The organism is Bacillus sp. FSL K6-0993 (assembly GCF_037977205.1).
GTDB lineage: Bacteria > Bacillota > Bacilli > Bacillales > Bacillaceae > Bacillus > Bacillus subtilis.
Map to the genome: position 1 here is coordinate 1,440,155 of NZ_CP150275.1, position 57,671 is coordinate 1,497,825.

Annotated in this window: 59 protein-coding genes (1 of these 59 cut by a window edge); 44 read left to right on the forward strand and 15 right to left on the reverse strand. The window is 42.4% G+C overall.

Features of this window, described 5'->3' with window-relative positions; translation table 11 throughout:
* Both mcpC and MHH79_RS07580 read left to right on the forward strand, forming a co-directional pair.
* Nucleotides 1-1,471 carry the 3' portion of a methyl-accepting chemotaxis protein McpC gene (gene mcpC, locus MHH79_RS07575; protein ID WP_309529632.1) on the forward strand. 497 nt of this gene lie to the left of the window's left edge, so 1,471 of the gene's 1,968 nt are visible here — the last part of the coding sequence; its start codon lies beyond the left edge, outside the window; it ends in the stop codon at nucleotides 1,469-1,471.
* 136 nt (nucleotides 1,472-1,607) lie between these two features.
* A complete protein-coding gene (locus MHH79_RS07580) occupies nucleotides 1,608-2,474 on the forward strand; it encodes an NAD(P)-dependent oxidoreductase (RefSeq protein WP_063336165.1) in 867 nt (288 codons plus the stop codon).
* Nucleotides 2,475-2,512: 38 nt separating this feature from the next.
* Here MHH79_RS07580 and MHH79_RS07585 read toward each other — a convergent pair whose 3' ends face one another.
* Nucleotides 2,513-3,286: a CAP domain-containing protein gene (locus MHH79_RS07585; RefSeq protein ID WP_015383529.1), complete on the reverse strand. Its 774-nt coding sequence runs from the start codon at nucleotides 3,284-3,286 to the stop codon at nucleotides 2,513-2,515.
* 336 nt (nucleotides 3,287-3,622) lie between these two features.
* On the opposite strand from MHH79_RS07585, the gene MHH79_RS07590 reads away from it, so the two are divergent.
* Both MHH79_RS07590 and kinA read left to right on the forward strand, forming a co-directional pair.
* Nucleotides 3,623-5,743: a penicillin-binding protein 2 gene (locus tag MHH79_RS07590; RefSeq protein ID WP_157799626.1), complete on the forward strand. Its 2,121-nt coding sequence runs from the start codon at nucleotides 3,623-3,625 to the stop codon at nucleotides 5,741-5,743.
* Between the two features lie 163 nt (nucleotides 5,744-5,906).
* On the forward strand, nucleotides 5,907-7,727 hold the full coding sequence (gene kinA / locus MHH79_RS07595; RefSeq protein ID WP_340035076.1) for a sporulation histidine kinase KinA: 1,821 nt from the start codon (nucleotides 5,907-5,909) through the stop codon (nucleotides 7,725-7,727).
* A 9-nt stretch (nucleotides 7,728-7,736) separates the two neighbouring features.
* On the opposite strand, the gene MHH79_RS07600 is transcribed toward kinA, so the two are convergent.
* Complete coding sequence (locus tag MHH79_RS07600; protein WP_014476653.1) at nucleotides 7,737-8,918, reverse strand: aminotransferase A; 1,182 nt, start codon at nucleotides 8,916-8,918, stop codon at nucleotides 7,737-7,739.
* A 201-nt stretch (nucleotides 8,919-9,119) separates the two neighbouring features.
* Nucleotides 9,120-9,281, reverse strand: coding sequence for a hypothetical protein (locus MHH79_RS07605; RefSeq protein WP_003245246.1), 162 nt, complete (start codon nucleotides 9,279-9,281; stop codon nucleotides 9,120-9,122).
* Nucleotides 9,282-9,484: 203 nt separating this feature from the next.
* On the opposite strand from MHH79_RS07605, the gene cheV reads away from it, so the two are divergent.
* Entirely contained in the window at nucleotides 9,485-10,396 is a 912-nt protein-coding gene (cheV, locus tag MHH79_RS07610) for a chemotaxis protein CheV (protein ID WP_014476655.1), read from the forward strand.
* 43 nt (nucleotides 10,397-10,439) lie between these two features.
* Here cheV and MHH79_RS07615 read toward each other — a convergent pair whose 3' ends face one another.
* From MHH79_RS07615 to MHH79_RS07630, 4 genes are all read right to left on the reverse strand, one after another.
* Complete coding sequence (locus tag MHH79_RS07615; protein WP_003232406.1) at nucleotides 10,440-10,904, reverse strand: YkyB family protein; 465 nt, start codon at nucleotides 10,902-10,904, stop codon at nucleotides 10,440-10,442.
* 125 nt (nucleotides 10,905-11,029) lie between these two features.
* Nucleotides 11,030-12,322, reverse strand: a complete 1,293-nt coding sequence (locus MHH79_RS07620; protein ID WP_014479656.1) for an MFS transporter — start codon at nucleotides 12,320-12,322, stop codon at nucleotides 11,030-11,032.
* 75 nt (nucleotides 12,323-12,397) lie between these two features.
* A complete protein-coding gene (locus MHH79_RS07625; RefSeq protein WP_080467397.1) occupies nucleotides 12,398-12,892 on the reverse strand; it encodes a L,D-transpeptidase family protein in 495 nt (164 codons plus the stop codon).
* Nucleotides 12,893-12,948: 56 nt separating this feature from the next.
* Complete coding sequence (locus MHH79_RS07630; RefSeq protein WP_063336162.1) at nucleotides 12,949-13,809, reverse strand: metallophosphoesterase; 861 nt, start codon at nucleotides 13,807-13,809, stop codon at nucleotides 12,949-12,951.
* Nucleotides 13,810-13,951: 142 nt separating this feature from the next.
* Between MHH79_RS07630 and fadH the strand changes: the two genes are divergently transcribed.
* From fadH to MHH79_RS07695, 13 genes are all read left to right on the forward strand, one after another.
* Nucleotides 13,952-14,716 (forward strand): 2,4-dienoyl-CoA reductase, encoded by a 765-nt coding sequence (gene fadH, locus MHH79_RS07635; RefSeq protein ID WP_014476659.1) that lies wholly within the window; start codon nucleotides 13,952-13,954, stop codon nucleotides 14,714-14,716.
* Between the two features lie 63 nt (nucleotides 14,717-14,779).
* Nucleotides 14,780-16,003 (forward strand): EAL-associated domain-containing protein, encoded by a 1,224-nt coding sequence (locus tag MHH79_RS07640; RefSeq protein ID WP_100506094.1) that lies wholly within the window; start codon nucleotides 14,780-14,782, stop codon nucleotides 16,001-16,003.
* A 646-nt stretch (nucleotides 16,004-16,649) separates the two neighbouring features.
* Nucleotides 16,650-16,889 carry a DUF1797 family protein gene (locus MHH79_RS07645; protein WP_003218671.1) on the forward strand — a complete coding sequence of 80 codons (240 nt, stop codon included), beginning with the start codon at nucleotides 16,650-16,652 and terminating at the stop codon, nucleotides 16,887-16,889.
* Between the two features lie 110 nt (nucleotides 16,890-16,999).
* The gene (locus tag MHH79_RS07650; RefSeq protein ID WP_003232389.1) at nucleotides 17,000-17,518 is read left to right on the forward strand and encodes a ribonuclease H-like YkuK family protein; all 519 of its coding nucleotides are present in this window, start codon (nucleotides 17,000-17,002) and stop codon (nucleotides 17,516-17,518) included.
* A gap of 133 nt (nucleotides 17,519-17,651) precedes the next feature.
* Nucleotides 17,652-17,849, forward strand: a complete 198-nt coding sequence (gene abbA / locus MHH79_RS07655) for an AbrB antirepressor AbbA (protein WP_010886502.1) — start codon at nucleotides 17,652-17,654, stop codon at nucleotides 17,847-17,849.
* A gap of 137 nt (nucleotides 17,850-17,986) precedes the next feature.
* Complete coding sequence (cbpB, locus tag MHH79_RS07660) at nucleotides 17,987-18,430, forward strand: cyclic-di-AMP-binding protein CbpB (protein WP_003218674.1); 444 nt, start codon at nucleotides 17,987-17,989, stop codon at nucleotides 18,428-18,430.
* A 147-nt stretch (nucleotides 18,431-18,577) separates the two neighbouring features.
* Complete coding sequence (gene ccpC / locus MHH79_RS07665; RefSeq protein ID WP_003232387.1) at nucleotides 18,578-19,459, forward strand: transcriptional regulator CcpC; 882 nt, start codon at nucleotides 18,578-18,580, stop codon at nucleotides 19,457-19,459.
* A gap of 112 nt (nucleotides 19,460-19,571) precedes the next feature.
* Nucleotides 19,572-20,048: a flavodoxin gene (locus MHH79_RS07670; protein WP_063336158.1), complete on the forward strand. Its 477-nt coding sequence runs from the start codon at nucleotides 19,572-19,574 to the stop codon at nucleotides 20,046-20,048.
* Nucleotides 20,038-20,931, forward strand: a complete 894-nt coding sequence (locus MHH79_RS07675) for a hypothetical protein (protein WP_047182547.1) — start codon at nucleotides 20,038-20,040, stop codon at nucleotides 20,929-20,931. Before MHH79_RS07670 ends, MHH79_RS07675 begins: the two co-directional genes overlap by 11 nt.
* 13 nt (nucleotides 20,932-20,944) lie before the next feature.
* The gene (locus tag MHH79_RS07680; protein WP_015383540.1) at nucleotides 20,945-21,400 is read left to right on the forward strand and encodes a flavodoxin; all 456 of its coding nucleotides are present in this window, start codon (nucleotides 20,945-20,947) and stop codon (nucleotides 21,398-21,400) included.
* Between the two features lie 104 nt (nucleotides 21,401-21,504).
* A complete protein-coding gene (dapD, locus tag MHH79_RS07685; protein WP_003218680.1) occupies nucleotides 21,505-22,215 on the forward strand; it encodes a 2,3,4,5-tetrahydropyridine-2,6-dicarboxylate N-acetyltransferase in 711 nt (236 codons plus the stop codon).
* A 69-nt stretch (nucleotides 22,216-22,284) separates the two neighbouring features.
* The gene (locus tag MHH79_RS07690) at nucleotides 22,285-23,409 is read left to right on the forward strand and encodes an N-acetyldiaminopimelate deacetylase (RefSeq protein WP_015383541.1); all 1,125 of its coding nucleotides are present in this window, start codon (nucleotides 22,285-22,287) and stop codon (nucleotides 23,407-23,409) included.
* A gap of 61 nt (nucleotides 23,410-23,470) precedes the next feature.
* Nucleotides 23,471-23,716 (forward strand): YkuS family protein, encoded by a 246-nt coding sequence (locus tag MHH79_RS07695; protein WP_309529631.1) that lies wholly within the window; start codon nucleotides 23,471-23,473, stop codon nucleotides 23,714-23,716.
* Between the two features lie 35 nt (nucleotides 23,717-23,751).
* Here the strand turns inward: MHH79_RS07695 and mscT are convergent, their stop codons facing one another.
* Nucleotides 23,752-24,555 carry a small-conductance mechanosensitive channel protein MscT gene (gene mscT, locus MHH79_RS07700; protein ID WP_003244994.1) on the reverse strand — a complete coding sequence of 268 codons (804 nt, stop codon included), beginning with the start codon at nucleotides 24,553-24,555 and terminating at the stop codon, nucleotides 23,752-23,754.
* A 236-nt stretch (nucleotides 24,556-24,791) separates the two neighbouring features.
* Here mscT and ahpA point away from each other — a divergent pair, with 236 nt between their 5' ends.
* The 3 genes from ahpA to rok all read left to right on the forward strand — a co-directional run bounded on the left by ahpA (nucleotide 24,792) and on the right by rok (nucleotide 26,892).
* Nucleotides 24,792-25,334 carry a biofilm-specific peroxidase AhpA gene (gene ahpA / locus MHH79_RS07705; RefSeq protein ID WP_003245371.1) on the forward strand — a complete coding sequence of 181 codons (543 nt, stop codon included), beginning with the start codon at nucleotides 24,792-24,794 and terminating at the stop codon, nucleotides 25,332-25,334.
* A 70-nt stretch (nucleotides 25,335-25,404) separates the two neighbouring features.
* Nucleotides 25,405-25,851 (forward strand): thiol-disulfide oxidoreductase YkuV, encoded by a 447-nt coding sequence (gene ykuV, locus MHH79_RS07710; RefSeq protein ID WP_100506092.1) that lies wholly within the window; start codon nucleotides 25,405-25,407, stop codon nucleotides 25,849-25,851.
* Between the two features lie 465 nt (nucleotides 25,852-26,316).
* Nucleotides 26,317-26,892: a transcriptional regulator Rok gene (gene rok / locus MHH79_RS07715; protein WP_003232378.1), complete on the forward strand. Its 576-nt coding sequence runs from the start codon at nucleotides 26,317-26,319 to the stop codon at nucleotides 26,890-26,892.
* A 40-nt stretch (nucleotides 26,893-26,932) separates the two neighbouring features.
* On the opposite strand, the gene cse15 is transcribed toward rok, so the two are convergent.
* Nucleotides 26,933-27,898 carry a spore protein Cse15 gene (gene cse15 / locus MHH79_RS07720; RefSeq protein ID WP_340035077.1) on the reverse strand — a complete coding sequence of 322 codons (966 nt, stop codon included), beginning with the start codon at nucleotides 27,896-27,898 and terminating at the stop codon, nucleotides 26,933-26,935.
* A 136-nt stretch (nucleotides 27,899-28,034) separates the two neighbouring features.
* On the opposite strand from cse15, the gene MHH79_RS07725 reads away from it, so the two are divergent.
* The 16 genes from MHH79_RS07725 (at nucleotide 28,035) to lepB (ending at nucleotide 44,416) form a co-directional block, all read left to right on the forward strand.
* Entirely contained in the window at nucleotides 28,035-28,634 is a 600-nt protein-coding gene (locus tag MHH79_RS07725; protein WP_100506090.1) for a molybdenum cofactor guanylyltransferase, read from the forward strand.
* A gap of 50 nt (nucleotides 28,635-28,684) precedes the next feature.
* Entirely contained in the window at nucleotides 28,685-29,704 is a 1,020-nt protein-coding gene (locus tag MHH79_RS07730; protein WP_251218372.1) for a molybdopterin-synthase adenylyltransferase MoeB, read from the forward strand.
* A 17-nt stretch (nucleotides 29,705-29,721) separates the two neighbouring features.
* Entirely contained in the window at nucleotides 29,722-31,014 is a 1,293-nt protein-coding gene (gene glp, locus MHH79_RS07735; RefSeq protein ID WP_309529630.1) for a gephyrin-like molybdotransferase Glp, read from the forward strand.
* Nucleotides 30,975-31,496: a molybdopterin-guanine dinucleotide biosynthesis protein B gene (gene mobB, locus MHH79_RS07740; RefSeq protein ID WP_251218374.1), complete on the forward strand. Its 522-nt coding sequence runs from the start codon at nucleotides 30,975-30,977 to the stop codon at nucleotides 31,494-31,496. The genes glp and mobB overlap by 40 nt, the downstream gene beginning before the upstream one ends.
* Nucleotides 31,496-31,969, forward strand: coding sequence for a molybdenum cofactor biosynthesis protein MoaE (locus MHH79_RS07745; RefSeq protein WP_014476677.1), 474 nt, complete (start codon nucleotides 31,496-31,498; stop codon nucleotides 31,967-31,969). The genes mobB and MHH79_RS07745 overlap by 1 nt, the downstream gene beginning before the upstream one ends.
* A complete protein-coding gene (moaD, locus tag MHH79_RS07750; RefSeq protein WP_063336152.1) occupies nucleotides 31,962-32,195 on the forward strand; it encodes a molybdopterin converting factor subunit 1 in 234 nt (77 codons plus the stop codon). Before MHH79_RS07745 ends, moaD begins: the two co-directional genes overlap by 8 nt.
* Nucleotides 32,196-32,418: 223 nt before the next feature.
* On the forward strand, nucleotides 32,419-34,176 hold the full coding sequence (locus MHH79_RS07755; RefSeq protein ID WP_100506087.1) for an ABC transporter ATP-binding protein: 1,758 nt from the start codon (nucleotides 32,419-32,421) through the stop codon (nucleotides 34,174-34,176).
* An 11-nt stretch (nucleotides 34,177-34,187) separates the two neighbouring features.
* Nucleotides 34,188-36,002, forward strand: coding sequence for an ABC transporter ATP-binding protein (locus MHH79_RS07760; RefSeq protein ID WP_100506086.1), 1,815 nt, complete (start codon nucleotides 34,188-34,190; stop codon nucleotides 36,000-36,002).
* Nucleotides 36,003-36,111: 109 nt separating this feature from the next.
* Complete coding sequence (gene yknW / locus MHH79_RS07765) at nucleotides 36,112-36,807, forward strand: toxin SDP protection protein YknW (RefSeq protein ID WP_014479677.1); 696 nt, start codon at nucleotides 36,112-36,114, stop codon at nucleotides 36,805-36,807.
* 4 nt (nucleotides 36,808-36,811) lie between these two features.
* Nucleotides 36,812-37,945 carry an efflux RND transporter periplasmic adaptor subunit gene (locus tag MHH79_RS07770; RefSeq protein ID WP_063336149.1) on the forward strand — a complete coding sequence of 378 codons (1,134 nt, stop codon included), beginning with the start codon at nucleotides 36,812-36,814 and terminating at the stop codon, nucleotides 37,943-37,945.
* Nucleotides 37,946-38,638, forward strand: a complete 693-nt coding sequence (yknY, locus tag MHH79_RS07775; RefSeq protein WP_100506084.1) for an ABC transporter ATP-binding protein YknY — start codon at nucleotides 37,946-37,948, stop codon at nucleotides 38,636-38,638.
* Nucleotides 38,635-39,828, forward strand: a complete 1,194-nt coding sequence (skiZ, locus tag MHH79_RS07780) for a sporulation-delaying-protein transporter subunit SkiZ (protein WP_063336147.1) — start codon at nucleotides 38,635-38,637, stop codon at nucleotides 39,826-39,828. Before yknY ends, skiZ begins: the two co-directional genes overlap by 4 nt.
* A gap of 279 nt (nucleotides 39,829-40,107) precedes the next feature.
* Entirely contained in the window at nucleotides 40,108-40,863 is a 756-nt protein-coding gene (locus MHH79_RS07785) for a DeoR/GlpR family DNA-binding transcription regulator (protein ID WP_014476685.1), read from the forward strand.
* Complete coding sequence (pfkB, locus tag MHH79_RS07790) at nucleotides 40,860-41,771, forward strand: 1-phosphofructokinase (RefSeq protein WP_032725621.1); 912 nt, start codon at nucleotides 40,860-40,862, stop codon at nucleotides 41,769-41,771. Before MHH79_RS07785 ends, pfkB begins: the two co-directional genes overlap by 4 nt.
* Nucleotides 41,772-41,785: 14 nt before the next feature.
* Nucleotides 41,786-43,690: a fructose-specific PTS transporter subunit EIIC gene (locus tag MHH79_RS07795; RefSeq protein WP_340035078.1), complete on the forward strand. Its 1,905-nt coding sequence runs from the start codon at nucleotides 41,786-41,788 to the stop codon at nucleotides 43,688-43,690.
* 144 nt (nucleotides 43,691-43,834) lie between these two features.
* Nucleotides 43,835-44,416 carry a signal peptidase I gene (lepB, locus tag MHH79_RS07800; RefSeq protein ID WP_003232348.1) on the forward strand — a complete coding sequence of 194 codons (582 nt, stop codon included), beginning with the start codon at nucleotides 43,835-43,837 and terminating at the stop codon, nucleotides 44,414-44,416.
* 33 nt (nucleotides 44,417-44,449) lie between these two features.
* Here lepB and MHH79_RS07805 read toward each other — a convergent pair whose 3' ends face one another.
* A complete protein-coding gene (locus tag MHH79_RS07805) occupies nucleotides 44,450-44,719 on the reverse strand; it encodes a hypothetical protein (RefSeq protein WP_003232345.1) in 270 nt (89 codons plus the stop codon).
* 180 nt (nucleotides 44,720-44,899) lie between these two features.
* Here MHH79_RS07805 and MHH79_RS07810 point away from each other — a divergent pair, with 180 nt between their 5' ends.
* On the forward strand, nucleotides 44,900-46,522 hold the full coding sequence (locus tag MHH79_RS07810) for an ATP-binding cassette domain-containing protein (protein WP_003232344.1): 1,623 nt from the start codon (nucleotides 44,900-44,902) through the stop codon (nucleotides 46,520-46,522).
* 56 nt (nucleotides 46,523-46,578) lie between these two features.
* The gene (locus tag MHH79_RS07815; RefSeq protein WP_063336143.1) at nucleotides 46,579-47,490 is read left to right on the forward strand and encodes a ketopantoate reductase family protein; all 912 of its coding nucleotides are present in this window, start codon (nucleotides 46,579-46,581) and stop codon (nucleotides 47,488-47,490) included.
* Between the two features lie 33 nt (nucleotides 47,491-47,523).
* On the opposite strand, the gene MHH79_RS07820 is transcribed toward MHH79_RS07815, so the two are convergent.
* The 3 genes from MHH79_RS07820 to mreBH form a co-directional block, all read right to left on the reverse strand.
* A complete protein-coding gene (locus tag MHH79_RS07820) occupies nucleotides 47,524-48,756 on the reverse strand; it encodes an aminopeptidase (RefSeq protein WP_003232341.1) in 1,233 nt (410 codons plus the stop codon).
* A 109-nt stretch (nucleotides 48,757-48,865) separates the two neighbouring features.
* A complete protein-coding gene (locus MHH79_RS07825) occupies nucleotides 48,866-49,000 on the reverse strand; it encodes a protein YkpC (RefSeq protein ID WP_003238865.1) in 135 nt (44 codons plus the stop codon).
* A 100-nt stretch (nucleotides 49,001-49,100) separates the two neighbouring features.
* Complete coding sequence (gene mreBH, locus MHH79_RS07830) at nucleotides 49,101-50,108, reverse strand: cell shape-determining protein MreBH (protein WP_003245743.1); 1,008 nt, start codon at nucleotides 50,106-50,108, stop codon at nucleotides 49,101-49,103.
* Between the two features lie 283 nt (nucleotides 50,109-50,391).
* On the opposite strand from mreBH, the gene abhA reads away from it, so the two are divergent.
* The 5 genes from abhA to ade all read left to right on the forward strand — a co-directional run bounded on the left by abhA (nucleotide 50,392) and on the right by ade (nucleotide 55,606).
* A complete protein-coding gene (gene abhA / locus MHH79_RS07835) occupies nucleotides 50,392-50,670 on the forward strand; it encodes a transcriptional regulator AbhA (RefSeq protein WP_003244728.1) in 279 nt (92 codons plus the stop codon).
* A 189-nt stretch (nucleotides 50,671-50,859) separates the two neighbouring features.
* The gene (kinC, locus tag MHH79_RS07840; RefSeq protein WP_024572114.1) at nucleotides 50,860-52,146 is read left to right on the forward strand and encodes a two-component sensor histidine kinase KinC; all 1,287 of its coding nucleotides are present in this window, start codon (nucleotides 50,860-50,862) and stop codon (nucleotides 52,144-52,146) included.
* Nucleotides 52,147-52,161: 15 nt separating this feature from the next.
* A complete protein-coding gene (locus MHH79_RS07845; protein WP_063336142.1) occupies nucleotides 52,162-52,989 on the forward strand; it encodes a gamma-glutamylcyclotransferase in 828 nt (275 codons plus the stop codon).
* 62 nt (nucleotides 52,990-53,051) lie between these two features.
* Nucleotides 53,052-53,717 carry a Ktr system potassium transporter KtrC gene (gene ktrC / locus MHH79_RS07850; protein WP_003222311.1) on the forward strand — a complete coding sequence of 222 codons (666 nt, stop codon included), beginning with the start codon at nucleotides 53,052-53,054 and terminating at the stop codon, nucleotides 53,715-53,717.
* Between the two features lie 155 nt (nucleotides 53,718-53,872).
* Nucleotides 53,873-55,606 carry an adenine deaminase gene (gene ade, locus MHH79_RS07855; RefSeq protein WP_015715822.1) on the forward strand — a complete coding sequence of 578 codons (1,734 nt, stop codon included), beginning with the start codon at nucleotides 53,873-53,875 and terminating at the stop codon, nucleotides 55,604-55,606.
* A gap of 33 nt (nucleotides 55,607-55,639) precedes the next feature.
* On the opposite strand, the gene rnjA is transcribed toward ade, so the two are convergent.
* Nucleotides 55,640-57,307: a ribonuclease J1 gene (gene rnjA, locus MHH79_RS07860; RefSeq protein WP_003245660.1), complete on the reverse strand. Its 1,668-nt coding sequence runs from the start codon at nucleotides 57,305-57,307 to the stop codon at nucleotides 55,640-55,642.
* A 5-nt stretch (nucleotides 57,308-57,312) separates the two neighbouring features.
* The gene (gene rnpZA, locus MHH79_RS07865; RefSeq protein ID WP_003222303.1) at nucleotides 57,313-57,522 is read right to left on the reverse strand and encodes an RNA polymerase subunit omega 1; all 210 of its coding nucleotides are present in this window, start codon (nucleotides 57,520-57,522) and stop codon (nucleotides 57,313-57,315) included.
* Between the last annotated feature and the right edge of the window lie 149 nt (nucleotides 57,523-57,671).

Below are 57,671 nucleotides of genomic sequence, written 5' to 3' on the forward strand. Positions count from 1 at the left end.
AGCAATCTTAGACGGGCAAAAAGTGATAGGGGTTGCCAGCTATGACTTGAAACTCTCTGCTATCCAGAGTATGGTCAATAAACAAAAGGTGCCTTACAATGGATTTGCCTTTTTAGCTGATGCGAGCGGCAATCTTTTAGCCCATCCGTCAAATCAAGGAAAAAATATATCAAAGGATCAAACACTGCAAACCATCGCATCCGAGAAACAAGGGATACAAGATGTGAATGGGAAAATGGTTGTGTACCAAACGATTGGCGAAACGGGCTGGAAGGTCGGAACGCAATTTGATACCGATCAATTAATGTGGATTTCAGATAAAATGAATCGGGCAAATCTTTGGATATCATTGATTGCGCTTATCATAACAATTATTCTCAGCTACCTCCTGGCCAAAACGATAACCGGTCCGATACAGCAGCTGATCGCAAAAACGAAAGCTGTTTCCGCAGGCGATTTAACAGTGCGCGCGGAATCAAAATCCAAGGATGAAGTCGGTATTTTAACAAGAGACTTCAATCTGATGGTTGAAAATATGAAGGAGATGGTTGAGCAAGTGAGACTCTCTTCAGGGAAAGTATCTGACACCTCTGAACAATTAACGGCTGTCTCTGCCGAAACAAATGAAACAAGCGGACAAATTGCAAAAGCGATTGAAGAAGTAGCCGCAGGGGCATCGGAACAGGCTTCTGAAGTTGAAACCATTAATGAAAAGTCGGAAAGCCTGTCAACGAAAATCAGGCAAATCGCTGAGGAGGCAGGCGGAATTAAAGAACGCTCAAAATCGTCCGAGGATGCAAGCTATAAAGGACTTGACGCGCTCGGCCAGCTGCTGATGAAATCAAACGAAGCCAATATGGAAACGAAAAAGGTTGAAACGATGCTGCTGGATTTGGAAAATCAAACTAAGAATATTGAAGAAGTCGTTACAGCGATTTCAAACATATCTGATCAAACCAACTTGCTTGCCTTAAATGCCAGTATTGAGGCAGCCAGAGCCGGAGAAAGCGGGCGCGGTTTTGCCGTCGTAGCCGATGAAGTGCGGAAGTTAGCTGAGCAATCAGCCCTTTCTACAAAGCATATCAGCGAGACTGTGAAGCTTATCCAGCTTGAGACAAAAGAGGCCTCTCACGCAATGGTTGAGGCAAGCAGAATGAATGATGAACAAAATAGTGCCATTCACGAAACTGGAGAGGTATTAAATACGATAACTGCAGAAATGCAGTCACTGGTACAAGGTATTGATCACATTTACGCGGAAATTCAAAGAATGAGTGAAGAACAGCTTGCGATATCTGAAGCTATTCAAAGCATTTCAGCCATATCACAGGAATCAGCTGCCGCAGCAGAGGAAGTGAACGCATCAACCGATGAACAGCTAGTCACCCTTGATAAAGTCAAACACTCAACGGAAACACTAAAACATGCAAGCCAAGAGCTTATGAACACAATTGCAAAATTCACATTGTAATCCAATTACATCCCCAAACATCATTTGTTTTGGGGATTTTTTATTTTATAAGATGAATAGATATGGTAGTCTAAAAAAGAAGGAAAAATGATAAATTTTAACTAAAATCAAAACGAAACATCTGGGAGGAATGACCTTGAAAAAAACAATTGGTTTTATCGGTCTTGGAGTGATGGGAAATAGCATGGCATCACATATTCTGAATGACGGCCACCCTGTTTTGGTGTACACCCGGACAAAAGAAAAAGCAGAAAGCATACTTCAAAAAGGCGCGATCTGGAAAGATACGGTCAAAGATCTTTCGAAAGAAGCGGATGTTATCATCACAATGGTCGGCTATCCCAGTGATGTTGAAGAAGTGTATTTCGGAAGCAATGGAATTATTGAAAACGCAAAAGAAGGCGCATATCTTATTGATATGACGACATCTAAGCCTTCGCTTGCGAAGAAGATTGCTGAAGCGGCCAAAGAAAAAGCATTGTTCGCTTTAGACGCTCCTGTTTCCGGTGGAGACGTCGGTGCACAAAACGGAACACTCGCGATTATGGTCGGTGGAGAAAAAGAAGCTTTTGAAGCCTGCATGCCGATTTTCTCTTTAATGGGAGAGAATATTCAGTATCAAGGACCGGCTGGAAGCGGACAGCATACCAAGATGTGCAATCAGATTGCAATTGCAGCCGGTATGATCGGTGTTGCTGAAGCGATGGCTTATGCCCAAAAATCAGGCCTAGAGCCGGAAAATGTTCTGAAAAGCATCACAACGGGCGCAGCCGGAAGCTGGTCATTGTCAAATCTTGCTCCCCGTATGCTGCAAGGCAACTTTGAACCGGGATTTTATGTGAAGCATTTTATTAAGGATATGGGAATTGCACTAGAGGAAGCAGAATTAATGGGGGAAGAAATGCCAGGCTTGTCGCTCGCAAAATCCTTATATGACAAGCTCGCTGCACAAGGTGAAGAAAACAGCGGTACACAGAGTATCTATAAGCTCTGGGTGAAATAAAAAAAGATTGCCTGTACGAAACAGGCAATCTTTTTTTATTATTTTCCGATGAATTGTTGTGTCCAGATGCTTCCAGACTCAACGTAGCCAACACCGATGTGAGTAAAGTTAGGGTTTAGAATGTTTTTTCTGTGTCCTTCACTGTTCATCCAAGCTTTTACTACTTCTTCAGGTGTCTTTTGGCCCTTAGCAATGTTTTCACCTGCTGTTTTGTAGCTGATTCCGAAAGATTTCATCATATCAAACGGTGAGCCGTAAGTTGGGCTTTGGTGATCAAAGTAGTTTTTGTCTTTCATATCCTGAGATTTTGCGCGTGCGGATTTGCTTAACGTTTCATCAATTTGAAGCGGTTTTAAGCCTTGTTTTTGTCTTTCTGCATTTGTAAGCTCAACGACTTTTTTCTCATATGCACTTACAGATGAAGGTGCAGATGTTGTTGTGTTTGTTTTTTCAGCAGTTGCGGGTGCTTTAGAAGCAGTGTTTTGATCAGCAGCTGCTTTTTCAGTAGTCTTTTGTGCAGGTTTTGCCGTTTCTGTCTTTTGAACATCCTGAACTTTCACGTTAGATTGCTTCGCATGTTTTTGAAGAAGCTGTTTAATCTCTTTTTCGTTTGCAGCGTTTAACGTTTTGACATTTGTGTTAATATGCAGTTTTTTCACTGCATCGTTAAGTGACATGTTTTGTACTGTGTTCCCCGTTTTTACTGTAACCACAGGCTGGCAGGAGAGTTCTTTCGCTGATGCTTGCTGTACGCCCCCGAATGTGAATAATCCAACCGCAGCGGCAGCAGATAAAATAAATGCTTTCTTCATTAGTTCGTAACCTCCTAGAGTTGTTTGTTTCTACAGAAAAATCATAACATAGCTTTTTTGTCATAAAGATTCCAGCACTTTCCTTTGACAAATAGAGATTGTCATTTTCGTAAAGTAAATCCGTTGAATCACTAAGAATAAGGGAATCATCGGTATATATGATTTTATCGTACCGTTACATAGCTTCCTTTTTTTTGAACCGTTAGTTATATTTTAATGTGTTTTTATATTGACAGCTTTTTTTACTCCTTTTCGCTGTAACAACTATTACAAAGGTGTTACAATTAATCTCAGTATATGTAAATATATTGAATGATTTGAGAGGGGTAACCAGAAGTGACTGAAATAGGACGTGAACCAAAGAAAAAGAGCAAAGGAAACAGAGCAATCAGAATGAATCTTTTTTTCCTAGCTGTCTTTGTTCTATTCACTGCATTAATTTTTAAGCTCGGGGTTGTTCAAATTGTTGAAGGCGAACAGCATGAAGAAGACGCTGAGAAATCAAATGCAAAAACAGCTTACTATCCTGCGCCTCGCGGGAAGATGTACGACAGAAACCAGAAAGTTGCTGTCGACAACCAGAGCGTTCCAGAAATTGTGTATGTATCAACATCTAGCACAAAAACAGAAGATAAAATCAAAACAGCGAAGCGGCTTGCTTCTTTCATTCATATTGATACCGAATTTTTGAAGGAAAGGGATCTTCGTGATTACTGGATCGCAGCTCATCCGAAAAAAGCCGCCGCTCTGCTTAAGGAATCAGAAAGCAATCTGAAAGGAGACCAGGCATACAAGCTTCAAATAGAGCGTGTTCCGGATCAAGAATTAAAGGCTATTCAGCAAGATGACGAAGAAATGGAAACTGCTGCGATATATACAAGGTTTTCAAGCGGAAATGCTTACGAACCTCAAATCGTAAAGGCAATGAATCCAAATAAGAGCAATAGCAATGGAAAAAACGGAGCGCTGCTTGATGAGAAGAAAAACTTCTCGCAAAGACCAAAAAATGACTTAACATATGATGAAATTTCCATTGTTTCTGAGCATTTAGAAGAACTTCCGGGAATCGATATCGTAAACGATTGGACACGAAAATATCCTTATGACAAAACCCTTTATTCTGTTTTCGGGGGCGTCACGACACCTGATCAGGGCCTGCTGAGCGACCGGAAAGATTTCTACTTAACAAGAGGCTATGCGAATAATGACAGGGTGGGAAAAAGTTATTTAGAGTATCAATATGAAGAATATTTAAATTCGCATAAAGAAAAAGTGGAATACGTAGAAGATAATAAAGGAAATGTCGTCAGCCAAAAAACCATTGATAAAGGCAGCAGGGGATACGATCTTCAGCTTTCTTTTGACATGGAGCTTCAGGCAAAGGTAGAAAAGATCATTGAAGAAGAAGTAAGAAACAGCCGTGCACGCGGAAATTACATGCTTGACAGAGCCTTTGTCGTGATGATGGACCCGAATAACGGCGATATTTTATCGATGGCAGGGAAAAAGATAGATTTAAAAACCAACAAAATTGAAGATTATGCGATAGGGGCATTTACCACCCAATATGAAATGGGATCAGCAGTAAAGGGGGCCACCGTGCTAGCCGGCTATCAGGACGGGATCCCGCATTATAAATATTTTGTTGATACACCTCTTTATTTAGCAGGATACGGTAACAAACCGAAGAAATCCTACATGAACATGGGAACCATCAATGAATTAACCGCTCTGCAAAAAAGTTCAAACGTATATATGTTTAATGTTGCCATGCACATTGCCGGTGTCACATACAAGCCGTATGGACCTCTTCCTGCTGACCAGAAGGATTTAAACAAAATGAGAAATTACTACAGCCAATTTGGCCTGGGAGTAAAGACAGGTATTGATCTTCCACAGGAATCAGCCGGAATGCAAACTACACCTGATGCGGTAGGGGGGTTAATTTTAGACTTGGCCATTGGACAATACGATACATATACACCGCTTCAAATGGCACAGTACATCTCATCAATTGCCAACGGGGGCTACCGTGTGCAGCCAAGAATTGTTACAAGTATCCATGAGCCCAGCAAAAAAGAAGGCCTTGGGAAGACCATTGAACAAAGAAAGCCAAACATTCTCAATAAAATTAATAACTCAGAAAGTGACATTCAGCAGGTGAAGACCGGAATGAAGCTAGTTACCACTTCAGGGACAGCTAAAAATACGTTTACAGAAGATGTATCAGGGAAAACGGGAACAGCTGAAACATTTTACTACGGCACGAATCGCAACTGGTGGGGGAAAAAAACATACAATCTGACTTTTGTCGGCTATTACCCATCGAAAAATCCAAAAGTGGCTTTTAGTGTTGTTGTTCCATCAGTAAATGATGATGATAAGATCAATAAAATTATTGCCAAAAGAGCTATCCACGCCTACGCAGAGCTCGAAAAAAAACACAGTAAAAAATAAAAAACAGGGTGCACAACTAAAAGATTGTGTGCCCTTTCTTTTATTCAAAAATTGACGTTCACCATAAGAATAGAAGGAGAATACTCATTTTCTAGCGAATCATACTAGGTAAAAGTCAATCTGTATATGTCGAAACACGATGATCATGCAAAGGAGGGATTCTGTGGAACAGGATACGCAGCATGTTAAACCACTTCAAACAAAAACCGATATTCATGCAGTCTTGGCCTCTAATGGACGCATCATTTATATATCTGCCAACTCCAAACTGCATTTGGGCTATCTCCAAGGAGAGATGATCGGATCATTCCTCAAAACGTTTCTGCATGAGGAAGACCAATTTTTGGTTGAAAGCTATTTTTATAATGAACATCATCTGATGCCGTGTACCTTTCGTTTTATTAAAAAAGATCATACGATTGTGTGGGTGGAGGCTGCGGTAGAAATTGTTACGACAAGAGCTGAGCGGACAGAACGGGAAATCATTTTGAAAATGAAGGTTCTTGAAGAAGAAACAGGCCATCAATCCCTAAACTGCGAAAAACATGAAATCGAACCTGCAAGCCCGGAATCGACTACATATATAACGGATGATTATGAACGGTTGGTTGAAAATCTCCCGAGTCCGCTATGCATCAGTGTCAAAGGCAAGATCGTCTATGTAAACAGCGCGATGCTTTCAATGCTGGGAGCCACAAGCAAGGATGCTATTATTGGTCAATGGTCCTATGAATTTATTGAAGAAGAATATCATGATATCGTGAAAAACAGGATTATACGAATGCAAAAAGGAATGGAAGTCGGAATGATTGAACAGACGTGGAAAAGGCTTGATGGCACACCTGTTCATTTAGAAGTGAAAGCATCCCCGACCGTCTACAAAAACCAGCAGGCTGAGCTGCTGCTGCTGATCGATATCTCTTCAAGGAAAAAATTCCAAACCATCCTGCAAAAAAGCCGTGAACGATATCAGCTGCTGATTCAAAATTCCATTGATACCATTGCGGTGATTCACAATGGAAAATGGGTGTTTATGAATGAATCGGGAATTTCCCTGTTTGAAGCGGCTACCTATGAGGACTTAATTGGCAAAAACATATACGATCAGCTGCATCCTTGCGATCACGAGGATGTAAAAGAGAGAATCCAAAATATCGCTGAGCAAAAAACAGAATCAGAAATTGTCAAGCAATCCTGGTTCACCTTTCAGAACAGGGTCATCTATACGGAGATGGTCTGCATTCCGACTACCTTTTTTGGTGAAGCGGCCGTCCAAGTCATTCTTCGGGACATCTCAGAGAGAAAGCAAACAGAAGAATTGATGCTGAAATCGGAAAAATTATCAATCGCAGGCCAGCTCGCGGCGGGAATCGCCCACGAGATCCGCAACCCGCTTACAGCGATCAAAGGATTTTTACAGCTGATGAAACCGACAATGGAAGGAAACGAGCATTACTTTGATATTGTGTTTTCTGAACTCAGCCGCATTGAATTAATACTCAGTGAACTGCTCATGCTGGCGAAACCTCAGCAAAATGCTGTCAAAGAATATTTGAACTTGAAAAAATTAATTGGTGAGGTCTCAGCCCTGTTAGAAACACAGGCAAATTTAAATGGCATTTTTATCAGAACCAGCTATGAAAAAGACAGCATTTATATAAACGGGGATCAAAACCAATTAAAGCAGGTATTCATTAATTTAATCAAAAATGCAGTTGAATCAATGCCTGATGGGGGAACAGTAGACATTATCATAACCGAAGATGAGCATTCTGTTCATGTTACTGTCAAAGACGAAGGGGAAGGTATACCTGAAAAGGTACTAAACCGGATTGGAGAGCCATTTTTAACAACAAAAGAAAAAGGTACGGGGCTTGGATTAATGGTGACATTTAATATCATTGAAAACCATCAGGGAGTTATACATGTGGACAGCCATCCTGAAAAAGGCACAGCGTTTAAAATTTCATTTCCAAAAAAATAAAACAACGGCTTAAACGCCGTTGTTTATCGTCTGCATTGCTTCACGTTTTTTTAATACAAATAATTCTAAACGGTCCAGACCTTCTCTCAGCGTGTCCAGCGAGTACGCAAAAGACAATCTTACATATCCTTCACCATATGTTGAGAACGAGCTGCCCGGCACGAGTGCCACACCAGCGTCTTCCAAAAGAGCCATACTAAAATCAAATGAAGTCATTCCAAATGATTTAATAGAAGGGAAGATATAAAACGCACCGGACGGTTTAACTACGTCAAGTCCCATGGAAACAAGACGGTCATAAACATAGTCCAGACGTTTTTTGTATTGTTCTCTCATAATCAATGCGTCGTCAAAGCCGTTTGTGACAGCTTCAAGCGCGGCTTTTTGAGAAATGGATGAGGCGCACGACACATTGTATTGATGAACCTTTAAAATGTGCTTTGCAATGTCTTTCGGTGCGAATAAAAATCCAATTCTCCAACCAGTCATGCTGTGTGATTTTGACAAGCCGTTAATGACAATTGTTTGATCTCGCAAATGGTTTGCGATGGAGTAATGCGGTCTGTCATATGTTAATTCACTGTATATTTCATCGGACAATACGAAGACATTTCTGCCTTTTAAAAGGGCTGCGATGCTTTTCAGTTCTTCTTCAGATAAAGTCACGCCGGTAGGATTTGACGGATAAGGAAGCACGACACACTTGGTGTTGGGTGTCAGAGCATCTTCAATCAGCCGGGCGGTAAGCTTAAAGCCGTGTGACGTAGTATCAACAATGACAGGCTTGGCCCCGCACAAATTGATAATAGGTTCATAGCCCGGATAAATAGGCCCTGGCATAATGACTTCATCTCCGGGAGATAAAATCGTCCGGAATGCAGCATCAATGGCTTGGCTTGCGCCTGTTGTGATGATAATTTCAGATTCAGCATCATAGTTGAAATCCGCTTTTTTCTTCATATAAAGCTGCACAGCTTGTCTCAGCTCCAGGTAGCCGGCATTCGGAGTATATGACGTCACGTTTTCATCAATGGCTTTTTTTGCGGCAGCTTTCACATGATGCGGTGTGAAAAAATCAGGCTGGCCGATTGTAAGTGAAATGACGTCTTCGTGTTGGGCTACAAGATTCGAGAATTTGCGTATTCCTGAAATTTCGATCTCTCTTGCTTTCGGATTCAGCAAATGTTCCATAATTCATCACCTTAACAAATATAATGAGTTTATCCTATTTTACCACTAGCTGATCATTTGTCACCTTTTTAACTGATATATTTCGATTGTATGCGCCTTTTTTCTAAACATACCTTTCTTTTCAGAAAAAAAGAAGACAACCAGCGATTTGATTGTCTTTATTGTATCATGTTCTATTATTGTTTATATGTGCCAATTTCATTAATAGCCATAATCAAAATGAAGGTCTTCGTGCCAAATCAGATACGGAGGATGCTCTTCTTGAAGGTCAGCTGATTCTTTCTTCATATTCAGGTAAGTTTCTTCACTGATATCCTCTAAAACAGTCATTTCGTTTTCTTTAAATATTACTAAGGTACCCATTATTTACACCCTTCTTTGGAAAAATCCTTGACTATTTTATCACTGTTAGTTGGAAAGTCAATGGTTATTAGGAAAAAAGTTTCGTTTTTGAGGAACGCGGCTTGTTGCATTCGGAATTTGATTTTGAGGAGCTGCCATTCACTTTTTACAAATTACGCCGATATATACAGTACAATACTGAATGCGAATAGCGAGGGATTGAATTGTCGTTACAACAATACGAAATTTTATTGGATTCTGGTACAAATGAATTAGAAATTGTGAAGTTTGGTGTGGGTGAAAATGCTTTCGGAATTAACGTCATGAAGGTAAGAGAAATTATTCAGCCTGTCGAGGTGACATCAGTGCCTCACTCCCATCAGCATGTAGAAGGAATGATTAAACTCAGAGGAGAAATCCTCCCTGTGATCAGTCTCTTCTCATTTTTTGGAGTAGAGCCTGAAGGATCAAAAGATGAGAAATATATCGTGACTGAATTTAATAAACGGAAAATTGTTTTTCATGTCGGCTCTGTGTCTCAAATTCACAGAGTATCCTGGGAAGCGATTGAAAAGCCGACATCGTTAAATCAAGGAATGGAGCGGCACCTTACCGGGATTATTAAGCTTGAAGACCTGATGATCTTTTTGCCTGACTATGAAAAAATTATTTATGACATTGAATCAGATTCAGGTGTTGACACGTATAATATGCATACCGAGGGCTTCGATGAAAGAAGAACTGATAAAAAGCTTATCATTGTAGAGGACTCACCGCTTTTGATGCGCCTCTTGCAGGATGAATTAAAAGAAGCAGGGTACAACAATATCGCTTCGTTTGAAAATGGAAAAGAGGCATATGAATACATTATGAACCTTGCTGAAAACGAAACTGATTTATCAGAACAGATTGATATGATCATCACTGATATTGAAATGCCAAAAATGGACGGACACAGGCTCACAAAGCTGTTGAAGGAAAATCCGAAAAGCTCAGATGTGCCGGTTATGATTTTCTCATCGTTAATTACGGATGATCTGCGTCACCGCGGTGAAGTTGTAGGGGCAGATGAGCAAATCAGCAAGCCTGAGATCAGTGATTTGATTAAAAAAGTGGATACGTATGTTATCGAATAAATAAAAACAGCCGTTGCCAGAAAGAGGCACGGCTGTTTTTATTTTAAAAGTAACTCTCGCCAAGTTTTTTAAAGACCGGTTTATGGTAAGCTGGCTGCTGGCGATTTGGCACTAGCGGCTTTTCTTTCATGCCGACATATTCTTGCAATAGGTGTTTCGCTTTTGTTAAAGACATTTGAGCTTTAGGATTTCGGTACGATTGATTAAGTGTACCTAAATGCGGAAGATGTTCGAAGTCTTCTTTAGTTGGAGGCATGTGAAAATAGTAGTCTCCGATTGAGATAAGCACGTCCGATTGCTGTTGGCTGAACCTTGGATTTTTTGAAAAATGAAGCCCTATTTTCTTTCCTTTACCTTCTTTGACAAGCTTTTGCAAAGCCCGTTTTTTCAGCAGATATAGGTATTTAGGGTTGGGGGCGGTTTTTGCATGGCGGTTCACAGTGTAAACTGCTTTTGAAAGATTTTCTACGGTTGGCTGCAGATCTTTCGTATATGCATGGTCGTCCATTATTTCTCTCCTTTGCTCTTATCAATTTCTATATGATTAGATTATACTTTTTTAAAGCTGAAATGCAAATATTGAATGTAAAAATGCGCTTTTTTCTAAGAAAAAAAGCGCATTTTTAACCTGCATTATACAGATCTTGCCTTCTTTTTCGGCTGTTCTTGAAATGCTTCCTGAACATTCACTTCCACAGCCTGAGCACTGTATTTTGGCAGTGCAATAAAATAAAAAATAAAAACGAGCAGGATAATAACACCCATGCCGTAATAAAGATAATCAATGTTTGAAACAAACTTAGGGAATAACAGTGCGACTAAGCCAAGTGTCAAAGACTGTGCAAACATCATAAAAGGGTCCTGCATGCCGCTTACACGTCCCATCAGTTTTGGATGAACAATTTTGGGCATCCACCCTCCGATTGCAATGTTGATCGGTCCGATGCACATTCCCAGTGCAAAAGCTGCCGCGTAATACACCCATAAAATATTGGTGTAGCCGAGGACGAAGATCAGCAAACCTGCAATGAAAATCGGTATCGACATTAAAAAGTGCGGCTTCACTTTTTTAGAGATGATCGTGCCGATTACGCTTCCTGCCAGAAGCCCAAACCCGAGTGCGATCGTAAATACAGACGTATGCCACTCATATCGGTCAGGAGCCAATCCATATTTCATTGTAAACATCGGCAATACGGCGAATCCTCCGTTGACAAATCCAAAAATGAAGAAGCCGAAAATAAGAGATGCCAGCAATTTGTTTTTTAAAATATAGAGGATGCCTTCTCTAAAGTCATTTATTGAATCCTTAACAGAAGTCTTTCTCCAGCTGAATGCACCGTTTGGCTGTCGGGCTTCTTTTGGAATCCGGCAGCTGCGGATCAGCAGCCCGGAAATGATAAAGCTGACAAAATCAAGAATAATGGCGCCTTCAATACCGATGGTGTTGTACATAAACGCGCCTATCCCGACTCCAAACACCATAAAAATGCTAAAAAGCATCTGATTAAGCCCTGCGGCTTTCGCATAATGCTCCTTCGGCAGAATGGCTTGTACCAAACTGTTTTCTGCCGGAAAGAAAAACTTTGTTACAGCGCTTCTGATAAATAAGATACAAAAAACAAGAGGAATATTGCCGGTAAATAAAGTGAAAAAAAGCACGACAGTCAGGCCTGCTCTGATCCAATCACAATTTTCTGCCACCTTTTTTCTGTCAAACCGGTCCGCGACGACTCCCACGATCAGAAATACAAATATGGTCGGAAGAGAATACATTAGCTCCGCCAAGGTCGTATATGAAGGCTGGCTGCTGAATCGGTCCAGCAAAAAAAAAGCAAAGGCCATGTTGCCTACTGTCGTGCCCATTTGAGAAGCGAGTGCTGCGAAAAATAGACGAACAAAATTACGATTTTTAAATATATCCATAAAAACGCTCCTTACCCTAAAGGTCCCACTTTATCATATTATAAACCGCCTGTTTTTGAAACAAATAAGAAAACATTACCGGTTAATCGTGACTCTTGTTCCGTTTGGCACAATTGAAGCAAGTTCGATCACGTCTTTGTTATGCATGCGAATGCAGCCCTTAGAAACAGCCTTACCAATCGAAGCGGGATTATTCGTCCCATGTATTCCGTAGTGCTGCTTTGAAAGGCTCAGCCAATAAGCGCCAAATGGGCCGCCGGGATTGCGCTGGCGGTTAATAATGTAAAACTCGCCAGTAGGCGTTTGCGTTAGTATTTTACCAACGGCGATGGGATAGGTTTTCATTACCCGATTATTTAGGAACAGCGTAAGGGTCTTCGCTCCGATTGAGACTGCGATATGATACGGAATTGTATAAGGGTCCGGCAGTCCGGGGATGACTATGGACTGTCCCGCGGTGAGCCTTGCCTGCAGTGACGGATTAGCCTGGAGTAATGCAGCCGTGCTGATTCTGAAATCAGCCGCGATGCTGTTCAGTGTATCACCTTGCTTCACCTGGTACGTAAGCAGTTTCCTCATCCTCCTTTTTTACTTATAAGTATTGATGAGGAGCCCATCCTGCTACATTAATTTGTGCTTTTTAAGGTGAAGACAGTGATTTCAGGCTTGGCCAGAAACCGTAAAGGCAGCCTGGTCATCCCGAGGCCTCGGTTTACGTAAATATGAGTGCTGCCCGTTTGATACATTCCCTCTGTGTAGACTTTTCCATATGGAGGCGTAATAATCGGTCCGTAAAAAGGCAGCTGAATCTGGCCGCCGTGTGTATGGCCGGAAAGCTGAAGGTTCACGGGATAATCTGTTGTTTTCAAGGCCGCATCAGGTTCATGGACGAGAAGAATGGAAAAAAGTCTGTCGCTCAGCCTTGAAAGGGTGCCTTCATAATCTGGGTTTCCCAGCATTAAGTCATCAAGCGAAGCAATCTCGATTTTGCTGCCATCTGCGAGTGACAATGTTTGATAGCCATTGCGATATACCGTGAAACCTCCGGCTGTCATCAAGCTATTGTAAACGGCAGTTCCATAGCCTCCGTGATCATGATTGCCGTAAATACAAAGCTTGCCGAAGGGAGCATTAAGCTTTCTCAATAATGGAATGACTGCCTGGTGGTGCTGGTACGTATCAGGATTATCGATGATATCACCTGTAAAAACAATGAGATCAGGTTTAGATTCATTAATTGTAAAAATGACAGTTTTTAAATCTTCGAGAGTAAAGTAATCACTCAAGTGTGTATCACTGAACTGCACGATTTTAAAACCGTCAAATCCGTGCGGAATGAGAGAGCTTTTTATTGTGTGTTCGGTTGTCTCGATCATATGCGGCTCGAGATATCTGGCATAGCCATATCCCCCGCCGGCCGTTAAAGCCCCGGCAGCAAGAGCGCCGAACATTCCTTTTAGAAATTGTCTTCTGGACATCTTTTTCATTTCAAACCAACCTTTAATAGAGTTTTTCTATTATATCATCTGTATCTGATAAAAATCTCATATGAGCATGTGCTGACAGAGGCAGGGATATAATGATAGAATATTATTGAATGAATACTCATTCACAATAGGAGGGAGAAACATGGAAAAAAAGGCGGTTATCATTACCGGCGGGTCAAGCGGCATGGGAAAAGCGATGGCAAAAAAACAGGCTGAATTAGGGTGGCACGTTATGGTGACAGGGAGGAACCATGAAGCACTTGAGGAAACAAAAAAAGAAATTGAGACCTTTGAGGGGCAGGTCGCTTGTTTTCAAATGGATGTCCGTTCCGATTCCGCCGCTTCAGACATGATTAAAGAAGCGATAAAAGCCTTTGGCCGGCTTGACGCGCTGATTAACAACGCGGCCGGAAACTTTATTTGTCCGGCAGAAAAGCTGACGCCCAATGGATGGAAAGCCGTTATTGAGATTGTTTTAAACGGCACATTTTTTTGCAGCCAAGCAGCGGCAAGGCACTGGATTGACCAGAAGCAGCAGGGTGTCATTTTAAATATGGCAGCCACGTACGCTTGGGGAGCGGGAGCGGGGGTCGTTCATTCCGCTGCAGCCAAAGCGGGGGTATTGTCACTGACAAGAACGCTGGCCGTTGAGTGGGGGAGCAAATACGGCATCCGCACAAACGCGATAGCCCCCGGACCGATTGAACGAACAGGCGGTGCGGAGAAGCTATTTGAATCGGAAAAAGCGATGGCCCGCACGATGAACAGTGTGCCGCTCGGCCGATTGGGCACACCGGAGGAAATCGCCGCTTTGGCAGCGTTTTTGCTTTCTGATGAAGCATCCTATATAAACGGGGATTGTATCACAATGGACGGAGGGCAATGGCTGAATCCTTATCCGTTTTAAAGAATATTAATCTTTGGATTCAATGTGGTATAATCAGACAAAGATAGAGAAGCAGGTGATAACATGTTGGATCCACTTGATATTTTAACGAACATTGATGATGTCCTTCCATATTACCAGGCGATTTTCAGTGCCGAGGAACAGAAGGTTGTCGGATATGAGGTGCTTGGACGAATTTTGGCAGATTCAGAAATCCAAAGTCTCGGGCCCTTCTTTTTAGATGCAGGGATACCCGAAGAATATAAATTAGAGGTTGATAACAGAATTATCCGCCAGGCTCTTGACCGCTTTTTAGAGGCGGATTCTGATCTGCTGATTTTTATGAATCAGGATGCCAATCTGCTGATGCTGGATCATGGTGAAAGCTTTCTGGAGCTTCTGAAAGAATATGAAGCGAAGGGAATCGAACTCCACCGTTTTGTGCTTGAAATTACAGAGCACAATTTTGAAGGGGATATTGAGCAGCTCTACCATATGCTTGCATACTATCGTACATACGGAATTAAAATCGCAGTTGACAACATCGGAAAAGAAAGCAGCAACTTGGACAGAATCGCGCTGCTCTCACCAGATCTGTTAAAAATCGATTTGCAGGCGCTGAAAGTGTCACAGCCGTCACCGTCATATGAGCATGTGCTGTACAGCATCTCTTTATTAGCAAGAAAAATCGGTGCGGCGCTGCTGTATGAAGACATTGAGGCGAACTTCCAGCTTCAGTACGCCTGGAGAAACGGAGGCCGCTATTTTCAGGGCTATTACTTGGTGTCCCCATCTGAAACGTTTCTAGATAGAGATGTATTGAAACATAGACTTAAAACTGAATTTCACCAATTTATCACACATGAGAAAAAGAAACTGGAGACCGTCTATGAGCACTCTGAACAGTTTTACAAACGAGTGCATCAGGCTGTGACCTCTTTGAGAAAAAACAATCTGTCTTCTGATGATGACTTTATTAAAAAGCTGGCGGAAGAGCTGACAGATTGCAGCTTCAGGATTTACATGTGTGATGAAGAAGGCGATCAGCTGACGGGAAATGTGTTTAAGCAAGATGGAGAATGGATTTATCAGCCGGAATATGCGGAGAAAAACTGGAGCTGGCGCCCTTATTTTCTGGAGAACATTATGAGAATGAGAAATCTCAGAAAAGGTTTTTTCAGTGATCTGTATAGTGATTTGGAAACAGGTGAAATGATTAGAACGTTTTCGTATCCGATGGAGGATCAGGTGTATTTATTTATAGACTTGCCTTATTCATATTTATATGAGCAGGATGGATTGATTTAACGGCTGAGAGGCCGTTTTTTTTATGAATTGAAAAAAATATCAAAAAACGATTGACATTGATACTGAGAATCATTATCATTTAATTATAGAGAGAAGCTACTCTCTGTTCCCCAACCCCTCTATCAGATCAAGATCCGAAAAAACTTGGCGCTACCCCCGCCAAGTTTTTTATTTGTCAAAGCATAGGACAATCCAATGAAACAATAAACCTAACTAGTGGTAAACGTTTAACACGGGGAGAAACATTCAGTGCCGAACACCCCTGACACTGCTGCACGGGTGAGGAGGAAAATTCGTTCTGAAATGATTATTTATTTCAGGTCCGTGTTTACTCTATCCAGCATGACTCCCATTGATTATGGCCACGCGGGACTTCACCAGAAAATTCAAAAGAAGGTTTTGACAAAGTTGCAAAAAGGCATTCTTAATGCTGCAAAGATTCGAAAAAAATTATAATTGTGTGCATGACATTCAAAAAAAGCCTCAAACTAAAGAAAAATAGTTTTTTTCACTTTTTTTCTTTGCTTAAATTCAGCAGTGAAAATGCCATCCTGTCCGACTTTATGGTATGATGCTCAATAGAACTTGTATTATAATAAATACTTGTTGATTTGAAGTTGCTTTTTGAAAGGAGTCTTTTTTTAGAATGTCACAATTAATGGGTATCATCACACGGCTGCAAAGTCTGCAAGAAACAGCGGAAGCGGCTAACGAGCCAATGCAACGCTATTTCGAAGTGAATGGTGAGAAAATATGCAGTGTTAAATATTTCGAAAAAAATCAAACGTTTGAACTGACGGTTTTCCAAAAAGGTGAAAAACCTAACACATATCCGTTTGATAATATCGACATGGTTTCCATCGAAATCTTTGAACTTCTTCAGTAAGATTCCTGAAATAGGGGGGAACAAGCTTCCGCCTTTGCAAAAGTAATCGAAATAAACGGTAAGGAACATACTTGTTTCATGGTTGTAAATCCTTGAAAAGGAGTGTCGTGATGGCTGATTCTTTTCTGTTTTATAATCTTTCAGAAGCACAGATGACCTTTCAAGATGTGATGGAACGGCTTAAAGCCTTTGTTCAAAAGGACCCCCGTTCTTCTTATGTGTTATCGATCGGAACCGATTCACAGGTTTACCGCGATTACACAAAGTTTATTACCGCATTGCATTTGCATCGTACAGGCAAGGGAGCTTGGGGCTGTTTGAAAAATCATACAGTCGACAGACCCATACATAGCCTTCGGGAGAAGATTTCGTTAGAAACGGCGTACAGCCAAGAAACGGCCGCTCATATTCTTGATGGACACTTAATGGATATTACCGATCTGCTCCTGCCCTTTACCGGTGAGGGGGCGGATCTTACCTTTGAAGTTCACTTGGATATTGGGAAAAAAGGGCTTACAAAAGATCTGATCCAAGAAATGACTGGACGTATTACCTCCATGGGGATTGAGGCCAAAATAAAGCCGGATTCATACACTGCCTTCAGCTATGCAAATCGTTTCACAAAATAATTTGGCTGGAAAAGCCAAGGTAAATGTCGAATTATGCGGTTGACGTTTGTTATCTGATTACTTATTCTAGCGGTAGAGCTGAAAGTAAGTTGTCTTGCTTTCAGAGGTATTCAGTATAAAACAGGGGGCCTGATTGCGAATGAGTCTTATCGGTGAACGATTTACAGAAGAAGAACAAAAACTTCTGCTGAATATCCTGATCAACCATGAGTATGCCATCGAGCTATTAAGCAGTGAGATCAACGATATAGAGACAGGGACCAAAAACGTTGACGGAACCACCTACAAAAAACTTGTAACGCTATACGACCGATTTCGATTTGAAAATTAATGGGACACCCTATAATTGATACTCCACAAAGAGTATCTTTTTTATTGAAAGGAAACTTTTCGACAAATACTGATAAAGTTTATATTATTGCAATATAGGGAATGTATTGATGATGAAAATGAAAAGGGGTCGAAAACATGATAAGCTTACAATCAGATCAACTTCTTGAGGCAACAGTCGGACAATTTATGATTGAGGCAGACAAAGTAGCGCACGTGCAAGTCGGAAATAACCTTGAGCATGCATTATTAGTATTGACAAAAACCGGATACACAGCCATCCCGGTTCTGGATCCTTCCTATCGTTTACATGGCTTAATCGGGACAAATATGATCATGAACAGTATTTTTGGGCTTGAGCGAATTGAGTTTGAAAAGCTTGACCAAATCACTGTTGAGGAAGTCATGCTGACTGACATTCCGCGCCTGCATATCAATGATCCGATTATGAAGGGATTCGGCATGGTCATTAATAACGGATTTGTCTGTGTCGAAAATGACGAGCAGGTTTTTGAAGGGATTTTTACGAGAAGAGTCGTTTTAAAGGAATTGAATAAGCATATACGCTCATTGAATAAGTAGGCTGTACGGCCTATTTTTATTATATAGGCAGAGTGAAAAAAGAAAGCGCATACATAATTTAAACGAGAATAGGGCTTGAATAAGAAACTAAGATTTTATTAGAATGGGAGATAAGAAAAACTTATTGATAACAAAAAGGAGGACGACATGCAGCTTCAAGAGCTTCATATGCTCGTAGTTTTAGCTGAGGAATTAAATATGAGAAAGGCGGCAGAACGGCTTTTTGTATCTCAGCCGGCTTTATCTCAGCGCTTACAAACCATTGAAAAGGCGTGGGGAACAAAAATCTTTTTAAGATCCCAAAAAGGATTAACGGTAACGCCCGCCGGTGAGAAAATCATTCAGTTTGCGAATGATGTGACATTAGAGCAGGAAAGAATAAGAGAAAATATTGACGAGCTTGAAGGTGAAATTCACGGCACGTTGAAGCTTGCCGTCGCCTCCATAATCGGTCAGCATTGGCTCCCTAAAGTCCTGAAGACGTATGTGGAAAAGTATCCGAATGCAAAGATCTCGCTCATAACCGGGTGGAGCAGCGAAATGCTGAAAAGCTTGTATGAGGATCAGGTTCATATCGGCATTATAAGAGGCAACCCTGAGTGGAAGGGGCGCAAAGATTACTTAATGACAGATCATCTGTATTTAGTGGATACTGAAATTTCCTGCATCGAAGATATTGCCCATACAGAACGGCCGTTTATCCAGTTTAAAAGTGACAGCACTTATTTTCAGGAAATTCAGCACTGGTGGCATCAAAAATTTAAAACGTCGCCGAAACAGACGATATTGGTTGATCAGATTGAAACGTGCAAACAGATGGCGCTGCACGGAATCGGTTATGCCATTTTGCCGTCTGTTACCCTTCAAAATGAAGATAAAGTGAATAAAATGCCTCTCTTAGACATGAAAGGGCATCCGATCGGTCGGGATACATGGTTATTAGGCTATGAGCCTGCCTTTGAACTGAAACAAGTTCAAGCTTTTGTACAAGTGATAAAGGATATGCTGGATCAGGAAAATCCATTTTAAAGACAGCGAGGTGCTGTCTTTTTTTTTATTTATCTGTTGACAATGAAAATCATTATCATTTAAAGTGATACATATGATATTGAAAATCATTATCAATTAATGGGGTGATAACATGGCTAAAGCCTTGATTACATATGCCAGCATGTCAGGAAATACAGAAGACATTGCCTTCATAATAAAAGATACGCTTCAGGAATATGAGTTGGATATCGATTGTGTCGAGATAGAAGATGCGGATGCGTCTTGTTTAACCTCCTATGATTATGTACTGATTGGCACCTATACATGGGGGGACGGCGATTTGCCCTACGAAGCGGAGGATTTTTTCGAAGAGGTCAAACAGCTTCAGCTTAATGGTTTAAAAACAGCCTGCTTCGGGTCTGGCGATTATTCTTATCCAAAGTTTTGCGAAGCGGTGAATTTGTTCAATGCCATGCTGCAAGAGGCGGGAGCTGCTGTTTACCAGGAAACACTAAAAATTGAATTAGCGCCTGAAACAGATGAAGATGTGGAAAGCTGCCGAGCGTTTGCGAGAGGTTTTCTTGCATGGGCAGATTATATGAACAAGGAAAAAAGCCATGTTTCATAAAGGAGCAACTGCTGTTACGGCCTCGGCGTTTTCTGGATATTTTGTGGCGGTACAAAGAGAAGGCATTTTTCATTATTCTTTGGAGCAGGGCTGGAGAAAGCTTTTTCGTTTGAAAAGTAAGATACACTGTATCAGCTACATAGGGCCTTACTTATTTGGCGTCGGTGAAAAGGGAACAGTCATTCGTTCGGCTGATGAAGGGAAAACCTGGACGATGTCGAGCTTTCCGACAAATGCAACAGTGTGGGCGATTACCGGCAGAAACAACGGGTTTGTCTGCGCCCACGGTAAGCATTGTATTTATGTATCGGATGATTTTGGTATCTCATGGCGCGTAACCAAACCTTTTGCCGAATTTCATAATCCCCCTGTTATCCGGTCGCTATGCCTTCACGGGGGCAATCTTTTTATCGGCACGCAAATACACGAATATTTTGGCGGCATTTGGGCTTACGACATTAAGCGTGACACTGTCCAAGTTGTCAAAAAAGAAAAAAACCGGATGACGGCATCCATGCTCGTGTTCAATGAAAATTGGCTGGTGGCGGCGATGGGTTCTGTGAAAGGAAAGCACGGTGCTGTCACTGTACGGAATCTTTTGAATGGTGAAGAATTCATCATTCAATCCAGCATGATCAGAATTGAAGAGTCATTTCTTGATCTTTCAGAGGATGATGGCATTATATATGTCACTACAACACAAGATGAAAATGGTTTTTCGAGAATTTACCAGGCTGATCTCGAAGCCCGGTCGTTAAAATGGTTCGATACCATTAAGGGGCATGGATGGAGAGTGGCCAATCAGAAAGAGAATTTCTTTTGCGCAGGCTTGTATGAATGTAAATTTGTCCAGCCGTACGAAGTTTCAGCAATGATTCATTAGAGGAGGAACGGAATTGGCGAAGATTTTGCTCGTTTATGCAACAATGTCAGGCAACACTGAAGCAATGGCAGATTTGATTGAAAAGGGGCTTCAGGAGGCGGAAGCAGAAGTAGACCGTTTCGAAGCAATGGATATTGATGATGCCCAGCTGTTTACCGATTATGACCATATCATAATGGGGACCTACACGTGGGGAGACGGAGATCTGCCTGATGAATTTTTAGATCTGGCTGAAGACATGGAGGAGATTGATTTTTCCGGTAAAACATGCGCTGTATTCGGTTCCGGTGATACAGCATATGAATTTTTCTGCGGAGCGGTTGATACGCTCGAAGCAAAAATAAAAGAATGCGGTGGCGACATTGTGCTGCCTTCGGTAAAAATCGAAAATAATCCAGAAGGTGAAGAAGAGGAAGAATTAATAAACTTCGGGAGACAATTCGCAAAGAAAAGCGGGTGCGCTGTCTGATCACTCACTGGGAACTGCTAAAACGGCTGTTCCTTTTTTTCTTGTCTTTGTATCTTTCCTTTGATACAGTAATGAGGTAGAAAATCAGGAGGAGGACTATACATATGAAAATGATGGACGCAAATGAAATTATTTCATTTATTCAAAATAGTACAAAATCTACACCTGTAAAGGTTTACGTGAAAGGTGAGCTGGAAGGAATCAATTTCGGCGAATCTGCGAAAGCTTTTATCAACGGAAACACTGGTGTCGTTTTCGGTGAGTGGAGCGAAATCCAAACAGCAATCGAAGAAAACCAAAGCAAAATCGAAGACTATGTGGTTGAAAATGACCGCCGCAATTCTGCGATCCCAATGCTTGATCTAAAAAACATCAAAGCGCGTATCGAGCCGGGCGCGATCATCCGCGACCAAGTTGAAATCGGTGATAACGCAGTCATCATGATGGGTGCTTCTATTAATATCGGTTCAGTCATCGGCGAAGGCACAATGATTGATATGAACGTTGTGCTTGGCGGACGAGCTACTGTTGGAAAAAACTGCCATATCGGCGCGGGTTCTGTACTTGCGGGCGTTATTGAGCCGCCATCCGCTAAACCGGTTGTGATTGAAGACGACGTCGTAATCGGCGCAAATGCTGTTGTGCTTGAAGGTGTAACAGTAGGTAAAGGAGCTGTTGTTGCTGCGGGAGCGATCGTGGTAAATGACGTTGAGCCATACACTGTCGTTGCAGGCACACCAGCTAAAAAAATCAAAGACATTGATGAAAAAACAAAAGGCAAAACTGAAATCAAGCAGGAATTACGCCAGCTGTAAGGAAAAGTTTGATAAAAAAGGCGTGGATAATGTATCCACGCCTTATTCGTATAGGCAGGAGGAATAGAAATGAAGAAAGAGGAGCTCATCGCAATTCGCAGAGATCTGCATCGTATACCGGAGCTTGGATTTCAGGAGTTCAAAACCCAGCAGTATTTATTACATGTCTTGGAACAATATCCCCAAGACAGAATTGAAATTGAGAAATGGCGAACAGGGCTTTTTGTAAAAGTGAACGGGACGGCGCCGAAAAAAATGCTGGCGTACAGAGCGGATATCGATGCGCTTTCTATAGAAGAGCAAACTGGTCTTCCATTCGCATCAGAGCATCACGGCAACATGCACGCCTGCGGCCACGATTTGCATATGACGATTGCACTCGGCATTATTGATCATTTTGTTCACCACCCAGTCAAACATGATTTGCTTTTTCTGTTTCAGCCGGCAGAGGAAGGGCCTGGCGGTGCGGAACCAATGCTTGAGAGCGATGTATTAAAAAAATGGCAGCCTGATTTCATCACTGCGCTTCATATTGCTCCAGAGCTTCCGGTAGGCACCATTGCGACAAAAAGCGGCCTTCTATTTGCGAATACATCAGAGCTAGTCATCGATCTGGAAGGCAGAGGGGGACATGCGGCATATCCGCATTTGGCTGAGGATATGGTTGTAGCGGCAAGTACACTTGTCACCCAGCTGCAAACGATTATCTCTAGAAACACAGATCCGCTAGACAGTGCTGTTATTACAGTTGGTACCATTACCGGAGGCTCGGCACAAAATATCATTGCGGAAACGGCCCACCTGGAAGGCACGATCCGCACGCTTTCTGAAGAATCGATGAAACAGGTAAAGGAACGGATTGAAGATGTGGTGAAAGGAATCGAAATCGGATTCCGCTGCAAAGGAAAAGTGACATATCCGTCTGTTTATCACCAAGTTTACAATACGAGCGGATTAACAGAAGAATTTATGTCTTTTGTTGCTGAACATCAACTGGCGACAGTAATTGAAGCAAAAGAAGCTATGACTGGAGAGGATTTTGGCTACATGCTGAAAAAATATCCCGGCTTCATGTTCTGGCTCGGCGCTGATTCTGAACATGGGCTTCATCACGCTAAGCTGAATCCCGATGAAAATGCGATAGAAACAGCGGTTAATGTCATGACAGGTTATTTTTCTGTTTATGCCAATTAAGTACAAATGAAAGAATAAAATTCCATAAAATGAGCACTCTAGTAAACGGAGGTGTTCAAAAATGGCTAAAAAAATTGGAATTGAACAATCGTTATCAGATGTAGAAGCTGCTTTAAAAGAAAAAGGATATGACGTTGTAATGATGAAAAGCCCTGCTGATGCTCAAGGCTGTGACTGCTTTGTCGTAACAGGTCTTGATAATAATGTGCAAGGGATAGCCGATACGGTAACACAAGCACCTGTCATTACAGCTTCCGGGATGACGGCTGAAGAAATTTGCAGCGAAGTTGAGAGCAGAATTCAGTAACATAAAAACCGAAGCAAAAAGCTTCGGTTCTTTTATTATTCTGTTTCTTTAGGGAAAGCGCGGTCGAACGCGTTCTTTATTTCTTTTCTCAACACTCGTTCGACTCGCCACTGTTCCATATTTTCTGTTTTGGCAATGACCCTGATCACAATTTCAGAAGTCCCCAGTTCTTGAATGCCGATGACATTTGGGCCTTCTTTTATTTGTGGAAGAGCCGCTGCCGTTTCATCACAAACCTGCTGTAAAATATGAATCATTTCATCAATGTTTCTTTCAGCCGGCACTTTAATATCAACAAGAGCCTGCATGGTACCACGAGAATGATTGCTCACGTTTGTGATGTTTCTGTTGGGGATGTAATGCAGTGTTCCGTCAAAGCTGCGGATTTGAGTTGTTCTTAAGCCAACCTGCTCGACAATTCCGTCAAAGGTGGAAACGGTAATATAATCTCCGACATCCAATTGTTTCTCAAGCAAAATAAAAAAACCTGTCACGATATCACTGACAAGCCCTTGGGCGCCAAATCCGACAGCCAGGCCGACGATTCCTGCCCCCGCTAAAAGAGCGCTTGGATCATAATGAAACAAATCTAGAACCATGACGAAAAATATGAAAATCAATGTATAAGCAAATATGTTAAGAGTCAGGCTTCGGAGCGTATGTGCACGTCCGATAGACAAGCTATTCTGCTCCTCGAATTTTGCAAACAGATGTTTAATGATTTTCATGCCTAATGATCGAACGATAAAATAGAGCAATATCATAATGGCGAGTTTAATGAGCAGAACACCGGCATTTGTAATCAGTCCCGCCCAATCATATTGTTTAATAAAGTCCATGTTGAGCTCCTTTTCTAATTGATTGCTGCACATTGAGACTAGTTACCCTGTACATGACCATGTTAAACGTTTTATTCAAAAATGTCGAAGCCAAAGACATACATGATTTGTTAAAAATTGACTCGGGAAATCTGCTTTTATATAATGGCATTGCGATATAACTAAAAATGGTTAATCATCCTTTATTTTCATGCGATTTTGACCTTTAAGCCAAAAAATAAATTGGAGGGATACATATGGCAGAACGTATGGTAGGTAAACAAGCTCCTCGTTTTGAAATGGAAGCAGTCCTTGCAAGCAAAGAATTCGGCAAAGTAAGTCTTGAGGAAAACATGAAAAACGACAAATGGACAGTGCTATTCTTCTATCCAATGGATTTCACTTTTGTTTGTCCGACAGAAATTACAGCAATGTCTGACCGCTATGACGAGTTCGAAGATCTTGATGCAGAAGTCATCGGGGTTTCAACTGATACCATCCATACTCATTTAGCTTGGATCAATACAGACCGCAAAGAAAACGGTCTTGGCCAGCTGAAATATCCGCTTGCTGCTGATACAAACCATGAGGTATCCCGGGAATATGGCGTCTTAATCGAAGAAGAAGGTGTGGCTTTGCGCGGATTGTTTATTATTAATCCTGAAGGGGAGCTTCAATATCAAACTGTTTTCCACAACAACATTGGGCGTGATGTTGATGAAACGCTTCGTGTTCTCCAGGCGCTGCAAACTGGCGGACTATGTCCGGCTAACTGGAAACCAGGCCAAAAAACACTTTAATTCTTTCCAAGAACGAAAAGCGGTCTAGCATATTCGTTAGGCCTTTCTGTTAAATAGGAGGGAAAAAGCAATGAAATTACGTCAGCCCATGCCGGAATTGACGGGAGAAAAAGCTTGGTTAAATGGTGAAGTGACGAGAGGGCAATTGATTGGGGAAAAGCCGACGCTTATTCATTTCTGGTCCATCAGCTGCCACTTGTGCAAAGAAGCGATGCCGCAAGTGAATGAATTTCGTGATAAATATCAAGATCAACTGAATGTTGTAGCTGTGCATATGCCTCGTTCCGAAGATGATCTTGACCTTGGTAAAATTAAAGAAACAGCTGCTGAACACGATATCACTCAGCCGATTTTTGTTGACAGTGACCATGCTTTAACCGATGCATTTGAAAATGAATATGTACCTGCATATTATGTGTTTGATAAAACAGGACAGCTCCGTCACTTCCAAGCCGGCGGGAGCGGTATGAAAATGCTTGAAAAACGTGTGAACCGCGTTCTGGCTGAAATGGAATAGGTATATGACTAAATAGTATTTCCTAAAAACCTGATCACATCAGGTTTTTTATTTGTGCAAAAAGCAATGGAAGAAGAGTAAGAAGCTTATTTTTCCAAATTTGGGTATAGGAATTGATGATTTGTTTGATTGATACGCTAAAAAACACAGCTGATTTTTGATGTTTTTCCTCAATTTTAGATAAATCTCATATCTCATAACTCGAAAATTGTAGATATTACACTAAATTTCTTTAAAGAAGTAAGTAAAATATATATTTTCAACATTATACCAAATAAACTAGAAAGACCCTTGACCCCTTGAGAATAAAGGACTCTTTTGAAAAATAAAACTTTTTCAGAAAATAAGGAATTTTTCATAGAGTAAATATAATAGTAAAATGCTAAAATAATAGTTGATAAAATTACTTTTGTAATCTAATATCTTAATTAAAGATGTTAATTTTGATAGGGGGTACATTGAGGAATGTTTAATGAAAGAGAAGCTTTGCGCTTGCGGTTAGAACAATTAAATGAAGCTGAAGTGAAAGTCATTCGTGAATATCAAATTGAACGTGATAAAATATACGCAAAATTAAGAGAGCTGGACAGAAATGGAAGCCCTTCCGAAATCAAAAAGGATTTCCGTTCTGAAAAAAAACCTGACTCTCTGCCGGTTCTCGCTGAGCTTGCGGCTCAGGAAATCAGAAGCTATCAGCCGCAATCACAGCAGCAGTCTGTTCAGCCTCAGCTTCAATCTATTTCCTCTCTTCCTGCCGGTATACCAGACGGAACTACACGAAGAAGAAGAGGAACGGCAAGACCGGGATCAAAAGCAGCTAAGCTGCGTGAAGCTGCTATTAAAACATTAAAACGCCACAACGCGGCGATTAAGAGCTCGGAGCTTCAAAAAGAGATTGAAAAAGAAAGCGGTCTTGAAATCCCTAATATGACAACGTTTATGCAAAGCTTAATTAAAATGTACCCGGAAGTGAAAAAGCCATATCGCGGGCAGTACATTTTAGAGGGTGAAATCGAATCTGCAGAATCAGCAAATGAATAAATATAAAGAAAAACTGCTTGGCATCGCTCAAGCAGTTTTTTTATTGAGGTTTTTTCTGTGAAGGTTTGTTTTCTTTTTCAAGATTAAGCTTATACACCCACTTTTGATAAGGCTTTTCTTCAGCGGCTCTGTTTTTCAGCTCTTCGATTGTATGGCTCTTGGCCTGGTCTGATGATTGGGCGCGGGCAAGCTGTTTTTGAAGCACATGTATCTGTTTGGTGACATCTTCAAGGATGGTCTCTACATGATTTGGCTGCGCGTAGACCGCTGGAGCTTCTTCTTCCGTTTTTTCTTTTTGTGTCGTGCCGCCATCAATATCAGCAAAATGAGAAGCAATCCAGGCATCGCTTTCATCAAGCTGCCGTTTATACGATATAATAGTTTCGTGAAATAATTTTTCTTTCGTTTTTTCTATGTCTAGCAGTCTTTCTTTCGTTTCTATGATTCGATCTTTCATATGATCAACTTCTATTTTAATATGTTTTAGCTGATATTCTTTTTCTACCATTTGCTCTTTAAGACGCCCATTTTCGGCTTTTATCAATTCGGCTTGCTGTTTTGCCTGAAGCAGTGCATTTTGTTCCTGCTCAATTGAGGCTTGAAGTTCGCTGATCCGTTTATGAAGATTTTTATTTTCTTCTTCGATTTTGACTTTAGCAATATGAAGTTTATGTTTTTCTTCGATTTCGGCTCTGCGTTTATAGGTTTCAGCAGATAGAAGCTCCTGCAAAACAACGATTTTATCAAGCAATTCAGCTCTTATTTGGTGCAGGGTTTGGCTGGTGTGGGAGGCATGTTTTTCTTTTGTTGACATATGTGTTAATTCGGTAGACAGCTGCTGGAGTTTTTCTTTCATATCGTTATTTTCTTTGAGCAGTTTGTTATTTTTCTGATGAAAGTAGCTTGCTTCAAGTTCAGAAATCAGCTTATGGCACCTTGAAAGCTCGGATTTTAAATAAAGGTTCTCCTGAGACACGTCGTGGAAAAAAGGACCTGATCTTTTCATTCGAACCATCTCCCTCATGATGTTAACACTACAATATGCAAATACTGAACAGCTATTCCTCTTTAATAAACAGACAAGCAGTAGCGTTGAGCCTTTGCTTTTGCTATGCTTTTAACGAAACTAGAGGTGAGATGATTTGAAGCATGTAAACGTACTGCTGGCAGGGGGAGCCTCGCGGCGATTTGGAGAACCGAAGGCGTTTGTCAAATGGAAGGGCAGGATGCTTTATGAATGCGCTAAAGAGGCACTTGGAGAACATACGTTTATCATCAGCCGTCCCGAATTTATTGATAGATTTCAAGAAAACGGTGAAAATGAAGTGTATCAAGATGCTGAACCATTTCAAGGCATGGGGCCATTGGCTGGTATATATACCGCTTTTAAAAAGACAGACGGTGATCTTTATACTGTTCTTTCCTGTGACACACCGCTGATACAAAGAAGGACGATGCTGGAGCTCAAACGTCTGATGACTGCCGGTGCGGACGCGGTAGTCCCAATTTCAGACGGACAAGTGCAGCCATTGATTGCGATTTACCACAAACGTATCATGCCAGTTCTATACGATCAGCTTTCTGAGAAGAGGTTGAGAATATCAGATTTATTAGGCAGAATTTCGGTTTGTTACGTACAGGCTGAAAATATCGGAGCAAACCCGGCAGAGTTTATCAACATTAATACACGTGATGATTTTAGCTGTTTGGAAGAAAAATCGAACTCCCTCAAGAGGGACTGACGGGGCAATAACATGATAAGATGACATAAAAGATAAGGAGAACAGGTTTGATGGAGGAACGTTATTCACGGCAAATCAGATTTAAGCAAATTGGGGAAGAGGGTCAGAAAAGACTGGCAGACAGCCATGTGCTGATTGTCGGAGCGGGAGCGCTCGGCACTGCAGGAGCTGAAGGGCTTTCGAGAGCGGGAGTCGGTACTATTACCATTATTGACCGTGACTATGTGGAGTGGACCAATCTTCAAAGACAGCAGCTTTATACAGAAAGCGATGCCAAACTCCGCATGCCAAAAGCCATGGCTGCCAAAGAGCATCTATCAGCGATTAACAGCGAAATACATATTGATGCGTATGTTACCGAAGGAACAGCCGAAACGCTTGAGCCGCTGATTGAAAAAGCAGATGTCGTGATCGACGCGACAGATAATTTTGAAACCCGCATGCTGATAAACGATCTTGCCCAGAAAACAAAGACACCTTGGGTCTATGGCGCCTGTGTAAGCAGCCAGGGAATGTTCATGACGGTCATTCCCGGAGAAACCCCTTGTCTGTCTTGTTTGTTTGAGCAAATTCCTGTCGGCGGGGCGACGTGTGATACTGCCGGCATTATTCCGCCTGCTGTGCATATCGTTTCAGCATATCAGCAGGCTGAGGCATTAAAGCTGTTAACCGGCCAAATAGAAGCAATACAGCGGGGTTTTGTGACATTTGATGTCTGGAACAATTCGCATATGAAGATTAACGTTAATCATGTACGCCGTGAGGAATGCCCATCTTGCGGAGCTAATGTGGTATATCCTTATCTTCAGGATTGGAACACACCAAAAGCTGCTGTATTATGCGGCCGTGATACAGTGCAGGTAAGGTCAGAATCATTAAAAAGAATCCCGAAACAGGAGCTCATTAAGCGGCTGAAAACAATCGGCAAGGTCGAGGCCAATGCGTTTTTGCTGCATATTTTTTACGAGGATTTCAGAATTGTCATTTTCAATGATGGACGGGCACTGGTGCATGGAACAAATGATGTGAAAGAAGCCAACTCCGTGTTGGCAAGAGTGATTGGATTGTAACAACAGGAGGGGTCAGAATGCTGGAGAAAAGAACACCGATATCGGTAGACGAGGCAGTTCGGCGTGTCTGCCATTTTCAAAAACAAGGTGAAACAGAATGGGTGGCGCTTGAAGACAGCCTTCATCGGTTTTTAGCCGAAGATATAACTGCGGATCACCACGTACCCGCGTTTGACCGTTCGCCATACGATGGTTTTGCTGTCAGAGCGTGCGATACGGCAGAAGCTTCACGTGAAAACCCAGTTCGGTTTGAAGTTATTGACCATATTGGAGCGGGAGCAGTATCTGAAAAAGAACTTGGCCCGTTTCAGGCCGTGCGGATTATGACTGGCGCGCAAATCCCTGAAGGGGCAGATGCAGTCGTCATGATTGAACTGACTCAAGCCTTTGAGGAGAATGGGAAGTCATTTATGTCTTTAAAACGCCGCTTTCAGACGGGGGATAATATTTCAAAAACAGGTGAGGACGCTCAAAAAGGGAGTGTTTTACTGAGAAAGGGCACCCGGGTGACACCAGGAGTGACGGCTCTTTTGGCAACATTCGGATACGCATCTGTGCCTGTCGTGAGAAAGCCTGTAGTCGGGATTATCGCAACCGGTACCGAATTGCTGAATGTCAGTGATCCGCTGGAACCGGGAAAAATCCGCAACAGCAATGCGAGTATGGTATATGCGCAAGCGATAGAAGCAGGCGCAACACCGCTTTATTTAGGGAAAATCTCTGATGAACTGGATAAAAGCTTTGCTGCAGTTAAAGAAGCGATGAAAAAGGTGGACTTCCTGATCACAACTGGAGGTGTGTCAGTCGGTGACTTTGACTTTTTGCCTGCGATCTATGAAAAACTCGGAGCGGACGTGCTGTTTAATAAAGTTGCCATGCGCCCGGGCAGCGTGACAACGGTGGCGCATGCAAACGATATGCTGCTGTTTGGCCTTTCAGGTAATCCGTCGGCATGCTATGTCGGTTTTGAACTGTTTGTCAAACCGATAATCCAGACATGGCTGCTCAATGAAACACCGCATTCAATTTGTGCGGAAGCTGTTTTGACCAAGGATTTTCCGAAGCCGAACCCATTTACCCGATTTGTTCGTGCGCTCGTGCACCATCAGGAAGGGAAGCTGTTGGCGACACCCGTTGGCTTAGATAAGTCGAGCTCTGTCACATCACTTGCAGTTGCCAATGCATTTATTATCCTGCCGGGCGGCACGCGAGGCTACGAATCTGGCAGAACGGTTCAAGTACTGCTCATCAGAGAAGAGAATGGAAGTGAATGGCCTTGGTCCGTCCTTTCCCGATCGTCCAAGTTGTAGGATTTCAAAACAGCGGGAAAACAACGTTTATTGAGCGCATTCTTGAAAAAGCCTCTGAACAGGGAGTCCATTTGGGCTGCCTGAAGCATCATGGTCACGGCGGTGAACCGCAAACGCTCACGGAAGGAAAAGACACGGACCGTTACAAGGCGGCAGGTGCTGGTGTAACAGCGGTAGAAGGTGCTGGTGTGTTACAGCTGACTGCCCGCCGCAATTGGGATTTGGCACGGCTGATTGAGTTATACCAATTTCTCGAAACAGACTGTCTTCTGATTGAAGGCTTTAAAAAAGCCCCTTATCCTAAAGTGGTTATCCTAAGTGAAAAGGAAGATCTGGAAGCGCTGCAAGCAGTAAATATAATCGCCATCATCTATAGAAAAAAAGAGCATATGACAGAGCATCAGGGATTACCCGTTTTTCATGCGGATGATCCGGTTGCCGTGGATTTTGTGCTTTCACAGCTAAAGGGGGAATCTGGATAATGGAACGGTTTGAGATTACGAAAACACCCATTAATACTGAAGACATCGTCAAAAAAGTGGAGAAACGGGAAGCAGGAGCCATTACGACATTTATTGGTACGGTTCGGGAATGGACAAACGGAAAAAGAACGGTTCGGCTTGAATATGAGGCATATGAACCGATGGCCGTGCAAATGCTTGCTCAAATCGGCGCTGAAATCGAAGAAAAATGGGAAGGTGCCTCAGCTGCGATCACGCACCGTATAGGTGTGCTCGATATCGGTGAAGCAGCGGTAGTGATTGCTGTATCTTCTCCCCATCGAAAAGCCGCATATGAAGCCAATGAGTATGCGATTGAACGCATTAAACAGATTGTGCCGATTTGGAAAAAAGAAATTTGGGAAGACGGTGAGCAATGGATCGGCGACCAGCTAGAAACAACAGCTTATCCGAACGGAAAACCAGACCTAAGCGAGGGAGAGCAGCATGATTAAAATTCTTTTATTTGCAGGACTGGCTGAACAGGCCGGTACACAAGCAATAGAAATAGATATGGAACAAGCAACCACAGATGAAATAAAAGTGAATCTAAAAGAACAATACGGTCTTGAATCTATTGATACGGCTATGATTGCCGTCAACGAAAGCTATGTAAAAGAAAATACCTCTTTATCTTCAGGTGACACGGTAGCCATCATACCGCCGGTCAGCGGGGGATGAAAACCGGACGGCATTTCAGCCGTCCGGTTTTTCTGTATTTCATTGGCATATCCCCAAGTATCCCCAGCATACAATGATTTTCTGTAAGCGTTTATTCTACATATGTTACTCCCTATGAAGTAAGAGACTCATTCCATAATTAGACTGAAATTTTGAAAAATAATAGAAATTTATTTCGGGTATCGATATAGTAAAGATGATAAATGTTGGAAAGGTGCTGGATATGGAGACATTTAAAAGATTAAAAATGTATTATTGGCCGTACAGAAAAGTGTTTATGTGGTCGCTTCTAGCCATGCTTTTGATGACTGCAATTACTGTCGTTTATCCGATTATCCTGCAAATTACGATTGATGAGATCGTGTTGGGACGGCAGTATCAGCTTGCGGCGTGGGTCAGCTTAGGATTTATTGCGGTAATGGTTTTGAAAGGAACGGCTACCTTTTTTCATCAGTATTTAGGTGATATGTTCGGGATCAAATCCGTTTATCGGCTGAGAAATGGTCTGTATGAAAAACTGCAGCGGCTTTCTTTTTCTTACTATGATAACGCGAAAACAGGAGATTTGATGTCCAGGCTGACTGCTGATGTTGAAGGGCTTCGTTTTTTCTTATCATACGGTCTCGCTGAGCTCATTCGTTTCGGCCTGCTGGTAGCCATCAGCCTGTCGGTTATGTTTTACTATTCTGTTCCTCTCACGCTTGTGACAATAGCTGTTCTGCCATTTCTCGCGGTTGCGGTATACCGGTTTGACAAAAGAGTCCATCCCGCCTTCAGAGGCATCCGCAAATCGTTTGCGAAACTCAATACAAAAGTCCAGGAAAATATCAGCGGCATTAATACGGTTAAATCTCTTTCCAGGGAAGATTTTCAGATCAGCACTTTCAATAAAGCCAATGCAGAATACAGGGCGCAGTATTTACAAACATCATCCATCTGGTCTGCGTATTTCCCTTTAATGGAGTTCATTGGTAACATTTGTATTGTAGCTCTCCTCTCATACGGCGGTTACTTGGTTATGCAAAATCAGCTCAATCCCGGCGAGCTTGTTGCTTTCTTCAGCCTTGTCAATTATATGATGTGGCCGATTATGAACTTAGGTTTTGTCATCAATATGTTCTCTCAAGCAAAAGCGTCAGGGGAACGCCTGCTCGACATTCTGGAAAAAGAAGAAGACATTACAGATCATCCTCATGCTTTGCATAAACAAAAATTAACCGGAGATGTCCATTTCAAAAATGTTTCTCTTGCATACGGGAAAGAACAAACAAACGCGCTGTGCAATGTAAGCTTTGAGGGAAACAGCGGGAAGGTAATCGGACTGTTGGGCCCGACAGGTTCAGGCAAAAGTTCAGTGACACAGCTTCTCACCAGATTTTACAGTCCTGTTAGCGGAATGATTACCATTGATCACAAACCCATCACAGATTATTCGTTAAAAACCCTTCGCTCCAATATCGGGGTCGTACTTCAAGAATCCTTCTTGTTTTCATCTACGATCAGATCAAATATTTCGTATGGGCGGCCGGATGCCTCAATGGAAGACGTCATCGAAGCGGCAAAAAGGGCGCAGGCTCATAACTTTATTATGGAGCTTCCTGATGGGTATGACACCATGCTGGGAGAGAGGGGAATGGGACTTTCCGGCGGACAGAAACAGCGTATTGCCATTGCGAGAGCCATCTGCTTGAACCCGAGCATTTTAATATTGGATGATGCCACAAGTGCAGTAGATATGCAAACGGAGCACAACATACAGCTTGCCTTAAAAGAAGTCATGAAAAACCGCACAACCTTTATCGTCGCACACCGCATTTCTTCACTGAAACACGCCGATGAAATTCTCGTTTTTAATAAAGGACGCATTCGTGAAAGGGGAACACATCATGAGCTTCTTGAAAAAGGCGGCTACTATAAAAAGATTTACGATTTGCAATACCGTGATGTCAAAATGATTAATGAGCCGCATGAGGTCGGATAGGGAGGGGCCAAATGAAACAAGCGAAAAAACAGGGGATTTTAGAGCGTTTCTATTACTCTTCAGATGAAATCATTGAAAAGCCGTTTAACTGGGCTCAAATGTGGCGGCTGCTGAGCTATGTCAAACCATATCGAAAAACAATTTTGCCGCTTTCTTTTCTCACCGTATTGATGGGCACTGCTGTGAAGCTTGTGATCCCCATTCTGATCGGCGTTTATGTTCTTGATCAAGCGATTACAGGGAGAAACTCGGAGCTGCTGATTCAGCTCATTTTTATTATTAGCGGTTTATATGTCCTCAATTACGCCGCCAATGTGTTAAGAATCAGGTGGATGAATCAGCTTGGCCAGCATGTCATTTACGATTTGCGACAGCATTTATTTACCCATGTGCAGCGCTTATCCCATCGATTTTTTGATCAGCGGTCGGCGGGTTCGATCTTAGTCAGGATCATGAATGATATTAACTCTCTTCAGGAGCTCTTTACAAGCGGAGTCATCAATTTGTTGACCGACTTGCTGCTTCTGGCCGGCGTGATTATCATTTTGTTTACGCTTAGCCCTGAGCTGACTATAGCCATCATGGTGACATTGCCGATTATGTTTTTTATTTCAACAAGTCTCAGAAAAAAAATACGCCGATCCTGGCAAACGGTACGGCTAAAGCAATCAAAGCTCAACTCTCATCTAAATGAAAGCATTCAGGGCATCCGGGTCACACAGGCATTTACGCAGGAAGAAGAAAACATGGCGTATTTTGACGGTGTCAATCAGGAGAACTACGAATCATGGCAGGAAGCAACTAGAAAAAATGCCATGTTCCGTCCGCTGGTAGAAATGACGAATGCGATTGGGACGGCTGTCTTGATTTGGTATGGAGCCACACTCATCATGAATGAAACCATTACGATTGGCGTCTTCGTTTCTTTTGCTTTCTATCTGGGAATGTTTTGGGAACCTATTTCGAGACTGGGTCAGGTCTATAATCAGCTGTTAATGGGGATGGCATCATCAGAACGGATTTTTGAGTTTCTGGACGAACAGCCAAATGTCAAGGAGAAGCCGAATGCCATTCATAATGAAAAGATAAAGGGGGAGATCAGTTTTGAAGAGGTTGAATTTTCGTATGATGAAAAACGAAAAGCCCTTCACGCCGTTTCTTTCTCTATTCCGGCGGGCTCGACGCTTGCGCTTGTCGGGCATACAGGGAGCGGGAAGACGACGATTGCGAATTTAATCAGCCGTTTTTATGATGCGACCGGAGGCACCATTAAAATAGACGGTATACCGATTAAGGATCTTTCCCTTGCCAGTCTGCGCTCTCAAATCAGCATTGTCCTGCAAGATACATTTATTTTCTCTGGGACCATCATGGAAAATATTCGTTTTGGAAGGCCAAATGCTTCGGATGAAGAGGTGATGAAAGCGTCCCAAGCGGTCGGAGCGGATGAGTTTATTTCCGATTTAGCGGAAGGATACGCAACAGAGGTAGAGGAAAGGGGCAGCGTACTGTCTGCCGGTCAGCGTCAGCTCATTTCATTTGCAAGAGCATTGCTCGCCGATCCGGCTATTATCATCCTTGACGAAGCAACGGCAAGCATTGATACAGAGACAGAAGTAAAAATTCAGCAAGCGTTAAAAACGCTTCTGAAAGGGCGTACAGCAGTGATGATCGCTCACAGATTGTCTACGATCCGCGACGCCGACCGCATCATTGTTCTTGATCACGGCAGGAAAATAGAAGAAGGGAACCATGATCAGCTGATCGCTAAAGGAGGCATTTATGCCGGGCTTGTGAAAGCGCAATACAGCACAGCGATAGAATAATATGAAAAGCCTTCAATATTGAAGGTTTTTGGAAATTTATTAGAAAAACATGAAACTTTTTGATATCCTTGCCGTACTATTTGTTAGATATTCTCAAGGAGGTTTTGAAATGGAAACGAATGTAGAAAAAAACAGCGGAACGGCGACTGAAAAGCCTTCACTTTTCGGAGTAATCACAAGTCCGTCCGTTCAATTTGAAAGAATAAGAGAAAGGCCGGCTGTATGGGGACCGCTTTTGATTGTTGCAGCAATTATCATCGTCGGTGCCGTGCTGCAATCACTCGGTACGGATTATAGTGAGCTTTTGAAAAGCCAGGATACGCAAGGGCTATCTGCTGAACAAATGGAAACTGTCGCAACAATAACCAAATTTGGCGGAATGGCTGGCGCTATTATCGGCGGTATCGCAGCATTATTTATTGCCCCTCTTATTTATTGGCTCTGTGTAAAAATATCAGGCGGAGTTACGACATATAAAAAAATGCTTTCTCTCGGTCTGTTTGTCTCTTTAATTAGCAGTCTCGGATTATTGGTTAATGGAATCGTTGCTTTTACGACTGACGTGAATCCTCTTTACAGCACGACGTCACTGGCAGGGATTATCCCATCTGATGGGGCTCTTGCCAGCGTGTTAAATACCTTTGAAATTTTCAGCATCTGGAGTTTTGTATTATTAGCAATCGGACTTCACAAAACGGGAGGCATCTCCAAAAAAGCCGGGTGGATTTCAGCAATCATTCTATTCGGAATTTTAGTTGTATTTTCGCTTTTTTCAGGTTTAATCAATTCTGTGGCGGGTGCATAAGCTCATGAAAAAAGTCTGGATCGGAATTGGAATCGCAGTTATAGTCGCTCTTTTTGTTGGAATCAATATATACCGGTCTGCCGCTCCGACAAGCGGCAGCGCCGGCAAGGAGATACAGACGGGGAGCGTTGAAGAAAATGAAATCTCATCAACGGTTATGGTTCCTGGCACGCTAAAATTTTCAAATGAACAGTATGTCTTTTATGAAGCGGATAAAGGGACATTAGAAGACATTAAAGTAAAGGAAGGCGATAAAGTTAAAAAGGGCACGCCTTTAGTCACCTATACAAATGAGCAGCTGAGCCTGGAAAAAGAACAGAACCAGTTAACGTCTGAATCCAATCGGCTTCAAATTGACCAAATTCAAGAAAAGTTAAAAGCCTTAGACAGCAAAGAAAGAGAACTGGAAAAACAGGTAGGAAAGAAAGAAGCAGAAAAACAAATCGAATCTGAACGGACAGAGCTTCAAATGCAGAAAAAAACAGCGGAGATCGAATTAAAACAAACCGAGCTTCAGCGACAGTCACTTGCCAACCGGGTATCAGATCTTGAAGTGAAAAGCGAAATTGAAGGCACCGTTATTTCTGTCAACCAAGAAGCGGCATCCAAAAAGTCAGATATTCAAGAGCCTGTCATACATATCGGCAACCCAAAAGACCTTGTCGTCTCAGGGAAATTGTCTGAATACGATACATTGAAAGTCAAAAAAGGCCAGAAGGTCACACTCACTTCAGATGTAATACAGGGTAAAACATGGAAAGGCACGGTTTCCGCAGTCGGGCTTGTTCCGGATCAGCAGGAGAGCGCTGCGGCACAAGGAACAGAACAGGCGGTCCAATACCCGCTTCAAGTGAAAATAAAAGGAAATCTTCCAGAAGGAAAGCCAGGCTTTAAATTTATTATGAATATTGAAACAGATAAACGGAAAGTAAATACGCTTCCTTCAAAGGCAGTCAAAAAAGAAGATGACCAATATTATGTGTATACAGTAAAAGACGGAAAAGCAAAGCGAGTAGATGTCAAAATCGGCGAAGTGACAGATGACCTGACAGAAATTAAAGAGGGGCTTTCCCAAGATGATCAAGTCATTTTGAATCCATCTGATCAGGTGACTGACGGAATGGAAGTGAAATCTTAAATGATTCAGCTTTCTAATGTGCGAAAAAGCTACCAGATCGGAAAGGAAACGTTTGATGTTCTCCATTCTATTGATTTGGACATTCATCAAGGTGAATATGTCTCGATTATGGGGCCGTCAGGATCAGGAAAATCGACGATCATGAATATTATCGGCTGTCTTGATCGGCCGACTTCCGGTACATATCAATTGGACGGCGAAGACATTTCTTCATATAAAGATAAAGAACTGGCGGCAGTCCGTAACCGGTCCATCGGTTTTGTATTTCAGCAATTTCAGCTTCTTCCGCGGCTGAACGCAAAAAAAAATGTCGAGCTGCCGATGATTTACTCCGGGATAGGCAAAAAGGAACGTCAAGAGCGGGCTGAGAGAGCATTGGAAAAGGTCGGGTTAGCCGATCGAATGCTCCACATGCCCAACGAGCTGTCGGGCGGGCAAAAGCAGCGGGTGGCGATTGCGAGGGCGATCGTGAATGAGCCGAAATTGATTTTAGCTGATGAACCGACCGGCGCGCTGGATACGAAAACAAGCGAGGCGATTATGGATCAGTTTACAGCATTAAATGCCGAGGGAACGACAATCGTTCTGGTTACTCACGAGCCTGAAGTAGCAGATTGCACGAATCGGATCGTCATGGTGCGTGACGGAAACATTATTCCTGCCAGCTCCGGGCAAAGGAGTGTGGGAGAATGAGCCTGTTAGAAAACATCAGAATGGCTCTAAGCTCTGTCCTTGCCCATAAAATGCGTTCGATCTTAACGATGCTCGGCATTATCATTGGTGTAGGCTCTGTCATTGTTGTCGTTGCGGTAGGACAGGGCGGCGAGCAAATGCTGAAGCAGTCGATCAGCGGCCCGGGAAATACTGTGGAGCTGTACTATATGCCTAGCGACGAGGAGCTTGCAAGCAACCCGAACGCCGCAGCTGAATCTACGTTTACAGAAAACGATATTAAAGGTTTAAAAGGAATAGAAGGCATTAAACAAGTCGTTGCTTCGACTTCTGAAAGTATGACAGCGCGTTATCACGAAGAAGAAACCGATGCTACGGTTAACGGAATAAATGATGGATACATGAATGTCAATTCTTTAGAAATCGAAAGCGGCAGAACATTTACCGACAATGACTTTCTCGCTGGGAATAGAGCCGGAATCATCTCTCAAAAGATGGCTGAAGAACTGTTCGATAAAACCTCCCCTTTAGGTGAAGTTGTCTGGATAAACGGACAGCCCGTTGAAATTATCGGCGTGCTGAAAAAAGAAACAGGCTTGCTTTCTTTCGATTTAAGTGAAATGTATGTGCCATTTAATATGATGAAATCCTCTTTTGGCACAAGTGATTTCAGTAACGTATCATTGCAGGTCGAATCAGCAGACGACATAAAATCGGCTGGAAAAGAAGCGGCACAGCTGGTAAATGACAATCATGGCACAGAGGATTCATATCAAGTGATGAACATGGAAGAGATTGCGGCCGGAATTGGCAAAGTAACTGCAATTATGACGACGATTATCGGCTCAATTGCAGGTATTTCCCTTTTGGTCGGCGGAATCGGTGTCATGAATATTATGCTCGTATCAGTCACAGAACGGACACGGGAAATTGGAATCAGAAAATCCCTCGGTGCGACGAGGGGACAGATTCTGACTCAGTTTTTAATTGAGTCAGTCGTATTGACGCTGATTGGCGGTCTGGTCGGGATTGGTATTGGATACGGAGGGGCGGCGCTTGTTTCAGCCATTGCGGGCTGGCCGTCACTCATATCCTGGCAGGTTGTATGCGGGGGCGTGCTGTTCAGTATGCTCATTGGTGTTATTTTCGGCATGCTTCCTGCAAATAAAGCCGCAAAGCTTGATCCTATTGAAGCGCTGCGTTATGAGTAGCCTCATGCAACATGCATGAGGTTTTTTTATGTATAGTGATTTCTACTATGAATATAAAAGACTTTTTTCATTAAAATAAGAAGAAAATGTCATACAATTGTCCTTATTTTTGTCGAATTTACAGTTTACAAACCCTATAGACATACGTTAATATGGAGAAACGTGAAAGATTTTGATAGTTATTGAATGAATTTGAATGATTTTAGTTGCCTAAACCGAAAATAGCGTTTACAATGAAATTGTATTCAAAATGAATACGTTTTCATTAGGAGGTGAAGCATGCTAACTCCTGAACGGCATCAATTGATTATTGATCAAATAGAAAAGCATGATGTGGTAAAGATTCAAGAGCTTATAAATCTGACTAATGCTTCTGAATCAACAATCAGAAGAGATTTATCGACCCTTGAAGAACGCGGTTTTTTAAAGCGCGTTCATGGTGGAGCGGCCAAGCTTTCCGATATCAGACTTGAACCCGATATGCTTGAAAAATCATCCAAAAACCTTCACGATAAACTGAAGATTGCTGAGAAAGCAGCTTCTCTTTTAGAAGAAGGGGATTGCATTTACCTTGATGCAGGCACGACGACATTGCACATGATTGATTTTATGGATAAAACCAAAGATATTGTCGTTGTCACAAACGGGGTAATGCATATCGATGCATTAATAAGGAAAGAAATTTCTTTTTATCTGCTTGGAGGATACGTAAAGCACAGAACGGGCGCGATTATTGGAGGCGCTTCATTGATTGCCATGGACCAGTACAGATTTGACAAGAGTTTTCTGGGGACAAACGGTGTCCATACAGAGGCTGGATTCACAACGCCGGACCCTGATGAGGCCCTTTTAAAACAGAAAGCGATCAAACAGGCAAAACACGCTTACGTCTTAGCAGACCCTTCGAAGTTCGGAGAAATTTCATTTTCGGCATTCGCCGGAATAGGCGACGCAACAATCATTACGACTGACGCTGAAGAGCTTACATTCGATAATTACCAAGAAAAAACTGTCGTAAAGGTAGTGAAACCATGATTTACACTGTAACACTTAATCCATCTGTCGATTATATTGTTCACGTTGAAGATTTTACTGTAGGAGGCCTGAACCGTTCTTCGTATGATACCAAGTATCCAGGGGGCAAAGGCATCAACGTATCGAGACTGCTGAAAAGACATCATGTGGCGTCTAAAGCGCTCGGATTCGTCGGCGGATTTACCGGAGAATATATCAAAACATTTTTACGGGAAGAAAACCTGGAAACAGCTTTTTCTGAAGTAAAAGGGGATACCCGTATCAATGTAAAGCTGAAAACTGGTGATGAAACTGAAATTAACGGGCAGGGACCGACAATTTCGGATGAAGATTTCAAAGCCTTTTTAGAACAGTTCCAATCTTTGCAAGAGGGAGATATCGTCGTTCTTGCAGGAAGCATTCCATCTTCACTCCCTCACGATACTTATGAAAAAATCGCAGAGGCCTGCAAACAGCAGAACGCACGAGTTGTTCTGGATATCTCAGGCGAGGCTCTTTTGAAAGCAACAGAAATGAAACCATTTTTGATGAAGCCAAATCATCATGAGCTTGGAGAAATGTTCGGCACGACCATTACATCTGTTGAGGAAGCCGTTCCTTATGGGAAAAAGCTTGTAGAACAAGGCGCTGAACATGTAATCGTATCAATGGCCGGAGACGGAGCGCTTCTGTTTACGAACGAAGCTGTTTATTTTGCTAACGTGCCAAAGGGGAAATTGGTAAACTCAGTCGGAGCAGGGGATTCCGTTGTTGCAGGTTTCCTTGCCGGAATTTCCAAACAGCTGCCGCTTGAAGAAGCATTCCGCTTAGGAGTTACTTCAGGCAGTGCTACCGCGTTCTCTGAAGAACTTGGAACAGAAGAATTTGTCCAGCAGCTTCTTCCTGAAGTTAAGGTCACACGTCTATAGAGGAGGAAACACAAGTGAAAATAACTGAGCTTTTAACGAAGCATACGATAAAGCTTAATATTGAGAGCAAAGAAAAAGAAAATGTTATTGACGAAATGGTCACTGTTCTTGATAAGGCTGGAAAGTTAAATGACCGGCAATCCTATAAAGAAGCCATTTTAAATCGCGAAAGCCAAAGCTCCACGGGTATCGGTGAAGGAATCGCTATCCCCCATGCGAAAACGGCAAGCGTTATCAACCCGGCGATCGCGTTCGGACGTTCAAAAGACGGCGTCGATTATGAATCATTAGACGGCCAGCCGGCTCACTTAGTGTTCATGATCGCGGCGACTGAAGGCGCAAACAACACTCACCTTGAAGCATTGTCAAGACTTTCAACGCTGTTAATGCGTGAAGAAATCCGTAAGCAGCTCCTTGAAGCTGAGTCTGAAGATGCCATCATCGACATTATTAATCAGCACGATAAAGATGATGACGAAGAGGAAGAAGAAGAAGCGGCACCAGCACCTGCCGGAAAAGGAAAAATTTTAGCGGTTACTGCATGTCCGACAGGTATTGCCCATACATTCATGGCTGCGGATGCCCTTAAAGAAAAAGCGAAAGAGCTTGGTGTGGACATTAAGGTCGAAACAAATGGGTCAAGCGGCATTAAGCACAAGCTCACTGCCCAAGAAATCGAAGATGCACCTGCAATCATTGTCGCAGCGGACAAGCAGGTTGAAATGGAACGTTTTAAAGGCAAGCGCGTACTTCAAGTTCCTGTAACGGCGGGTATCAGACGTCCGCAAGAGCTTATCGAAAAAGCGATGAATCAAGATGCGCCGATTTATCAAGGCAGCGGCGGCGGTTCGGCAGCTTCAAACGATGATGAAGAAGCGAAAGGCAAGTCTGGAAGCGGTATCGGAAACGCGTTTTATAAGCACCTGATGAGCGGTGTCAGCAACATGCTTCCGTTCGTAGTCGGCGGCGGTATTCTCGTTGCGATTTCATTCTTCTGGGGAATTCACTCTGCAGATCCGAATGATCCTAGCTACAACACGTTTGCAGCAGCATTAAACTTTATCGGCGGCGACAATGCATTAAAACTGATTGTTGCAGTTCTGGCCGGTTTCATTGCGATGAGTATTGCAGATCGTCCTGGTTTTGCGCCTGGTATGGTAGGCGGATTTATGGCAACTCAAGCGAATGCTGGATTCTTAGGCGGCTTAATTGCCGGATTCCTTGCCGGTTATGTCGTGATTTTACTGAAAAAAGTATTTACGTTTATCCCTCAGTCACTTGATGGATTAAAACCTGTTTTGATTTACCCGCTGTTCGGTATTTTTATCACTGGCGTATTAATGCAATTTGTCGTCAATACACCTGTAGCGGCATTTATGAATTTCTTAACAAACTGGCTTGAAAGCCTTGGTACTGGAAATCTTGTGTTAATGGGTATTATCTTGGGCGGCATGATGGCGATCGATATGGGCGGCCCGCTTAATAAAGCAGCCTTTACGTTCGGTATCGCCATGATCGATGCAGGCAACTATGCGCCTCATGCAGCTATCATGGCCGGCGGTATGGTTCCTCCGCTTGGTATCGCACTTGCAACAACCATTTTCAGAAACAAATTCACTCAGCGTGACCGTGAAGCTGGTATTACATGCTATTTCATGGGAGCTGCTTTCGTAACAGAGGGAGCGATCCCATTTGCTGCGGCTGATCCGCTTCGCGTCATACCAGCTGCTGTAGTCGGTGCAGCTGTTGCCGGCGGATTAACTGAATTCTTCCGAGTAACGCTTCCGGCCCCTCATGGAGGAGTATTCGTAGCTTTCATTACAAACCATCCGATGCTTTACCTTTTAAGTATCGTGATCGGTGCTGTCGTGATGGCAATTATCCTCGGTATCGTCAAAAAACCTGTTACAGAAAAATAAGAAAAAAAGCGTCCTTGGTTCGAAAGGACGCTTTTTCTTATCCGGCCGGCAGGGAGCGCGGTTAAGTTATGTATTTTATTCTTTTTTATGATAAAGTAAAAGAAGAGAAACAACTGACATAGCAATTGTCTAGGAGGAAACACTTTGACCGAGGAAAAAAATACGAATACTGAGAAAACGGCGAAGAAAAAAACCAATACGTACCTGGAATGGGGTAAAGCGATTGTCATCGCTGTTCTGCTGGCTCTCCTGATCCGTCACTTTTTGTTTGAACCGTATTTAGTTGAAGGTTCATCTATGTATCCCACATTACATGACGGAGAAAGGCTGTTTGTGAATAAAACAGTCAACTATATCGGCGAGCTGAAGCGCGGAGATATCGTTATTATCAACGGTGAAACTTCTAAAATCCATTATGTAAAAAGATTGATCGGAAAGCCTGGAGAAACCGTTCAAATGAAGGATGACACGCTTTATATAAACGGTAAAAAAGTAGCCGAGCCTTACTTGTCTAAAAACAAGAAGGAAGCAGAAAAACTTGGTGTCAGTCTGACAGGAGACTTTGGACCGGTTAAGGTTCCGAAAGGCAAATACTTTGTCATGGGAGATAACCGGCTGAATTCTATGGACAGCCGAAACGGGCTGGGACTGATCGCGGAAGATCGAATTGTCGGCACATCGAAGTTTGTCTTTTTCCCGTTTAACGAAATGCGTCAAACAAAATAAAAACGCCTTGCTGGCCTAGGACAGCAGGCGTTTTTATTTTGAAAAAGAAGCGACCAATGCAATGCATAAAACCGTGATGAACACTGAACCGATAATAGCTAGCACACTGAAGAAAAGGTGAACCTGTTTGTTCTCTTTTCCGCGCTTTTCTAAAAGCCGTTTAGAAAAAATGTGCGAAAATATGTAAATAAGGGCTATGCCTATATATAAGCCGATATCTTTGGCGGTAAAGCCTGTTACGGCAAGGTAAAAGCCCGTAAAAAAGATCAGTAAGCAATATTCAGTAAGTGTTAAAAGCCTCAACGTGTTCCTCCATGAGAGTGTGTAATTTTCCAGGCGGATGCATTCTCTCTCTTTAATTGTAACACAGCTGGCTGGTTTGGGTGTATAAGTGTTTTCTCTCTGTTTTATCATGGAATCATTTCTCTTGCCCTGCATTCATGGTATACTTTTATTGATGATAGACATGATGGAGGATAATAAATGATTGCTGTAAATAATGTAAGCTTGCGGTTTGCGGATCGCAAGTTATTTGAAGATGTTAATATTAAATTTACCCCAGGCAACTGCTATGGGTTAATTGGTGCAAACGGTGCCGGTAAATCAACGTTTCTAAAGGTGCTGTCAGGCGAAATCGAGCCTCAGACAGGCGACGTGCATATGAGTCCTGGCGAGCGTCTTGCCGTCTTGAAGCAGAACCATTTTGAGTACGAAGAGTATGAAGTGCTGAAAGTGGTCATTATGGGCCACAAACGCCTGTATGAAGTCATGCAGGAGAAAGACGCTATTTACATGAAGCCTGATTTCTCAGATGAGGATGGGATTCGTGCTGCTGAGCTAGAAGGTGAATTTGCGGAACTGAACGGTTGGGAAGCGGAAAGTGAAGCTGCGATCCTGTTAAAAGGCCTTGGTATCTCAGAAGATCTGCACACAAAAAAGATGGCAGACCTCGGCGGTTCGGAGAAGGTAAAAGTTCTCTTGGCACAGGCATTATTCGGCAAGCCGGATGTTCTGCTGCTCGATGAGCCAACGAACCACCTGGACCTTCAGGCAATCCAGTGGCTTGAAGAGTTTCTGATTAACTTTGAAAACACAGTTATTGTCGTATCCCATGACCGTCACTTCTTAAATAAAGTATGTACGCACATTGCCGACCTTGATTTTAACAAAATTCAAATCTATGTCGGAAACTATGATTTCTGGTACGAGTCAAGCCAGCTGGCGTTAAAGCTTTCTCAAGAAGCGAACAAGAAAAAAGAAGAACAGATTAAACAGCTTCAAGAGTTTGTCGCTAGATTCAGCGCCAATGCGTCTAAATCTAAGCAGGCTACATCAAGAAAGAAACTTCTCGAAAAAATCACGCTGGATGATATTAAACCGTCTTCCCGCCGCTATCCTTATGTTAACTTCACGCCGGAACGGGAAATCGGAAATGATGTTCTTCGCGTGGAAGGCTTAACAAAAACAATCGATGGCGTAAAGGTGCTTGACAATGTCAGCTTTATTATGAATCGAGAAGATAAAATTGCTTTCACTGGCCGAAACGAACTTGCTGTTACTACGCTGTTTAAAATCATTTCCGGGGAAATGGAAGCTGACAGCGGAACGTTTAAATGGGGTGTTACCACATCTCAGGCGTATTTTCCAAAAGACAACAGCGAATATTTCGAAGGCAGTGATCTGAACCTTGTAGACTGGCTTCGCCAATATTCTCCGCACGACCAAAGTGAGAGCTTTTTACGCGGTTTCTTAGGACGCATGCTGTTCTCTGGAGAGGAAGTCCACAAAAAAGCAAACGTACTCTCCGGGGGAGAAAAGGTCCGCTGTATGCTGTCGAAAGCGATGCTTTCTGGCGCCAATATTTTAATTTTGGATGAGCCGACCAACCATTTAGACCTAGAATCCATTACAGCGCTCAATAACGGCTTAATCAGCTTTAAAGGCGCTATGCTGTTTACTTCCCATGACCATCAGTTTGTGCAGACCATTGCCAACAGAATTATAGAAATTACACCTAACGGCATCGTCGATAAGCAAATGAGCTATGACGAGTTCCTTGAAAATGCTGATGTGCAGAAAAAATTGACTGAACTATACGCGGAATAAAAAAGCAGAGATTTCTCTGCTTTTTTTGATACCTAAATATGAAAGGAGATCACAACATGAAATTTTTGGTTGTCGGAGCAGGTGGAGTAGGCGGGTATATTGGCGCACGGCTTTCGGAGAAAGGAAATGATGTGACATTTCTTGTGCGCCAAAAAAGAGCTGAGCAGCTGAAAGAAACCGGGCTTGCCATCCATAGTGAAAAAGGGAATGTATCATTTCAGCCCGAACTAATCAGTGCCGGAGAAACAGGGCAATTTGATGTCGTTATCATTGCTTCTAAAGCATACTCGCTTGGTCAAGTGATAGACGATGTCAAACCATTTATCCATCAGGAATCTGTCATTATCCCTTTCTTAAACGGGTACCGCCACTATGAGCAGCTATTTACGGCATTTTCAAAAGAACAGGTGCTGGGCGGCCTGTGTTTTATAGAAAGTGCTTTAGACAACAAAGGAGAAATTCATCATACGAGCGCATCACATCGTTTTGTATTTGGAGAATGGAACGGCGAGCGTACGGAGCGAATAAGAGCGCTTGAAGAGGCATTTTCAGGTGTGAAGGCTGAAGTCATCATTAGCGGGCATATCGAGAAGGACATTTGGAAAAAGTATCTCTTTATTGCAGCGCAAGCGGGGATCACAACGTTATTTCAACGACCGCTTGGCCCAATCCTCGCCACAGAAGCCGGACGTCACACGGCTCAAACTCTTATTGGGGAAATTTGCGCTGTTTTACGAAAAGAAGGTGTTCCGGCTGATCTGGATCTTGAGGAAGAGAGCTTTCGTACGATGACCAGCATGTCTTACCATATGAAGTCCTCCATGCTTCGGGATATGGAAAACGGCCAAACGACAGAAGGCGACCACCTGCATGGATTTTTGCTTGAAAAAGCAAAACGTCTATCTCTTGCAGTACCAGTATTAGAAACCGTTTATGCGAATCTGCAAATGTATGAAGCAGAAAAATAAAAAAAGGAGGCGAAAAAGCCTCCTTTTATTTACTTAAAAAGCCCAATTTCCGTTTCTGAAGATAGGCTCTCTTTTCCCGTCTGCCGTAATTCCGTCAATATTCATATCCTTAGAACCGATCATAAAGTCTACGTGTGTAATGCTTTCATTTAGGCCTTCTTTGACAAGCTCTTCACGAGACATCTGCTTTCCACCTTCAATATTAAAGGCATAGGCGCTTCCGATCGCCAAATGATTTGATGCGTTTTCATCAAACAGCGTGTTATAGAAAAGAATGTTTGATTGTGATATAGGCGAATCGTAAGGAACAAGTGCCACTTCACCTAAATAGTGAGAACCTTCATCTGTTTCCACCAGTTCTTTTAAAATATCCTCACCTTTTTCAGCTTTAATGTCGACTATACGGCCATTTTCAAACGTCAGGGTGAAATTTTCAATAATATTTCCGCCGTAGCTTAATGGTTTTGTGCTTGATACCACTCCGTCAACCCCGTCTTTTTGCGGCAGCGTGAACACTTCTTCTGTCGGCATATTGGCCATAAACTCATGGCCGCTTTCATTCACACTTCCCGCACCTGCCCAAACATGCTTCCTAGGCAGCTTAATTGTTAAATCAGTTCCTTCAGCTTGATAATGTAAGGCAGCGTAATGTCTCTCGTTCAAATGGTCAACTTTTTCATGAAGATTTTGGTCATGATTGATCCACGCCTGAACCGGGTTGTCTTCATTTACGCGCGTCGCTTTAAAAATTTCTTCCCACAGAAGGTGGATCGCTTCCTCCTCTGATTTGCCAGGAAACACCTTGTGAGCCCAGCCTGCTGATGCCGCACCTACGACAGTCCAGCTGACTTTGTCTGATTGAATATATTGTCTGTATGTATGTAATGCTTTGCCTGCTGCTTTTTGGAATGCCGCAATCCGTTTGGAATCTATACCTTTTAGCAAGTCTGGGTTCGACGACACAACAGAAATGAAAGCAGCTCCATTTTTGGCAAGCTCTTCTCTGCCTTTTGCTTCCCATTCAGGATATTCTTCAAATGCTTCAAACGGCGCAAGTTCGTATTTTAATTTGGCGACTTCGTCATCCTGCCAATTCACGGTGACGTTTTTTGCGCCCTTTTCATATGCGTGTTTTACAATTAAACGGACAAAATCCCGAACGTCTGTTGAAGCATTTACGACTACATACTGGCCTTTTTGGACATTAACGCCGACTTCTACCGCCAGCTGTGCATATGTATTTAATTTCTGTGAAAATGAATCCATGAATCATTCCTCCAAGCTTTTTTCTCATCATATCAAATATGATCCTATAAAGGAAAGAAGGAGCCCAAAGTGAAAAACCCAAAACGACACGTCTTGGGTTTTTTCAATATTATGGATGATTCAGTTTTACAGTGCCGCCTGCAGGCGAATGGGGCATATTTGCCAAAGAAATGCTCATGCCTCCAAGAATAATTCCGCTTAAAATGGCTGCGATCGCTACTCTTCTTCCTAAATCTCTTAGCATCTGTTTCCTCCTTAACGTTTCTCCATTTCCCACAATATGAAGGAAGTGAGGAAAAAAGAAGCAAGAAATTTGCCGCGTGTGAGAATTTTGCGGGTAAAGACTATTTAATTGCCTTTTGCAGCTTATCAATCACTTCTAAAGAACGGCCTGTGCCGATTGCTACAGATTCAAGCGGGTTTTGCGCCACGTGTACAGGCACGACAATCTCTTCTGTGAGCCATTCTTTAATTCCATTAAGGAGCGCGCCGCCGCCTGTTAAAATAACGCCGCGATCAACAATATCTCCGCTCAATTCAGGCGGGCAGTCCTCAAGTGTCGCTCTGATGGCTTCAAGGATATGCAGAAGGGATTCACGCATTGCATCTTGAATTTCGTTGGATTGAAGCATAATGGTTTTTGGAAGACCTGTCACGAGGTCGCGTCCCCGAATTTCCATTGCCTCTGGTATATGTTCAATCAGAGCATGGCCAATTTCCATTTTTACCTGCTCAGCTGTGCGTTCGCCGATCAGCAAATTGTATTTTTTACGGACGAAAGAAACGATATCCTCATCAAGCTGGTCTCCGCCGATCCTGATAGAATGGCAGGAAACAACGCCACCGAAGGAAATAATAGCGACCTCTGTCGTCCCTCCGCCGATATCTACTACCACATTGGCAACCGGCTCATCAACCGGTAAATCCGCTCCGATGGCGGCTGCAACTGGCTCTTCGATTAAATGAACGTTTTTCGCGCCGCAATTTTTCACCGCATCACTGATGGCGCGGCGTTCTACTGCTGTTGAGCCTGATGGTGTGCAAACGACTACGTTCGGTTTTCTGAACGACATGCCGATGCTTTTTGCGGCTTTTTTCATAATGTGCTTTAGCAGATCAGTTGTCATATCATAGTCTGCGATCACGCCATCTTTCATCGGTCTGACAGCGACAATTTTTCCCGGTGTTTTACCGATCATGTTTTTCGCGTCAGCTCCGATTGCAAGCACTGCTTTTGTCGTCGTATCCACTGCGACAACAGATGGTTCATTTAGGATAATCCCTTTATTTTTGCTGTAAACAAGTATATTAGCTGTTCCTAAGTCAATCCCGATTTCAGTTGATTGAAACATGTTTTCACCCAATCTTTATCCTAATTTAATATGATTCTACATTTAAAGTTTCTCAGAAATACTGCGATTTTTGGGGGTGTGCGTCGGTAAAGAAATGTTTTTGTAAAAAATCAAGGAACTGTGTAACAGAAGTAATACATTTTTCGGTTTTATGGAAAAAATATCTTGTAATTCTTATAGAAAGCGGGAAACTTTTTCAAAGTTTCATTCGTCTACGATATATTGAGGTACATCCTTAAAACATTACATGAGAAAAGAAACATTTAAAGGAAGAAGGGTTTTTATGAAATCAATAGGTGTTGTGAGAAAAGTAGATGAATTAGGCCGCATTGTCATGCCGATTGAGTTGAGACGGGCATTGGATATTGCCATAAAAGACAGCATTGAGTTTTTTGTTGACGGAGATAAAATTATCTTGAAAAAGTACAAACCTCATGGCGTTTGTTTAATGACTGGAGAAATCACTTCAGAAAATAAAGAATACGGCAACGGTAAAATTACGCTAAGTCCTGAGGGTGCACAGCTGCTTCTCGAAGAAATTCAAGCCGCTTTAAAAGAATAAAATCATGCTAAAAAAGGCGGAGCGATATCATCTCCGCCTTTTTTGCGTGCCAATTTTTGATTACCGCCGCCTAAGATAAGACATCAAGATATTTGGTAATGAATGATTTGGGATACTTTACATATTTTACTCAATTATTTGTCGAAGAATGGTACAATAAGTAGAGAAACACAAGCGGCAGGTGGTCATATGAGAAAATATCAAGCTCGTATCATTTCCATCATTTTGGCAATGATTTTTATAATGTTTTGGGATTATTTATTTTATTATATAGGCAAAAATCCGATTAATTGGCCTGTTGATATTGTGTATACTGCAGTCACGCTGGTAAGTGTCTGGATGCTGGCTTATTATATTGATGAGAAACAGCAGCTGGTTAAGAAAATGAAGGATAACGAATGGAAGTATAAACAGCTTTCTGAAGAAAAAAACCGCATCATGGATAATTTGCAGGAAATCGTATTTCAAACAAATGCAAAAGGCGAAATTACATATTTAAACCAAGCGTGGGCATCAATAACCGGCTTTTCAATCAGTGAATGTATGGGAACAATGTATAACGATTACTTCATAAAAGAAAAGCATGTAGCCGACCACATTAACACCCAAATCCAAAACAAAGCGTCTTCTGGCATGTTTACGGCAAAATACGTGACAAAAAACGGCACGATTTTTTGGGGAGAAGTTCATTATAAACTTTACTATGATCGGGATGACCAATTTACAGGCAGCCTGGGTACAATGTCAGATATCACTGAGCGGAAAGAGGCTGAAGATGAGCTCATTGAGATTAATGAACGGCTGGCGAGGGAATCCCAGAAACTATCAATCACAAGTGAACTTGCCGCAGGTATTGCTCATGAGGTCAGAAACCCTTTAACATCTGTCAGCGGTTTCCTCCAGATTATGAAAACACAATATCCGGACAGAAAAGACTATTTTGACATCATCTTTTCAGAGATTAAAAGAATCGATTTAGTGCTCAGCGAGCTGCTGCTGCTTGCAAAACCGCAGGCAATCACATTTAAAACACACCAGCTTAATGAGATCTTGAAACAAGTCACGACATTGCTTGATACCAATGCAATTCTGTCCAATATCGTCATAGAGAAAAATTTCAAAGAGACAGATGGCTGTATGATTAATGGAGACGAAAATCAGCTGAAGCAGGTCTTTATCAACATCATTAAAAACGGAATTGAGGCAATGCCAAAGGGCGGTGTCGTAACCATTTCAACTGCTAAAACCGCCTCTCATGCAGTGATAAGCGTAAAGGATGAAGGAAACGGCATGCCGCAGGAAAAGCTGAAGCAGATTGGCAAACCTTTTTATTCAACAAAAGAAAAGGGCACTGGACTGGGACTTCCCATTTGTTTGAGAATCCTGAAGGAACATGACGGGGAATTGAAAATCGAAAGTGAAGCTGGAAAAGGCAGCGTCTTTCAAGTGGTTTTGCCTTTAAAATCAGACAGCTGAGAGGAGAAAAATAAAGTGAACTCGCTTCTGTTTGTATACGGGACATTAAGAAAGCATGAAAAAAATCATCATTTGCTGGCACAATCGGCATGTATCAATGAGCAGGCGAGAACAAAGGGAAGTTTGTTTGCTGCAAAAGAGGGGCCCACAGCTGTTTTAAATGGTGAAGGCTATATATACGGCGAAGTATATGAAGCAGATGAATTGTGTATACATAAGCTCGATCAATTTTTTCAAGGATATCATAAACAAACGGTGTTTGTAGAAACGGATGTCGGGATTAAAAATGCGCTTATTTATTTTATGAACAAAGAAGGGTGTGCCGGTTTTACGAAAATAAGCAGCGGCGACTGGAAAGAACATCAGATGATCAGCAAATCGAAAAATCCCATTTATTATTTTGCCTATGGATCATGCATGGATAATGCCCGCTTTCAAAAAGCGGGAGTCGATCACTATTTTCAAGATCCAGTAGGAAGAGCTGTTTTAAAAGGATACACAACCCGCTTCACGCTAAAAAGGGAAGACGGTTCAAGAGCGGACATGTTGGAAGACGGAGGAACAACAGAAGGCGTTTTATACCGTATTCCTTATTCTGCTCTCTCCTATCTATATAAAAGGGAGGGCGTCGAATCTCTTACGTATCGGCCGGCATTTGTAGACGTTGAAGCTGGCGGTAGGCACTATAAAGACTGCTTAACCTTTCTCGTCCTCCAAAAAGAAGCGGAAATTGCCCCGCCTCAGCACTATCAGATTGAAATCGAACGCGGAGCGGAGCTGTATTTGTCGCCTGAGTTTACTGAAAAGCTCAAGCGGCATATGAATTCGCTGCCAAAAGGATAACACTGTAACAAAAGAATATGATAAAATTTGATCAATATCATGTCATATAAAGGAGCACCACGATGAAAAAAGAATTTGCGGTAATTGGGCTGGGCCGTTTTGGTGGCAGTATTTGCAAAGCATTAAGCGAAGAAGGCGTCGAGGTTATGGCAATGGATATCGATGAAGATAAAGTTAACGAGTATGCCAAGATTGCATCTCACGCAGTTATCGGTGATTCGACAGACGAATCTGTCCTGAAAAATTTAGGCCTGCGAAATTTTGACCACGTTATTGTAGCAATCGGGGAAAATATTCAAGCGAGTATTTTAACGACACTCATTCTGAAAGAACTTGGCGTCCATACGATTACAGTTAAAGCGCAGAACGATTATCACGAAAAAGTGCTGTCTAAAATTGGCGCGGATCACATCGTCCATCCGGAACGCGATATGGCAAAACGAATTGCGCATAATATCGTGTCCAACAATGTACTTGACTATTTGGAGCTGTCTGAAGAGCATAGTCTTGTTGAAATCGTAGCCAACAGCCGTCTGGCTGGAAATACACTTCTCGATTTAGATATTCGCGCAAAATACGGTATTAACATCGTAGCCATAAAAAGGGGCAAGGAAGTCATCGTATCACCGCTTGCAACCGAAGTCATCCACCAAGAAGATATACTCATTGTTATTGGATCAGTTACAGACATCTCCCGTTTCGAAAAAAGAGTTCTTCATACAAAATAGCAGCCAAATAAGCCGTCCTCAAAGGGCGGTTTTTCATATTATCAGAATATAACAACTTTAATGAACTGAGCGTCAATTTCTTAAAATTTCATTGACTAAGCACAGGCGTTCCGATAGCATATTGTACCATATAATAAAAAAGAGGAGGGGCCTATTTGAATAAAGAAGCGCTAGTCAATAGGCTGAATGCTTCAGCCCAAAGACAAAAAGCTGATATCGTCATTAAGAACGGAAAAATCATGGACGTATATAATCAAGAATGGATATATGAAGATATTGCGATTACAGATGGAGTTATTGTAGGCCTCGGTGAGTATGAAGGCGAAAATACCATTGATGCAGAGGGACAAATGATTGTTCCGGGTTTTATTGATGGACATGTACATATTGAGTCATCAATGGTTACACCGATTGAGTTCGCTAAAGCAGTGTTGCCTCATGGCGTGACGACGGTTGTTACAGATCCGCATGAGATCGCGAATGTGTCTGGTGAAAAAGGGATTGTGTTTATGCTTGAACAAGCTCGGCATACACCGCTGAATATCCATTTTATGCTTCCTTCCAGTGTGCCTGCCGCAAGTTTTGAGCGATCAGGCGCAATTCTTAAAGCTGCAGATCTCAAGCCTTTTTATGAAGAAGAAGAAGTATTAGGACTGGCTGAAGTTATGGATTATGTGTCGGTTCAGCAGGCTGAAGAAGACATGGTTCAGAAACTGCTCGATGCCCGTGTTGCAGGAAAACGGATAGACGGTCATTTAGCTGGTTTATCAACAGACCTCATTAACATTTACAGAACCGCATTTGTCTTAAATGACCATGAAGTAACATCGAAGGAAGAAGCCCTTGATCGTATCAGAAGGGGCATGTATGTCATGATGCGTGAAGGATCAGTCGCCAAAAACACGCTCAATGTGCTGCCGGCGGTGAATGAAAAGAACGCACGCCGGTTCTTTTTTTGTACGGATGATAAGCATGTGGATGATTTATTGTCAGAGGGAAGTGTAAACCATCAGGTGAAAATGGCGATTCAAGCCGGACTTGATCCGTTTTTAGCCTATCAATTAGGAAGCCTCAATGCGGCCGAATGCTACGGATTAGATACAAAGGGAGCGATTGCCCCGGGTTTTGACGCTGATTTGCTCTTTGTATCTGATCTGGAAAATGTCACTGTCACAATGACGATGGTAAAAGGGCAGACTGTTGCTGAAGACAGCAAAGCGGTCTATCATGATTATGCTTCAACTGCAGCACCAGATCAGGCACTGCTTGATTCTGTTAAGCTTGCTGATCCTCTTAACAAACAGGATTTTCATATGCCAATCGATTCAGAGCAGCAGATCAATGTCATTCAAATCATACCAAATCAGCTTGAAACAAGATTAGTACAAGTTCCGGCTCCTGTTGCCCGCGAATTTGAGCCTGACACTGAGCTTGATTTGTTAAAGATTGCAGTTGTTGAGCGGCATAAAGGATTAAAAGAAACCGGACTTGGTGTTGTGAAAGGTTTTGGATTCAAGAGCGGAGCGATTGCCACAACCATTTCACACGACTCCCATAATATTATTGCTGTCGGAACGAATGATGAGGATATCGCGGCGGCAGTTAATAAGCTGCAGGAAATTGGCGGAGGATTAACGATTATAAAAAATGGGGAAGAGCTCCATTCAGTACCGCTGCCGATTGCAGGGTTATTATCCGACCAATCTGCAGAGCAAGTGAATCAAAGCTTGCTGACGCTTCATGATAAATTGCCGTTAATCGGTTTCACAGGCGGATTTAATCCATTTTTGACATTGTCGTTTTTAGCGTTGCCTGTCATTCCTGATATTAAAATGACGACTACGGGCTTATTCGATGTAAAATCATTTCAACACATATCACTGCAATAAAAAGAGGCACTCCCTTAGGGAGTGCCTCTTTTTTTAAACCTCCATTATGATCGGCAGGATCATTGGACGGCGCTTTGTTTTTTCGTACAAGAAAGGCGCAAGAGTGTCTGTAATCTCGTTTTTGATTTCAGACCATTGAGTCGTTTTTCGTTCCATTACTTTTTGTAAGTGATTTGAAATGAGCTCTTGAGCGTCGTTGATCAAGTCGCCAGATTCTCTCATGTACACAAATCCTCTGGAAATCAAATCTGGACCCGCTGAAATCTTGAAGTCGTCCATGTCAATGCTGACAACAACGATGACAAGTCCTTCTTCAGAGAGAATTCTGCGATCACGAAGTACAATATTGCCAATATCACCGATACCGCTTCCGTCAATGTACACTGAACCGGACGGGATTTTTCCTGCAACTGAAGCCTCATCGCCTTTAAGCGCTAATACTTCACCATTATCCATGATAAAGCAGTTTTCCTCTGGGATGCCACAATCTGTTGCAAGCTTGACATGCATCTTTTGCATTCTGTACTCACCGTGAATCGGCATGAAGAATTTAGGCTTGATTAAACGAAGCATCAGCTTCTGTTCTTCCTGTCCGCCGTGACCGGATGTATGGATATCGTTAAGAGGGCCGTGAATAACTTCAGCACCCGCACGATACAGCTGGTTGATTGTTCGACTCACGCTGATTGTGTTGCCTGGGATAGGGGATGAAGAAAATACGACTGTATCCCCAGGATTGATTGAAATTTGGCGGTGTGTGCCGTTTGCAATTCTTGATAACGCCGCCATTGGTTCCCCTTGGCTTCCTGTACATAAAATTGTTACTTTATTAGCAGGCATACGATTGATTTCGTTATGCTCAATAAACGTATTTTTAGGACAGTTAATATAACCGAGTGTCTGTCCAATTTCGATAGCCGATTCCATACTGCGTCCAAATACGGCAACTTTTCTTCCATTTTGTACAGCAGCTTCAATTACCTGCTGCAAGCGGTGAATATTCGACGCAAATGTAGCGAAGATAATTCGGCCGTCCACCTTGCGGAAAATGTCATGAATGCTTTCTCCTACACGGCGCTCAGACATGGTAAACTCCGGATTTTCACTGTTTGTGCTGTCTGAAAGAAGGCACAAAACGCCTTCTTTACCGATTTCGGCCATTTTCGTTAAGTTTGCCGGCTCGCCGACTGGAGTAAAGTCGAATTTGAAATCCCCAGTATGTACGATGTTTCCGGGCGGCGTTTTTACAACAATGCCGTAGGAATCCGGAATACTGTGTGTTGTTCTGAAGAATGACACAGCCGTTTTGCGGAACTTTACAATATCATCCTCGCCGATAATGTTCAGTTTCGTCTGTCTCAATAATCCATGCTCTTCAAGTTTATTCCGAAGTAAGCCGATCGCGAGTTTTCCGCCGTATACAGGAATATTCACTTGTCTGAGCAGGTATGGAATACCGCCGATGTGGTCTTCGTGCCCGTGGGTGATAAAAAGCCCTTTAATTTTATCTTCGTTTTTGACTAAATACGTATAATCAGGGATGACGTAGTCAATTCCGAGCAGTTCGTCCTCGGGAAACTTGATCCCCGCATCAATCAGCACAATTTCATCCTGGAATTGCACCGCGTACGTATTTTTACCGATTTCGCCCAAACCTCCGAGGGCGAAAACAGCAGTCTGATCATTTTTTACAAATTTCATACCGCTCATAACTCCAATACTTTAAAATTTTCGCTCTGTTGTTCATATTCTAAGAATGCACCATCAACAGGTGTAATAAACTCAATATTAAATTTCTTTTCTTTCAGCTTTGTTCTGACGTCACGCTCAGATACGCCTTCAATATAAAGTGAATCTGTCTTTTCCCGAACAGGTACTTCGTCAGCCTTCTCTTGATAAAATACCTTATAAATCATTCCAAATCTCTCCTTAAATGCCGTATGTTAGACTCGCTCATTCTATTATATTCGAAAACGGAATATAAGGAAAGCCTTGAGCAAAATAAGGATCTCTCAAAAAGTGAAAGATCCCTTGTCAGGCAATTGCTTTCTTGCGGAGCATTCCG

Bases quoted from the DNA above. Each gene is read 5' to 3' on its own strand.
- MHH79_RS07650 (WP_003232389.1), top strand. From the start codon at position 17,000: ATGGCTGATTCTTTTCTGTTTTATAATCTTTCAGAAGCACAGATGACC.
- mreBH (WP_003245743.1), bottom strand. From the start codon at position 50,108: ATGTTTCAATCAACTGAAATCGGGATTGACTTAGGAACAGCTAATATA.
- ccpC (WP_003232387.1), top strand. From the start codon at position 18,578: ATGCAGCTTCAAGAGCTTCATATGCTCGTAGTTTTAGCTGAGGAATTA.
- MHH79_RS07770 (WP_063336149.1), top strand. From the start codon at position 36,812: ATGAAAAAAGTCTGGATCGGAATTGGAATCGCAGTTATAGTCGCTCTT.
- mscT (WP_003244994.1), bottom strand. From the start codon at position 24,555: ATGGACTTTATTAAACAATATGATTGGGCGGGACTGATTACAAATGCC.
- MHH79_RS07620 (WP_014479656.1), bottom strand. From the start codon at position 12,322: ATGGATATATTTAAAAATCGTAATTTTGTTCGTCTATTTTTCGCAGCA.
- dapD (WP_003218680.1), top strand. From the start codon at position 21,505: ATGAAAATGATGGACGCAAATGAAATTATTTCATTTATTCAAAATAGT.
- MHH79_RS07690 (WP_015383541.1), top strand. From the start codon at position 22,285: ATGAAGAAAGAGGAGCTCATCGCAATTCGCAGAGATCTGCATCGTATA.
- MHH79_RS07785 (WP_014476685.1), top strand. From the start codon at position 40,108: ATGCTAACTCCTGAACGGCATCAATTGATTATTGATCAAATAGAAAAG.
- fadH (WP_014476659.1), top strand. From the start codon at position 13,952: ATGGAAAAAAAGGCGGTTATCATTACCGGCGGGTCAAGCGGCATGGGA.
- MHH79_RS07630 (WP_063336162.1), bottom strand. From the start codon at position 13,809: ATGAAAAAGATGTCCAGAAGACAATTTCTAAAAGGAATGTTCGGCGCT.
- MHH79_RS07755 (WP_100506087.1), top strand. From the start codon at position 32,419: ATGGAGACATTTAAAAGATTAAAAATGTATTATTGGCCGTACAGAAAA.
- yknW (WP_014479677.1), top strand. From the start codon at position 36,112: ATGGAAACGAATGTAGAAAAAAACAGCGGAACGGCGACTGAAAAGCCT.
- MHH79_RS07760 (WP_100506086.1), top strand. From the start codon at position 34,188: ATGAAACAAGCGAAAAAACAGGGGATTTTAGAGCGTTTCTATTACTCT.
- MHH79_RS07670 (WP_063336158.1), top strand. From the start codon at position 19,572: ATGGCTAAAGCCTTGATTACATATGCCAGCATGTCAGGAAATACAGAA.
- MHH79_RS07695 (WP_309529631.1), top strand. From the start codon at position 23,471: ATGGCTAAAAAAATTGGAATTGAACAATCGTTATCAGATGTAGAAGCT.
- MHH79_RS07640 (WP_100506094.1), top strand. From the start codon at position 14,780: ATGTTGGATCCACTTGATATTTTAACGAACATTGATGATGTCCTTCCA.
- skiZ (WP_063336147.1), top strand. From the start codon at position 38,635: ATGAGCCTGTTAGAAAACATCAGAATGGCTCTAAGCTCTGTCCTTGCC.
- ahpA (WP_003245371.1), top strand. From the start codon at position 24,792: ATGGCAGAACGTATGGTAGGTAAACAAGCTCCTCGTTTTGAAATGGAA.
- abhA (WP_003244728.1), top strand. From the start codon at position 50,392: ATGAAATCAATAGGTGTTGTGAGAAAAGTAGATGAATTAGGCCGCATT.
- rok (WP_003232378.1), top strand. From the start codon at position 26,317: ATGTTTAATGAAAGAGAAGCTTTGCGCTTGCGGTTAGAACAATTAAAT.
- MHH79_RS07730 (WP_251218372.1), top strand. From the start codon at position 28,685: ATGGAGGAACGTTATTCACGGCAAATCAGATTTAAGCAAATTGGGGAA.
- glp (WP_309529630.1), top strand. From the start codon at position 29,722: ATGCTGGAGAAAAGAACACCGATATCGGTAGACGAGGCAGTTCGGCGT.
- MHH79_RS07810 (WP_003232344.1), top strand. From the start codon at position 44,900: ATGATTGCTGTAAATAATGTAAGCTTGCGGTTTGCGGATCGCAAGTTA.
- cse15 (WP_340035077.1), bottom strand. From the start codon at position 27,898: ATGAAAAGATCAGGTCCTTTTTTCCACGACGTGTCTCAGGAGAACCTT.
- pfkB (WP_032725621.1), top strand. From the start codon at position 40,860: ATGATTTACACTGTAACACTTAATCCATCTGTCGATTATATTGTTCAC.
- MHH79_RS07820 (WP_003232341.1), bottom strand. From the start codon at position 48,756: ATGGATTCATTTTCACAGAAATTAAATACATATGCACAGCTGGCGGTA.
- kinC (WP_024572114.1), top strand. From the start codon at position 50,860: ATGAGAAAATATCAAGCTCGTATCATTTCCATCATTTTGGCAATGATT.
- MHH79_RS07605 (WP_003245246.1), bottom strand. From the start codon at position 9,281: ATGGGTACCTTAGTAATATTTAAAGAAAACGAAATGACTGTTTTAGAG.
- MHH79_RS07600 (WP_014476653.1), bottom strand. From the start codon at position 8,918: ATGGAACATTTGCTGAATCCGAAAGCAAGAGAGATCGAAATTTCAGGA.
- yknY (WP_100506084.1), top strand. From the start codon at position 37,946: ATGATTCAGCTTTCTAATGTGCGAAAAAGCTACCAGATCGGAAAGGAA.
- ktrC (WP_003222311.1), top strand. From the start codon at position 53,052: ATGAAAAAAGAATTTGCGGTAATTGGGCTGGGCCGTTTTGGTGGCAGT.
- rnjA (WP_003245660.1), bottom strand. From the start codon at position 57,307: ATGAAATTTGTAAAAAATGATCAGACTGCTGTTTTCGCCCTCGGAGGT.
- MHH79_RS07745 (WP_014476677.1), top strand. From the start codon at position 31,496: ATGGAACGGTTTGAGATTACGAAAACACCCATTAATACTGAAGACATC.
- moaD (WP_063336152.1), top strand. From the start codon at position 31,962: ATGATTAAAATTCTTTTATTTGCAGGACTGGCTGAACAGGCCGGTACA.
- MHH79_RS07815 (WP_063336143.1), top strand. From the start codon at position 46,579: ATGAAATTTTTGGTTGTCGGAGCAGGTGGAGTAGGCGGGTATATTGGC.
- MHH79_RS07615 (WP_003232406.1), bottom strand. From the start codon at position 10,904: ATGGACGACCATGCATATACGAAAGATCTGCAGCCAACCGTAGAAAAT.
- MHH79_RS07675 (WP_047182547.1), top strand. From the start codon at position 20,038: ATGTTTCATAAAGGAGCAACTGCTGTTACGGCCTCGGCGTTTTCTGGA.
- MHH79_RS07825 (WP_003238865.1), bottom strand. From the start codon at position 49,000: ATGCTAAGAGATTTAGGAAGAAGAGTAGCGATCGCAGCCATTTTAAGC.
- rnpZA (WP_003222303.1), bottom strand. From the start codon at position 57,522: ATGATTTATAAGGTATTTTATCAAGAGAAGGCTGACGAAGTACCTGTT.
- MHH79_RS07585 (WP_015383529.1), bottom strand. From the start codon at position 3,286: ATGAAGAAAGCATTTATTTTATCTGCTGCCGCTGCGGTTGGATTATTC.
- cbpB (WP_003218674.1), top strand. From the start codon at position 17,987: ATGATAAGCTTACAATCAGATCAACTTCTTGAGGCAACAGTCGGACAA.
- ykuV (WP_100506092.1), top strand. From the start codon at position 25,405: ATGAAATTACGTCAGCCCATGCCGGAATTGACGGGAGAAAAAGCTTGG.
- MHH79_RS07645 (WP_003218671.1), top strand. From the start codon at position 16,650: ATGTCACAATTAATGGGTATCATCACACGGCTGCAAAGTCTGCAAGAA.
- mobB (WP_251218374.1), top strand. From the start codon at position 30,975: ATGGCCTTGGTCCGTCCTTTCCCGATCGTCCAAGTTGTAGGATTTCAA.